Consider the following 57,671-nt stretch of genomic DNA (forward strand, 5'->3'; position numbering starts at 1 on the left):
AGCTCCTCGAAGGAGGCGCAGAGGGCGAGGTCGGGGTAGGCCTCCCTGGTGGAGACCAGGACCTCGGGGTCGGGGTCGCAGGCGGCCTTGAGCACGCCCATCTCGCACAGGTTGCGCAGGATGTTCTTGCCCCAGTAGCCGAGGCCGGCGAGGCCTAAGCGTTTCGGCTCGGTTGACACTGCCCTCTGTTCGCTCGACATCGCCTGGTTATCCTCCTGGATTATCTTGGCTACCCATCTGCTCATTTATTGTCAATTATCGTTATTTATCGTCAAGGTGGTCACGCGTAACATTATCGCTGTGTCCATATTGAGGTGTAAATAGAAGAAGGCGCAACGATGGGGTCACTTCTTCGATCTTCTACGCGGGCGCAACTATGGGGTCAGATCTTCGATCTTCGATGCGGGTTTGCTTGCGGGGGTCCAGAGGCGACGGTGGGAACGAAAGGGGGCTTCCCTGCCCGCTCGCACAGGCATAAGTTACCGGGATCGAAGATCGAAGCTACGACCCCGGGGTGCTTCGCGGAGCGAGAAGATGTCGCGCAACTCGCGGTCGGAGAGCTCGGTGATCCAGCGCTCGCCGGCCGACACGGTGAGCTCTGCCAGCTCGCGCTTGTTGCGCATCATCTCGTCGATCCTCTCCTCGAAGGTGTTCAGGGTGAGGAGGCGGTGCACGTAGACGTTGCGCTCCTGACCGATGCGGTAGGTGCGGTCGGTGGCCTGCTCCTCCACCGCGGGGTTCCACCACAGGTCGTAGTGCACGACGTTGCTGGCGGCGGTGAGGTTGAGGCCGGTTCCCCCGGCCCGCAGGGAGACCACCATGAGGGAGTGTCCGTCCCCCTCCTGGAACTCCCGCACCATCTCGTCCCTCTTCTTGCGGGGGATTCCGCCGTGGAAGAAGAGCGGCCGCTCGCCCAACTCCCCCTCGATCATCTGAAGCAGCAGCTCCCCCATCTCCACGTACTGGGTGAAGACCAGGGCCCGCTCACCCGCCGCGAGGACGTTCTCCAGCAGGGAGAGGCAGCGCGCCGCCTTGCCCGAGAGGCGGGCCTCCACCTTGCCCCGCTTGGCGAAGAGGGCGGGGTGGTCGCAGATCTGCTTGAGGGAGGTTATGAGCTTGAGGATGTTCCCCCGGCGCCGCATACCCTCGCTGGACTCTATCAGCTCCATGACCTCGTCCACCACCCTCTGGTATAGGGCGGCCTGCTCGGGGGTGAGGTAGCAGTATTCCTCGGCGACCATCTTTTCCGGGAGGTCGGGGATGATGCTCTTGTCCGACTTCAGGCGGCGCATGACGAAGGGGGAGGTGACGCGACGCAGCCGCTCGATGCGCTCGCCGTCGCGGTACTTCTCGATGGGGACAGCGTAGGTCTTGCGAAAGGAATCCAGCGACCCCAGGTATCCGGGGTTGAGGAAATCGAAGATGCTCCACAGCTCGCCCAGGTGGTTCTCCACCGGGGTGCCGCTCAAGGCCACGCGGCATGCGGCCTTGAGCGCCTTCACCGCCCGCGCCTGCCCGGTGGAGGGGTTCTTGATGTTCTGGGCCTCGTCTATGATCAGCGCCCCCCAGCGCCTCGTCTTGAACTTCTCCAGGTCGCGGCGGAGGGTGCCGTAGGTGGTGATCACCAGGTCCACGCCCTTGGTGAGCAACCTGCGCTCCGACCCGTGATAGACTGAGGCGCGCAGCGAGGGGGCGAACCTCTCCACCTCCTTGTGCCAGTTTCCCACCACCGAGGTGGGGCAGACCACCAGGTGCGGCCTTCCGCCCTCGCCTCCGTTCCCCCCTCGCTCCTTCAAGGAAAGGATAAGGGCGATGGCCTGGATGGTCTTGCCAAGCCCCATATCGTCGGCCAGGCAGGAGCCGAGCCCCCTTACCGCGTTGGTGTAGAGCCAGGCGTATCCCCTCTCCTGATAGGGGCGCAGCTCGCCCGCCAGGGCGGAGGGGACCCCCACCTTCTCGGAGCGGGTCAGTCTCCTCAACCACCTCTCGAGGGCTTTGTCGGCGCGCAGCTCCACACCTTCCCTCTCCCCCGCCAGGAGCCAGTGCAGGAACTCCGCCGGCGCGGGCTGCGGGGGAGGTTTGGACATCTTTTCCAGCAGGCGCTTCGCCTCCGCGGGGTCGAGCAGCACGTATCCCTCCCGGAACCTCACCACCCCATCGGCGGAGCGCGCCAGTTCCAGGAATTCCTCGCGCGAAAGCGCGGTGTCCCCGATGCATATCTCCCAGTCGAAGTCGAGCATCTGGGCCAGGGAAAGATGTTTCACCGCCTTGCCCGACCCGGGGAAGGAGGCGCGCAGGGCGAGGCGGGGCGAGAGGAGCCTCGCCAGCTCGCGGGGGAGCACCAGCCTGATGCCCAGGACGCCCAGGACGGCGGCGTGACGGGTGAGCAGCTCGGCCATCTCCGCGGGGCCGATGAGCGCGGACATGACCCCGCGCGAGTTGAGGATGTCGGAGAGCTGCGGCAGATACTCTCCGGCCACGGCGATCTGCCGTGCCAGGTCGCGCTTGAGGGGCGCAGCGGGACGGGAGAAGACCTCGTCCTCGGCTGCGAAGACCTCCGCCAGCGAGAGCATGGGGGCCATGGGGTTCTCCCGGTCCTCCACGTCAAGGTGCAGGACGAAGAGATCCCCGGCTGCCGGCGCGGCATGCAGCGCTTCCCCGCTGGACGGCCCGGCATCGGGGACGGGTTCTCCCTCCCGCGGGGAAAGCGGCTCGGCCGCGCCGGTCGGGTGGGCCATGCCGGTTGGGCCGGTCGGGTGGGCCGCGCCGGTCGGGTGGGTTGGGCCGGTCGGGTGGGCCATGCCGGTCGGGTGGGTTGGGCCGGTCGGGTGGGTTGGGCCGGCCGCATGTGGCGGCATTCCCCCTTCCCGAAAGCCTCTAGCTTGGCCCTCTATTATCTCCACCCTGATCACCGGGGATACCGCTTTTCCCCGGATGTAAAACCTCTCCAGCCAGTTGGCGACGCTCGCCGCCGTGCGCATCTCCTCGAACTTCGCGGGGAGGTAGGTCTCGCCCAGAAAGAAGGCGCGCACCAGCTTGTCGCAGGCAAGCTCGCGCCGCGCCGTGGCTTGCCTGTCCCGCCTGGCGCGGCTGGGCGGCCTGCCGCGCGTTCGCCTGCCGCTTGCCTGGTCACCGTGGACGGGCTCGCCGTATGCCGGACCACCCGCGCCCGGTGGCCGGCCGGATTCCGGAACGTGGGCATCGGGCCTCATGAAGCCCGGGTCAGCGATCAACCCCGCGGACCTCCGCACCACGCGATCAAGGAAAATACCCACGAGGTAGCGGGAGAACCCCGCCGCGGGCACCGCTTGCCCCTTCCTGCTGTATCCCATCTCCGTTGGGAGCAACGCCTCCAGGGAATCCAGCGCCTGTTTCACCGCCTCCCCCATCACCAGGAGTTCATAACGGACGCGGAAGGCCCCGCTCCCCATCTCCCTCGCCTGCGCCCTCCCCGCGCCCTCCGGCCCCCTTCCAGAGCGGCCGGAAGCGGGCGAGGCGGTCAGGCCATGAGCGCCCGGTCCGCCTCCGCCGGTCCTTCCGGTCCGCGTCCCCGCCGCCCCGGCGGAACCCGTCCTTCTGCTCACGCCTCCGGCCCCTGTTTCCGGCCCCGTTCCCGGCCCGGGGCTCCGGATCACCCGCGGGACGAAAGAGCAGGCGCGCGCCAGGGCCAGGGCGATCGCCCCCGCCAGGCACAAGGCACGGGAGGAAGGGGAATAATGGGAAAGGTCCGTCTCCAGGGGGAGGGCGAGGAAGAAATCGAGCACCGGCCCGGCGTCCACCTTGATCCCGACGCGGGAGGCGAGGCTCAGCCCCGCTTCCCCGTAAACGGGCAACCTCCTACGTGCCGCACGGTATTCCACCTCCTCCCGGGCGGCGGTGGAAAGCATGCGCGCCATCTCCGCAGGAGTGGGGGCGCCCTCGCGGTCCAGGGCGAGGAAGAACGAGGGGTCCGCCTCCTCGAGGAGGAGGTATAGATCGATCCCGCGCAGGGAGGGGAACTCCTCCGTCAACCAAGGGTCCTCGGCCGCCGCGGCCACGGTGCGGTATGCCTCGCGCAGGACCTGCTTGAAGTCGCCCTCCACCCAGAAGAACGGGGCGTCCTGCAGGAGGGAGAAGACGCCGTCGAGGTCCAGGCGGGGGAAGGAGAGGTCGAGGTCCACCCATTCCTGCGGAGCTGGGGCCGCCTCGGCCTCGCGGTAGTGGATGAAGGACAGGGCTTCCTCCAGCTCCTCCTCCCCTTCGTTCGGGGTCAACCCCGCCGCCTCGCGCAGGGCCGCGGCGGAGACGCCCCTCAGCTCAAAGACCAGGAAGGGGTCCTTGTCGATCTCGTTGGCCACCAGGTAATAGACCGCCGCGAGGTGCTTGCAGGGGTTGGCCCAGTCGGGGCACGAGCATTTCGCTTCCATCTCCTTCCAGGAGCGCGGGAAGATGTGCACTCCAGCCTCCGCGAGCATGTCCAGCATGCGCTCGGGGAGCCTGCCCAAGCCGAGTTCGGAGGCAAGGGCGGGATTGGACTCAAGCAGCAGTTTCACCTTAGAGGCCGCGGCGTCGCTGAAGGGCTTGAGGCGCAGGGTCACACGGTAGGGGCTCGCCCTGGTACCTTGGACCAACGCGTGCACGGCGCCGCCGGCCACCCCGATCTCGCGCACGTTGCCAGCCGTCGCGTAGCGCCTGCCGCGGGGGAGGCGGTTGGTGTCGCGGTCGATCCTCTCCATCGCCTCCACCCAGGCGTTGCCCCACCAGGTGCGCCCGAAGCCTTTTCGCGCAGCCGTCGGCGTCCTCCTTGCCTCGCGCCGGAATCCTAGCACCATTCTACAGCGGATGGGGTCGCCGACGGGGTCGTATCTTCGATCTTCGATGCTTCGACTGCTAGCTAATGCGGAAGGGGTCACATCTTCGATCTTCGATGCATTGTCTGCCAATCGAGTTATCTCCGAACATCGACACGGCTCGCGCCAACGCCAAGTGGGGTCTAGCATCACCGACGGGGTCGTATCTTCGATCTTCGATGCATTGTCTGCCAATCGAGTTATCTCCGAACATCGACACGGCTCGCGCCAACGCCAAGTGGGGTCTAGCATCAATGCGGTTTTACAGACGTGCTTCGTGCGCGAAGCTCGAGTCCAGGGGATAAGATAGGGCACCCCAGCTCGGTTGCGGTTCATAAGTTGCCGGGGCCGAAGAAGTGACCCCGTTTAGACCCCGTTTATGGTGGATCGAAGATCGAAGATCTGACCCCAGAGGAGAGTGTGATAGAATTATGAAAATTGCGTCACTGGGACCAGCGATGAGGGGAGGCAGGCATGCTCTCGAACGGAAGGAAACGATTCGCCAGGATGGCAGCGGTATTATTGCTCATCGCAGCGCTGGCCACAGCCTCTCTCTCCTGCGGTGACAAGCAGGCCGCCGAGCCCTCCTTCGATGAGGCGACGCAGCAGCAGATAGAAAAGATCATCACCGACGCAATGGCTGCCGAGAACATCCCCGGGGTCATCGCGGGGGTCTGGGTGGACGGCCGGGGCACCTGGACGGGCGCGCTCGGTACAGCCGACACCGCTACCGGGGAAGCCATGCAGGTGGATAAGACCGTCCGCATCGCCTCCAACACCAAGACCTATACCGCCACGCTCATCCTGCAGCTTGCCGGGGAGGGGAAGCTTTCCCTCGACGACCCCCTGAGCAAGTACGTCACCGGCATCCCCAACGGCGACCGTATCACCGTCCGCCAGCTACTCGACATGACCTCGGGCATCTACAGCTACTCGGAGGACGAGGAGTTCGGCCGGGTCTTCGATAGCGAGCCCCTGAAGGTCTGGACCGCGCAGGAGATCATGGACATCGTCCTGCGCCACGAGCCCGACTTCGAGCCCGGCGCCGGCTGGCACTACTCCGACACCAACTACTACCTGCTGGGGATGATCGCCGAGCAGATCACCGGCACCCCGGTGGAGGAGGAGATAAAGCGCGGGATCCTGGACCGCCTGGGCTTGAAGCAGACCTGGTTCCCCACAGGCCCCGACATGCCCGGCGACTACGCACACGGCTACATGCCCGCCGCCGACTACGAGACCAGCAAGGCCCTGGTGGAAATGACCCGCATCGACCCCTCCGCCCCCTGGACCGGCGGGGCCATGATCTCCAGCCTGGAGGACCTCAAGACCTACGTGCGGGCCCTGGCGGACGGCTCCCTGCTCACCCCGGAGATGCAGGAGGAACGGCTGCGGATGGTCCAGGTGCCCGACAACGTCCTCCAGTACGGGCTGGGCATCGCCTCGGTCTTCGGCTTTCTGGGACACACCGGAGCCATCAACGGCTTCAACTCGGTCATCTTCCACAATCCGGACCTCAAGGCCACCATCGTGGTCATCACCAACAAGTCCACCAACGCATCGGGGGAGGCGGTGGGCATCTTCGACGCCCTTTGCCGGCTGCTCTTCCCGGATCTCTTCACGCCGGCGCCCAAGGAGCAGTAGGCCCACTCTTGGGGTCAGATCTTCGATCTTCGATGCGGGTAACATAGGGAATCCTTGTCCGGCTGTCGGCATAGAGCGCAGCAATAAAGGTGGGGGTGGGGATATCCACCGGCCCACGTTCCACCTTGAGGCCTTTGTGCCTGGCGGGACCCTTCCGCGTCCTATCCGGCTTGCGGGGGTTGGATTGGGTGTCCCCGGCGGGATTCGAACCCGCGACCTCCCCTTCGCCAAGGGGTTGCTCTGATCACTGAGCTATGGGGGCTATCACCAACGGGGTCGTATCTTCGATCTTCAATGCGGGTTTGCTTGCGGGTTCTTCAGATGCGAGGGCGATAGAGAGCCAGTGCTCTCCCTCTCGCTTGCACATATATAAGTTACCGGGGCCGGAGATCTAAGATCAGACCAGAGGCCCCCACAAATAATACCGAAGACCTGACCCTATGTTTGCACGTTTACGAAGATGTCCCATGTCCGGGGCTGACCCCACCTCTGATCGAAGATTGAAGATCTGACCCCACGAATGTTATAATCTGGGTGATTTTCGGGCCTAATTCAACTCCCACTTACCAGCGTTAGGTATTTATATAACTAATCTAACTCTACTATGTTGACATAATCGGATTTATTAAGTAACATGATTTCGCTTGCACTTTTTGAGGGAAAGTCCCGGGGTCCCCTATCGGTGTACCCAGAAGGACAACTCGGGCATTATATCCTGCGGGAACATCCCGAGGGCGAGGTATCGGGAGGCGGGTGGAAGTATGGTTCCGTCTTCCTGCTTGAGGTGATAAGGAACATCTCAAGGGCGAGGTATCGGGAGGCGGATAGCCCATCGGGATATTCAAGCACAGGTTACGGGTCTGCTGGAGATACAAAGATGGTGTTCGGGCATACGACTCGGATGGACGGTGGAGGCAAGGTAAAGGAGTGAAGATACGAGGGTCTCTGCCTCTGCGAGGAGGGTACCTCGTAGATCCAACGGGACGCAAGGAGAACGGAGAGGAGATGCGGGTGGTTTTCCTCCCGAGCGACTTGAGAAGGATACTCCAGAGGGATTTTCCGGCATGTATACCAGATTGATGGTGGAGACAAGGGGAAAGGGGTGGAGATGCGGGTGGTTTTCCTCTCGAGCGCCTTGAGAAGGATACTCCAGAGGGATTTTCCGGCATGTATACCAGATTGATGGTGGAGATAAGGGGAAAGGGGTGGAGATGAGGGTGGTTTTCCTCCCGAGCGACTTGAGAAGGATACTCCAGAGGGATTTTCCGGCATGTACACAGGATGGACGGTGGATGCAAGGAGAAAGGAGAAGAGCGGAGATGAAGGTGGTCATACTTAGCCCCGGGAAGGTGCTTGCGGCGGGACTGCTCTCCGTCCTGCTCATGGTGGCAGGTGTGCTGGGGACGCTGGCCCTGGCGGGGGTTTTCCGTCCCCAGAGGGCGGAGGCCTACGGCGAGGAGGGAGTGGGCGCCAAGCGCTGGTTCTTCGCCGAGGGATACACGGGCCCGGGCTTCGAGGAATGGATATTGATATATAATCCCGAAGAAAGTCAAGGTGGAAGCGGTGGTTCTGTTAGGGCTTCTGTCCACATGTTTGGCAATGCAGGCTATATAGGCGTTTACGATGCACCCACCCTCCAGCCCGGCCAGCGCGCCTCCATCAACATCAACGAGGTGGCCAAGGGGCTCTACGGCTACGAGGGGGATATATCAATTGTGGTGGAAGAGATCCAACCCTTCATCTGCGAGCGCGCCCTCTACTTCAACTACAAGGGACAGATAACGGGCGGCTCCCATTCCCTGGGCTATCAGGAAGCCGCTATCAGATGAGGAGGGCGCCGTGGCAGAGAAAAAAGGCGCCCTCCCGGCTTGCGTAACACTTGTGGGTGGCAGGTTCCGGGGATCCCGACCGGGACAGGGCGGAAAATCACCCCTTGCGGCGGCCCGCGGGGCGGCAGGGACGGCGGCGCGCGGGATTGGCCGCGCCCTCGCAGCAGGGGCGGTCGTGGCCATTCTGCTCGTGCTCGCTTTAAGCACGCCAGCCATGACTCCCGACAGGGCCGCCTCCTTCCCGGGGCCGGATTCAGGCCACGGCACCTGGACGGGCGAGGTGGCGGTGGGGCTCGCGGGGGCCAGCCAGGCCCAGGCGGTGCACTCCAACGGGTACCTGGTGATGGCGGCGGACAACGGCCAGGACGTCTATCTCTACCGCGCCTCCGACGAGCTCACCCTGAACTGGGGCAGCGGCACTTGCATGGACGTGGACAAATCGCGCCAGGCCTGCGACCCCTACCTCGCGGCCTCGGGCAAGTACGTGGCGCTGTCCTTCAAAGAGAAGATAAACGGGCGCTGGGCCCTGGTCATCCGCTGCTCCTGGGATGGCGGGGCCACCTGGCCCAAGACCTACATCGACGCGGGGAGCAGCTGGAACAACTACGAGGCCCACCTGGCCATGGCAGGGAACATGGTGCACGCCGCCTATGTCTCCGACTACCCGGGGCGCAACGAGGTCTATTACCTGCGGCTGGACCTCTCCCTCAACCGCCAGGCACAGAGCTGCGCCAGCGACGCGGGAGACGGCAGGACGGCCACCACCCCCTGCATCGAGGCCTCGGGGGAGAAGAGCGCCGCCGTGTATTACTCCGACGGCAGCGGCGACCTGCGCTCCATCTCCCAGGCCTGGACCTCCGACGGGAGCTCCTGGGGGCGCAACCTGGACCTCATACCCACCGGCGGGGGCACGGACATGACCTGGCCGGAGTGCTGCGCCTTCACCGTCAACGGAGAGCGTCGGGTGGCCCTGGTGTGCGACGGCAAAGATGGGGCGGGAGCACATCATGTCTATTACAAGAGGTACAGGCCTTCTGCGGGGTGGGAAGCACGAGCTGTCCTTCACAACAACAACACCGACTGGTGCTACCCCCAGATCGCGGCCCAGGGCTCGGACCTCATGCTCACCTTGAGGGGAAGCGCCGCCTCCGACCCCGCGGGGGGACTGGGCTACTACAACGCCTCCTGCGGGGAGAACGACGGCTGGAACAAGATCAGTGGGCTCTTCTACAAGATGATGCCCTGCGACCACCCCGCCTCCACCGACTGCCTCTCCGACGGCACGCGCTTCTTCGCCCTGGCGGTGGGCACGGGAACCCACGCGGGCCGCGTGCTCACCAAGCGCGAGGACACCAAAGACCCCACGGTATCCATCAACGACCCCGGCAAGTACCAGCGGGGCAGCTTCCACGTGTCCGCCACCGCCGCCGACGACTTCAAGGTGTCTGGCGACTGGCTCCTCTCCCCAACTTCCGAAAAATACCAGGACGGCATCGTGTGGGCGGACTTCTCCTACCGTACTACGAACGGGAGCTGGAAAACCCTCTACCATGACCCCGACGCGCCATGGGATGCCTACTTCAACGTCTCCTCCCTCTCCGACGGCACCTACGACTTCCGGGTGCAGGTCCAGGACACCGCGGGCAGGGGCGCCGAAAACATTCTCGAGGGCATCGTCCTCGACCGCAAGCCCCCATCCGTGGAGCTCCAGGTCTCAGCCCCCGACGGGGAGAACGGATGGTACGTGACCCAGCCCTCCTTCGGCCCCGCCATCTCGGCAACGGACTCGGGTTCCGGGGTCAAGGCCTCCTACTACCGCATGGACGGCGCCTCCTCGTGGACCGTCTATTCAAAGCCCTTCGCCCTGGAGGAGGGGGAACACACCGTCTCCTACTACGCCGAGGACAAGGCGGGCAACGTCTCGGCCACCAGGACCTTCTCCTACCGGGCGGACTTCACCGACCCCGAGGGCGAGATCGCCTTGCCCTCATCTGGCAATTACTTCCAGAAGGCACTCGCCGCCAAGGTGGCCTGCTCCGACGCGGTCTCGGGAGTGGCCGCGGTGACCTGGCTGGTGGACGGCGCTCCCCTGTGCTCGGGGCCCGAACTCGAGGCGACCCTGGACCTCTCGCGCCTTGCCGACGGGGAGCATACCCTCATCGCGGAGATAAAGGACAGGGCAGGGAGGAAGCGCCTCACCACCCCTGTGCACTTCTACAAAGACACCACCCCTCCCACAGTGGACATCGTGGAGCCCACGGGAAAGGAATGGCTGAGGGGCATGGTGGCGGTGAAGGCAGACGTGCGGGACAACCTAAAGGTGGCGGGCGTCGCCTTCTTCGTGGACGGCAAGCAGATAGACGAGCGCACCTCGCCCCCCTGGACGGCGGCCTGGGACACCTCCACGGTGGTGAACGGGTACCATGCCGTCTCAGTGCAGGCATGGGACGCCGCCGGCAACCGGGCGGAGGTACAGGCCTCGGGTGAGGTCACGGTGTACGTGGGCAACAACATCTCCGAGACCAACCACTTCGCGGAGGGCTGCACGCGGGAGGGCTTCGACACCTGGCTGTGCCTGCAGAACCCCGGGGATTCCTCGGCCGAGGTCACGGTGAACTACTACCTGGGTGAAGGACAGGGACAGGCCTCCATGCGCACCTACTCCCTCCCCGCTCACTCCCGCAGCACCGTTTACGTCAACGGGGATGTGGGGTCGGGCAAGGACGTCTCCATCCAGGTGACCTCGAACCGGCCCATCGTCTCCGAGCGCCCAATGTACTTCTCTTACGCGGGCGAGGGAGGCCAGGCCATCCTAGGAGGCCACACCGCCCAGGGGGCGCAGTTCCCCAGGCGGGAGTGGTACTTCGCCGAGGGCTGCACGCGGGAGGGCTTCGACACCTGGCTGTGCCTGCAGAATCCCCAGGGCCGAGAGGCACAGGTGCGTGTGGAATACCTCATGGAGGGAGGCGCCTCGCTCGTGCGCACCTACCGCCTCGCCCCCTGGAGTCGGGGCACCATCCCCGTGGACGCGGAGGCGGGAGCGGGGCACGACGTGTCCATGCGCGTGACCTCGGACCTCCCCATCGTGGCGGAGCGCCCGGTGTATTTCCTCTACCAGGGGATGTGGGACGGGGGCCACAACGTCATGGGAGCCGCACGGCCGGAACAGGAGTGGTACTTCGCCGAGGGCTGTACGCGCACCGGGTTCAACCAGTGGATCTGCCTCATGAACCCCTCCGAGAAGGAGGCGCGGGCGAGGATCACCTACGTCATGGAGGACGGGGGACGCATCGAGCGTGAATACTCCCTGGCGCCCCGCTCCCGCTTCACGGTGAACGTGAACAACGACGTGGCGCGCCAGCACGACGTCTCCGCCACCGTCACCTCCGAGGTGCCCATCGTGGTCGAGCGCCCCATGTACTTCCTCTACAACTCGGTGATCAGCGAAGGGTCCAACGCCATGGGGGTGGCCAAGCCCGGCTCATCCTGGTACCTGGCGGAGGGTTGCACCCGGGCCGGCTTCGAGGAGTGGATATGCCTGCTCAACCCCGGGGACGAGGAGGCGCGGGTGGCCTTGCGCTTCATGCTCGAGGACACCTCCCAGCGCGAGCACGCGGTCTCGGTGCCGCCCCGCACCCGGGTGACGGTGAAGGTGAACGACGTGGTGGGGCCGGAGCACGACGTGGCCTGCGAGGTGATGAGCGACCGCCCGGTGGTTGTGGAGCGTCCCATGTACTCCATGTACCGCGGCAGCTGCCCCGCCGCCGACACCCTATCAGGGTACACCTTCAACCCGTAGGGGGAAAACATGGGCGTTCAAGGGCCCGGTCATATTGTTCTATTGTTCAAATCCAGCGATCGGGTAGCTAATATCTGGTAGTTAAACTTCCGGACAGGCGATCAGCTAGACAGCTAGACAGGTGGAATCCAGAGGCGAGGCCTCTGGATTCCTTATGGGGTCACATCTTCGATCTTCGATGGGCCGCACGGATGGGGCTGGTGAAGCTGCCGGAAAACGAGGGGCGGACTCACCCTCGCCGCACGGATAAGGACAGTATCGGACCGTGCAGTGCCTGACTATCATCACGGCTCCGTGCTGCAACCCCTCAGGCGTACAGTATGGGGTCACATCTTCGATCTTCGATGGGCCGCACGGATGGGGCTGGTAAAGCTGCAGGAAAACGAGGGGCGGACTCACCCTCGCCGCACGGATAAGGACAGTATCGGGCCGTGCAGTGCCTGACTATCATCACGGCTCCGTGCCGCAACCCCTTCAACCGGAGGAAACCTTTGGCAGAAGAGCGACTGTGCCTGACTATCATCACGGCTCCGTGCCGCAACCCCTCAGGCGTAGGCGGAGAAACCCTTCCCCAGCAGCTCTCGTCCCACTACCAGTTTCTGAATCTCCGTGGTCCCGTCGGGGATGGTGAGCATGCGCGCGTCCCTGAAATACCTCTCCAGCGGGTATTCGTCGGAGAGCCCGATCCCCCCGTGCACCTGGATGGCCTCCGAGGCCACCTGCACCGCCGCCTCGCAGGCGAATCCCTTGGCCAGCGAGGAAGCCATGCGCGCCTGCGGGTCGGCGTTCACGGCGAGCTGGAATGCCCAGTAACCCATGAGGCGCGAGGCCACGGTCAAGGCCTGCATGTTGTACAGCTTCTCCTGGATGAGCTGCATCCTGCCGATGGGCTTGCCGAACTGCTTTCTCTCCCGGGCGTAGGAGATGGCCGCGTCCAGGGCCGCCTGAGCGATGCCCGCGGCCGCGAGGGCCATGCCGCTGCGCAGGAAGGCGAAGATGACGTTCTCCGGCGCCAGGCTGCCCATCATCTTCGCGAACCTCGAGTTAGCCAGGCGGGAGGGGTCGAAGTCGTCGCCCAGGAGCTCCTTTAGCCGCGGGCCGGTAATGGCCGCTGCCACCATGGCCATGACGTTGTTCTCCCGGGGCACCATGCAGTCCTGGAAGAATATCTCTCCCGTGGGAGCGGCCTTCCATCCCAGCTTGTGCAGGGAGCTCACCTCGTAGGGCGACTTCTCTCTTTCCACGAGGAGAAAGATGCGCTCTCCCTTTTCGTCGTTGGCGACCAGCATGCACAGGTCGGCTACGGGCGCGTTGGTGATCCAGGTCTTGGTGCCGTTCACCCGGTAGTAGTCGCCGTCCAGCACCGCGGTGGTGCGCATGGCGCGGTTGTCGGATCCCGCCTCGGGCTCGGTGATGGCGTAGCAGCCGATGACCTCGTTTCTCATCAGTCGGGGGAGCAGCCTCTCGCGCATGTCGTCGGAAGCCACGTTGATGAGGGCGGCGGGAAAACTGAGGCCCACCAGGCCCGCCGCGGCCGGCCACACGCGGAACATCTCCTCGGCCAGGATGGCTATGCAGATGGGGTCGCTGCCCATGTCAGACATGCTCTCCACTTCGAACCCCACCCCGATCTTGCGGAAGCGGCGCATGACCTCCAGCGCCTGCTCCCTGCCCATGGGGCCTTTTTTCTCCTGCTCATCCACCAGGGGCGCGATCTCTTTTTCCAGGAATTCCTTCAGGCTCTCGCGAAACATCCTCTGGCTCTCGGTGAAGGTGAAATCCATCGCCGCCTCCTTTCCTCGCTTATCTCCGCACCGTTTCCCCTCCGTTACGCCTCCTCTCCTGCCGCAAGGAGGCGTGTGGGGTCGTAGCTTCGATCTTCGATCACGATGGTTCAAGACGAATCACCTCTACGCGTCGAAAACGACGCCGGTCGAAGATTGAAGATGTGACCCCATCGGATATCTTTTATCCGTCAGGGCCAGGGCTGTCTCTGCCGTTCCCGTATCCCCCTTATTCTAACCAAATGGCGTGTGGGGTCGTTGCTTCGATCTTCGATCACGATGGTTCAAGACGATTCACCTCTACGCGTCGAAAACGACGCCGGTCGAAGATTGAAGATGTGACCCCACTTCACCGTTCCCGATCCCCGGCGAGGGTAGGAGGCGTTCTCCGCCGTAATGATGATGTATTCCCCGCCGGGATGCCAGAATGGCTGTCCTTTCCAGCGTGTGCCCTCCAGTCCTGGCCGGTCGCGGGTGAAGCACCGGAGATCGCTGTCGTCGGGCTTTATGGTGTATATCTCATAGGATACGCCGTTGGGGTCTTTCGGGTCGTCCTCGCAAAGAGTGAACGCGATGAGGCTCCCTTCCGGCGAGTGCTTGGGGAAGGCTCCCTCGCATATGCGCACCGGGGCCGCATGCTCCTCAGGAAGCGTTTCCTCTCCCGAAGACCTCCCTCCGCCGCCGCATCCGCAGACGAGCGTCGCCGCCAGGAGAACAAGGTTGAGGGCAAGGAGGGCGTGGACCAGCCGGGATGGGGAGAGGGAAGCAGGCGATCCCGATGCCCCATGCCCACGCACGGTTTTCAGCATCTCCCCTTTCGTCTCTCTCGCCATCATCCCTCCCTTGATCCTCTCAACGCGCTCCTCTATTCTCCCATAGATCGGGCTGTGGGGTCAGATCTTCGATCTTCGACGGGTGGCGATGGATGGGTGGGATGGGTGGGGTCACATCTTCGATCTTCGATGTCGGGAAGATGGGTGGGGAACAGTGGGGTCTACCATTGGATTTTCTGTCACCGTGGGCTGATAGCATGATTATGAGCGCATGATTATGAGCGAACGGTGGAGAGTGAGGCGGGGTGAGCGCGGTGCAGAGGACGGGTACGGCCACCCTTCCCCTCCATGGGGGTAGGGCGCCGAGGTGGCTTTTCGAGAGGATGACGCGCCTCGCCGGAGCCGTCATGGCCTACATGGCGGATGAGCTGGGTCAGTCCGAGACCATCTATCGCTTCGCTGACCCTTACTGGTTCCAATCGTTTGGCTGCGTTCTCGGCTTCGACTGGCACAGCTCGGGGGTGACCACCACCACCTGCGGGGCGGTCAAGGAAGCGCTCAAGGTACTCCCGGGACTAGGCATCTTCGCCGCCGGCGGCAAGGGAGCGGTTTCCAGGCGCACCCCGCAGGAGATCGAGGAACAGGCCCACCGGATCGGGCTGGGCGGAGCGGAGGAGCTGGTGCGCGCAAGCCGCATGTCCGCCAAAGTGGACAACAACGCCCTCCAGGACGGCTACCAGATCTACCACCACTTCTTCCTCTTCACGGACAAGGGAGAGTGGGTGGTGCAGCAGGGGATGAACGAGGGCGAGGGTTACGCGCGCCGCTATCACTGGGCCTCGCGCGGACTGCGAGATTTCGTGGAGGAGCCCCACACCGCCATCTGCGCTCAAAGCCGCGGCCCGACCATGGACCTGACCTCCTCCGTCTCGCGGGAGACCAGGGAGGCCATGGCAGGCCTTTCCAGGGACCGCCCAGAGAAGACTGCCGCGCAATTGGACCGGCTCAGGGACCTGAGGCTGCCCAGGCGCCACCAGCTCTTCCTCGAACACTTACACACCTCCTCCGTGGGCAAGGTGCTCCTCAAGACCTACGAGAGGCAGCCCGAGGACTTCGCAACGCTACTGGGGATGCAGGGGGTAGGAGCAAAGACCCTGCGAGCCCTGGCTCTGATCTCCGAACTGGTGCACGGAACCGCTCTTAGCTGGGAGGATCCGGCACGCTACAGCTTCGCCCACGGCGGCAAGGACGGATACCCCTATCCCGTGGACAGGGAGACCTACGACCGCTCCATCGAGATCATGGAGAAGGCTATAAGGCGCTCGCGGTGCGGGATTGGGGAACGAGAGGAAGCCTTGAGGAGGCTGTCCCGCCTATTATCCACGCCGTGATCCCGAGCCAGTTGCCGCGGGGACTGTATTCCGAAACAGAGCGGGAGCAGGTCCGCGCCCTATACGTCGGCGACCGCCGAGGTGGTCGCCCAAGCTGCGTTCCGGCACATGGCGGAAGCCGAGTAGCGCCCGCGGTGGAAGATGGTCTCCGGACCTACATACGGGAAGAGCAATGCGGTAGAGTTCGGCAAATAGCTTCTTTGTACTCCACATTACGCGCACAAGAGCCCGGCGTAAGAAGATCGATGCCTTTACGACTTGGCTGAATATGATTCGATTTCACGCATAAAGGCCGCGCGTAAGTTGGGATGTGCAGGAAAGCGGGGTCGAAAAGTGAGGTCAGGTCCTCAATCTTCGTTTGGGATGAAACGAGTCGATTTCCCCTTGCTTAACGGAACTGACGCCGTCGTAGAGGACCAGTTGTGGACCCTGTTGTATCGCGGAGTGTGTTGATCAGCCTGTTCCGGGATCGAAGATCGAAGATGTGACCCCATTATCTGATCCGTTCCGGGATTGAAGATCGAAGATACGACCCCATGATCCCATGATTAGAGGTGGGTGGGGCCGTTGCGCCCGACGGCCAAGGCCGAAGCCCCGAGCGGTGTCAGTCCGTAGAGATCTGCGGAAGGGCTGCCGAGGCGCGTCCAGGTGCGCCCGCCGTCGGACGTCTTGAGGATCACGCCGCCCTCTCCCACCGCCCAGGCGGTCATGGCACTGACGGCACACACCGCGCGCAGGGCGGAGGAGACCATGAAGCGCCCCGGGAACGCCGTCGTCCTGAAATCCTCTTCCGGAGCACCGGCGCTTCCCGTCCCGGCCTCGGCGTCCTCGCGTCCGCCGCCCGCCGCTCCTGCGGCGTCCACTCCATCGGCCAGGGCCTGGAATACCCAGGTAATCCCGGCGTTCTCCGTCTTGAGAACCGTGCCGCCCTCGCCCACCGCCCAGGCGGTGGAGGCGTCCACGGCCCAGACCGCATACAGGCAAGCCGCCGTGCGGCTGTTCTGGAGAGTCCACGAAGCACCTCCATCAGAGGTCCTCAGAATGACACCGCCCTCGCCCACCGCCCAAGCGGTGGAGGTGTCCACGGCGGAGACCCCGTGGAGGCGGGCAGACGTTCCCGCCGCCTGCCGGGTCCAGTTCTCGCCGCCGTCGCTTGTGCGCAGAACAGTCCCCCCGTCCCCCACCGCCCAGGCGACGGAAGCGCCGGCGCACGACACCGCGCGCAGGGTGGCAGTGGCCCCCGCGGGATGTTGTTTCCATTTATTGCCACCATCCACGGTGCTCAAGACGACGCCGCCCTCGCCCACCGCCCAGGCGCGGGCCGCATCCGCGGCCGCCACCCCGTACAGCCACAGCGAGGTCCCCGAATCCTGGCGCGTCCAGCTCCTGCCGCCGTCGGAGGAACGCAGCACCGTACCCCCCTCCCCCACCGCCCAGACGGCTCCTCCCGCCGCCGCCACCGCGCTCAGGGCGTAGTCGCGCACCACGAAGGGGAGGGAGGGTGAGGTCCCCACCGGCGTATGCACGGTGAGCGGCACCGTACCCGAGAGACCGGGGGGCACCCTGACCACGATGCGCGTATTCGACCAGTAATCGTAAACGGCGGGCTTCGTCTCTCCGAAGCACACGTAGTTTTCCGGCCCCTCCCGCGCCCCGAAGCCCGAACCCGCTATCTCTATCTGGGTTCCCGGAGGTCCGTTGGGCGGGCTCACGGAACTCACCGACGGCGGGACCAGGGCGGTGAAATATACCGCGTTGGAGGCGGCCACGGGGGTGACCACCGAGACCTTCACCCTACCCGCCACTCCCCGCGGCACCCGCGCCACGATGAGCTCGTTGCTCCAGCTCACATAGTCCTGGGCCTTCACCGACCCGAAGGACACCCAAGAGGAGCCGCGCTGCGAACCAAAACCCGACCCGTGCAAGGAGACCTCCCCACCCGCCACCGCTTCTCCGGGCCTGACGAAGTCGATATGGGGCTTTACCGCCACCGGCAGGGGAGGCGGGCTCTTGCTCACGCTCACGGTGAGCGGGTTGGAGGTGCCGGAGGCGGTCACCACCTTTACCTCCGCCCTCTCCGGAGCGTTTCCCGGGACCGTCAGCAGGATGAGGTTGTTGGTCCAGTAATCGAAGGAGGTGACCTTCACCCCGCCGACCATCACGTAGGATTCGCCCCGACTGGGACCGAAGGAAGCGCCGGATATGGTGAGGGGCTTTCCCGCCCTGCAGTAGCGGGGACTGGCGCCGTCGAGCCTGGGGATGATCACCAGCTTGAGCGCCCTCGTGGTCCCGGCGGGCGTGGACACCACCACCTCCTCCAGGGGGGTGGCCTCCGAGGGGACCTCCACCTTGATGCTCCTGTCCCCCCATGAAAGATAGCGCACCGCCCTGGCCTTCCCGAAGAGGACGCCGCTGTCCGCGCCCTCCCCGAAGGCCAGCCCGCTGAGGGTGACCGTGCCCCCGGAGACCACCGTGGTGGGGCTGATGGCGTCCAGGCGCGGAAGGTCGCGGAAGTGGAGCAGGGTACCCAGGGTGCCCACCGCCCAGGCGGTCCCCGGACGCGGCGCCGCCACCGCGCGCAGGGCGTTGGCGGTGCCGGTGTGCATGGCCTTCCAGGTCCTTCCACCATCGTCGGTGCGCGCGAGGTAACCCCCTTTGCCCGAGACCCAGGCCTCATCCTCCCCCGTCGCAGCGACCCCTGTGAGGTCGGCGGCGGTGCCTGAATCCACCGCGAACCAGGTGCGACCGCCATCGGTGGTGCGCAGCACCGTCCCTTCCGCTCCCACCGCCCACGCGGTGTCCGGGCCCTCGCCGGAGACGGCGAAGAGGTCCCCGGTGGTCCCGGACTCCTGGACGCTCCATGACTCTCCCGCGTCCAGGGTCTTCACGATGACGCCTCCCCGCCCCACCGCCCAGGCGATGTCGGCGCTCGAGGCGTATACGCCGAGCAGGTCGCCGGCCTCGGCGCAGTCCCTGCGTAGCCAGACCTGCCCCCCGTCGTCGCTGCGGATGACCGTTCCTCTTCGCCCCACCGCCCATACCGCCGCGGTTCCGACGCAGGAGACGTCGTGCAGGTCGTAGGAGGCGCGCGAGGTCTGTTCCTCCCAGCTCTTGCCACCGTTCCCGGTGTGCAGCACCAGGCCGTCCTTCCCCACCACCCAGGCGTTGTCCGCATCAGCCGCCTCTATCCCGAAGAGGTCCCTGGCGGTCCCCGCGTAAACGGGATCCCAGGTATAACCGCCGTTGTCCGTGCGCAGCACCGCGCCCGCCTCACCCGCCGCCCAGGCGATGTCGGTGGAGACCGCGCACACGTCGTAGAGCCCCCGCCCGTCTCCGACGTACTGGGGAACCCAGGTAGTCCCCCCGTCGCAGGTGCGGAGCACGGCGGCACTCTCCCCCACCGCCCAGGCGTTCTCGGTATCGGCGGCATAGATGGCGAGGAGGTTGTTGCGGGTGCCCGATTCCTGCGGCGTCCAGGTCACACCGCCGTCGGCAGTGCGGCGTATGAAACCGCCGGAACCCGTGACCCACGCATTGAGCGTATCCACGGCGTAGATGCTCGCCAGCGGGGCTTTCACGCCCGCCTCCTGGGTGGTCCAGGACGCGCCCCCGTCCTGCGTCTTCACGATGACGCCGGTCTCCCCCGCCGCCCAGACGGTATCCGGGGCTGGTAGGTAGATGGCCCTCAAATGGTCCCCAGTACCGGTGGCCAGGAGACGCCAGGATGATCCTCCATCCTCGCCCACGAGCACGCTCCCGTTCTCTCCCGCCGCCCATACAGTATCCGCATCCGAGGCCACCACGGCATAGAGGGCGCTTTTCACCCCGGGATCAAACCGCTCCCACGACGACCCGCCGTCCCTGGTGCGCAGCACAGCCGGCCCCTCCGCCATCGCCCATGCGGTGTCCGCATCCAGGGCGAAGACGTCGAAGACGTCCCGGCCGGTGCCTACATCCATCTTTTCCCAGGATGCGCCGCCGTCCACGCTCCTCATCATCGTTCCCCTGCGGCCGGCCACCCAGGCCACTTCCGGGAAACCGGAGGGAGAAGATACCGCGAGCAGGTCCTCGGTGACCCCGGTGGCCAAGGGAAGCCAGGTGACGCCTCCGTCAACGGTGCGGAAGACGAAGCCGCCGTCGCAGGCGATCCAGGCATGGTCCGGGTCCGTGCCCGTGACGTCACGGCAGGTGGTGGGGGTATATTCCCGCGCCTCGCCCTGCAGTTGAGAGCGCAGCACCTGCCGGGTGTGTGCCCGGGCGAGAGCGGTGCCCGAGGGAGGAAAGACCGAAAGCGCCGCGAGGAGGCAGGCGGCCGCTAGGCAGGCAAGCACCGTGGCGCGGCGTCTTCCAGTCGCAGGCCGGGGAGCGAGGATATGCCGCACAGCGCGCCGCATCCCCTTTTCCGCTCCCATTTTCCCGCGGGCGAGCGGGGCACGCGCGGTTCGGCCTCCGCTCATCCTCGCGGTCGCCGCGGCGGCCCGCTCTCCTGACTCACCCCTATATACCTTCATCCCTGGAGGCCGTATACGCATTGCCGTCCCCTTCTCCACCGCGTCCCCGGCGGCCGATCTTTCTTTCCTCCTCCCGCTTTTCTCCTCCCGCTTTTCTCCTCCCGCAGGCTCTTGGAGCACACGCGGCACCTCTGCCTCCCGACCACGCCGGTGGCAAGCGATATTTTCTTCCGTTCTACATCTCACATCCGTATATTTTAAAACTCAATCTTTAAAACTTGACTCTGGAGGCCGCACCCTTGACCACCGGAGGCCACAAACGCATCGACTCCCCGTTGGCCGCCGCGCCCCCAGCGACCGCCCCGACTGCATCCTCAAGATCTACCTCGCCCTCGCCCGGAAACCCGCCCGTTCCCGCGACGCCATGACTCAAAGAAAGTCCTGTCCCGGCAGCCACCGAAAGGCCGGGCACCGAAGTCAATTGTACATCAGCACGACCGTATAGGGCTCGCGATGCAGGCGATGGGGGCTCAAGATAACGGATCCGAAAGCGATCGCAAGAAGAACGGTGATGGTCGGCATTCGTGATGAGGGTGGGGCGGGCGGGGGCAGGCGATGGGGGCTCAAGATAACGGATCCGAAAGCGATCGCAAGAAGAACGGTGATGGTCGGCATTCGTGATGCGGGTGGGGCGGGCGGGGGCAGGCGATGTGGGCTCAAGATAACGGATCCGAAAGCGATCGCAATAAGAACGGTGATGGTCGGCATTCGTGATGAGGGTGGGGCGGGCGGAGGCAGGCGATGGGGGCTCAAGATAACGGATCCGAAAGCGATCGCAATAAGAACGGTGATGGTCGGCATTCGTGATGAGGGTGGGGCGGGCGGAGGCAGGCGATGGGGGCTCAAGATAACGGATCCGAAAGCGATCGAAAAAGATGATCCGGTGGCCTCCCTCCCCTCCCCGGCCTTCAGGCGATCCGCGCCGGCGGTGAGGGGCGGAGAATCCTCCACTCCCGGGTGTCTCCCCAAAACCGGCACTTCACAGGAACAGCATGGCGATGACGAAATAGATGACCACGCTGAGCACGTCCTGCAGCGCGGTGGCCAGGGGCCCGCTCCCCAGAGCGGGATCCTTGCCCAGAGCCCTGAAGGTGATAGGGATGAGGGACGCCAGCACCGAGGCCAGGGCGCTGGCGATGAGCAGCGAGGAGGCCACCACCGCGGCGATGCCGAGAGAGCCGCTGATTGCCAGCGCGCCGGCGCCTCCCAGCAGGCCGAGGATCGCTCCCAGGCAAATCCCCACGATCAGCTCCCGCAGGAGGTACGGCCCCGACCTGATGTTGAAGGTCGCCAGGGCCCTGACGGTGATGGCCTCCGCCTGGGTGCCCACCGAATCGGCGATGTAGGTTATCACGGGGATGAAGTAGGCCAGGGCCACCGTCTCCCGCAGTGTATGCTCGAAGCGGCTGGCGATGAAACCGAGGGCGAGCCCCACAACCGCCCCGAAGACCAGCCACGGCGCCCGCGAGGCGATGACCTCCCGGTACCTGGACCTCGCCAGCTTGAGGATGTGCGATCCACGGCCCGTGAGCCCGGAGGCCAGCAGGGCGTCCTCCAGGTGCTCCTGGTGCATGACGTCGATGATGGTACCCGCGGTCACCGCGCCGTGGAAGACGCCTTGCCCGTCCACCACCGGCACCACGGTGACGTCGTGCTTGATGGCCAGGAGCACAACCCGTTCCTGGTCGGCGAGGGGATCAACCGTGACCCCGGGCCGGGCCATCACCTCCACGACGGGGGTCCTCAGCTCGGCCTTGGAGAACCGCGAGAGATCCACCACTCCCAGGAGCCTGCCGCCCTCGTCCAGCACGAAGGCGCACTGTATGTCATCCCAGCTCCTGGTATAGATGGCCCTGAATACGTCCCGCAGTCGGTCCTCGGGGCTCGCGGTGAGCACGTCGGTGGAAAGGATCCTCCCCACGCTCTCCTCGGGAAAGCTGTGGTATCTGCTTTCCCCGCCCGCCTCATCCGGCACAAGACCTCCTGGTCCCATGACAATCCCCTTCATCTCCACGTATCCATGCGTTCCGCCGTCTCTCCCCCGCCTCATTGCATAGCTGCATATATATCACACCACAACCGTCAGTTGACACGACTGGAAAAGATTTGCTAATGTTTTTTGGGGTTGTTGGACGAGGGCACAAATCAATCGGCGGGTGAAGTCCGCATGCGCGGGAAGATGTTGCTTTTCGTGATGCGGAGCCTGTCGTGGCGTTTCGGGAAAGCCTTAAAAGGTAAAGGACCGGTATCGCGCAAGGAGGCGAGATGGCGGCAGGGGGAGCTGGAAGGGCAAGAGGACACAGCGCCTACTACGTTCACTACACGGCCGTTTTCTTCTTGGCCCTCATACTCATTGTCTCGGCGGCGGCAGCCTCATGCAGCTCGGGCAGCGAGAAGGCAGCCGAGAAAGAGGAGCCGGTCAGCCAGGTGGAGAACGCGCAGGTCCTGGGACGCATCATGGCTCACCGCAACCAGCTGGAGGGCGAGATCGGCGAGCCGGTAGAGGCGGTGATCTCCGGAGACATAACCGCCCTGGCGGAGGCGGGCGAGGAGACCTGGGCTCTGGTCAGGGTGGCCGATTTCCGCACTACCAGCGTACCCCAGGGCACGCTGAAGGCGACGCCCGGGAGCGAGCTCTCCGTCCGCCTGAGGGTCACGGAAGGCGCGCCGCCCCTGGCCACCGGGGCCAGGGCGGAGATAAACGCCCTGGTCTCCAAGAGCAAGGAGGGGCCGGTGATCATCGGCAGGGCCTACAGGATTTTGTGATACCGCGACAGGGGCACAGGCACACGGAAGCAAGCAGGGACCGCGACTTCCCCGGCGGCACAAGGGGCACAAAGAAACGGGCTCCTTGAAAACGTGAAACACGGCAGTACAAGCATAGGGCAGTAAGGGCATAACCGGTTTCGATCCTCGCGCGCGTAACCTTGCGCGGGATCACGGGTGGAGAAGGGCAGGTGGAGAAGAGCGGAAATCACGGGGTCTGCCATGTTTCTCATCCTGCACGCGCATTTCCAGCGGGAGAAGGATATGAAGGCGTGAAGCAGAGACGGATCTCGGGGTGGCGATGGCGTTCCGCCGCACGAAGAAGGGAATTCATGGTAAATGCTCCTGTTCTCTTTTTATAAGCTTTTAAAGGAATACCCGGCCAGGGCAGTGAAGCCCGGGCCGAGAGATCATCCATCAAGAGACAGGCACGACAGGGTATAGGTACGGCAGGCGAACAATATTTTCGGGGGTGTGAAGCGATGAAGCGTGATAACAGGGCATTGGGTTGGAAGGCCAGGACGGTGGCCATCGGGGTGCTGCTGATGCTTATAAGCGGTTTCTTCCCCGCTTTCCCAACGCTCCTGAAGACGAGGCTTGCACATGCTCAGGGGGGTTCCATCTCCGGCACCGTCACCGGGGGTGGAGGCCCCCTTGAGAACGTGGAGGTCGTCGCCTATGTCTGGAGCGGCGATTGGGGCTGGTGGGACTACGCCGGGAACGCCCGCACCGGCACCGACGGCACCTACGAGATAAGCGGCCTCGAGCCCGGGTACTACATCGTGGAGTTCATGCCCCCCTCGGACAGCTACTACATAGGGCGCTTCTACGACGACCAGTTCATGGGGAATCGTGGCGAGGAGGACACCCACGACTTCTGGGTGGACGGCGAAAACCCCGCCACGGGCATAGACACCGTACTGGAGATGGGCGGAAAGATCTCCGGGCAGGTGACCTCGGCCTCGGAGCCCGACGGTGTGGATGACGTCTGGGTGGGCGTCTACGACCTGGATCAGAACTACATCACCGGCGCGAGCACGGGATGGGACAACGAGGGGCGTTACGAGACCCGGGCCCTACCTGCGGGGACCTACAAGCTGCGCATCTCTCCCTCGTGGGGAAGCGAATACCTACCCCAGTGGTACGACAGGAAGGGGGACTTCGGCTCCGCGGACGAGGTCACGGTGACCCTGGGCGAGACCGCGGAAGCAAACGTAACCCTCCAGGAGGGCGGCAGGATAAGCGGAAGGGTGACCAACGCCGCAGATGAGTTCTTAGAGAACGTGGAGGTATATGCAATCCCCTACGATTACTGGGACGATTATTCTGACTATCGCGCCTACACCCAGGCGGACGGCACCTACGAGATACGTGGGCTCCCCACCGACCAGTACCGCATCAGGTTCAATCCACCGAGCGGATGCCTCTACCTGTGGGAATACTATGAAAACACCCGAGAGAGATCCTCGGCTACGCCCGTGGATGCCGTGGTAGGCGGACTCACCGAGGACATCGACGCCGTACTGGAGATGGGCGGAAATATCTCCGGGCGGGTGACCTCGGCCTCGGAGCCCGACGGCGTGGATGGCGTCTGGGTGGACGTCTACGACCTGGGTCAGAACTACATCACCGGCGCGAGCACGGGATGGGACAACGAGGGGCGTTACGAGACCCGGGCCCTACCTGCGGGGACCTACAAGCTGCGCATCTCTCCCTCGTGGGGAAGCGAATACCTACCCCAGTGGTACGACAGGAAGGGGGACTTCGGCTCCGCGGACGAGGTCACGGTGACCCTGGGCGAGACCGCGGAAGCAAACGTAACTCTCCAGAAGGGCGGCAGGATAAGCGGGCAGGTGACCTCGGCCTCGGAGCCCGACGGCGTGGATGGCGTCTGGGTGGACGTCTACGACCTGGGTCAGAACTACATCACCGGCGCGAGCACGGGATGGGACAACGAGGGGCGTTACGAGACCCGGGCCCTACCTGCGGGGACCTACAAGCTGCGCATCTCTCCCTCGTGGGGAAGCGAATACCTACCCCAGTGGTACGACAGGAAGGGGGACTTCGGCTCCGCGGACGAGGTCACGGTGACCCTGGGCGAGACCGCGGAAGCAAACGTAACCCTCCAGAAGGGCGGCAGGATAAGCGGGCAGGTGACCTCGGCCTCGGAGCCCGACGGCGTGCCATATGTCGAGGTGCGCCTCTACTCCGCGAACGACCCCGACAACTACATCTACTCCACCTGGACGGACTGGAACAACGGCACCTACAGCCTCCAGGGCATCCTCCCGGGGGAATACAAGGTGCTCTTCGTGCCGCAATGGTGGTACCCCGACTATGCCCGGGAGTGGTACGAAGACAAGCGCTCCTTCGAAACGGCGGACGTCATCGCCGTGGGCGAGGGGGAGAACCTGACCGGCATCAGCGTGGTGCTGGAGAGGAACGGCTGCATCTCCGGAAGGGTCACCGGCGAGCTGGACCCCGACGGCCTGTACGGGGTGGAGGTCCTGGCCTACGACCTGGACGAGAACTACACGGGCAGAGGCGGTTGGACGGACTCCAGAGGCCGCTACACCATAACCGGCCTCGAGGAAGGCTCCTACAAGCTCTATTTCGTTCCCTATTACAAGCCCGCCTACGGCTCCCGATGGTACGACGACAAACCCGATTTCGAGTCCGCCGACCCCGTGGAGGTGCGCATCGAGAGCGAGACCCCAGACATCGACGCTCACCTCGTCACGGGCTCCCTCTCGGGCACCGTGACCAGTCCCGACGAGCCCGAGGGCGTCTCCAGGGTTGACGTCTTCGTCTACGACGCCAATGGCGATTACCGGGGCAGCGCCGTCACCGACGAGAGCGGGACCTACACCATCAACAACCTGCCGAGCGGCGAGTACTTCGTCTATGTCTATCCCTGGTGGCCCAACGCCAACGAGGGGCGCACCTACGCCTTCGAGTGGTTCGAGGACAAGGGGGCCATCGAGGAGGCCGACCCGGTCGAGGTCGAGGCGGGCAAGGACACCCCGCATATAGACTTCTCCCTGGAAAGCGGCTCCATCTCCGGAACGGTCACGGGACATGAACGCCTCGCCCTTGAGGGCGTGGACGTCTATGTCCACGACGGTTACTTCCACCTCGTGGGCACCGCGGCCACGGGCGCCGGCGGATCCTACACCGTCAAGGGGATCCGTCCCGGCGATTACGCCGTCTATTTCGACCCCACCTGGATAAGGGAGAGCCAGGGCAAGGACTACACGGGGGAGTATTACGACGACCGCCTGAGCTTCTATGAGGCCGACCGCGTGACCGTGGCCGGCGACGTGACCGGGATAGACGCCTCCCTGGAAGCGGGGTCGTTCATAGCCGGGACTGTGACCTCGGGCGGGCAGCCCGCCGCGGGCGTGTTCGTGCACGCCTACCGGGCAGGCGACCCCACCTACTGGGTCGCATATACCGAGACCGGTGCCGACGGCTCCTACCGCATCGGCGGACTGCCCCCGGGTGATTACCGGGTCTCATTCAACCACGCCTCGGGGCAGAACTACCTCGACGAATGGTACGACGACGCCGCGGACTTCTACGCCGCCACGCGGATCAGCTTGCCCAAGGGCGGCGGGGCGAACGGCATCGACGCCAACCTCGCCACCGGCGGATCGGTGTCCGGCAGGGTCACGGGAAGCGACGCACCCGACGGGCTCGAGGGCGTGCAGGTGCGCGTGCTGGACACCGACTACGGGTTCGTCGGCGGCACCCTCACGAAAGCGGACGGCTCCTATTCCGTGGGAGGCCTGCTCACGGGAACCTACTACGTGGAGTTCTACACAGGCGACCCCTGGTCCGACGACGCCCTCAACTACCGCGGCGAGTTCTACAACGACCGTCAGGAGTGGAAGGACGCCGATCCGGTCTCCGTGACCGCGGGCTCCGACACCCGTCTGGACGAGGCCGTGCTGCAGCGCTACGCCACCATCTCCGGGCGCGTCACCGGGACCGGCCACGCGGACGGCTTGGAAGGCGTGGAGGTGTACCTCTACAGCGAGAGCTTCTGGTACAAGAACGACTGGACGCGGACCGACGCCTCTGGCTTCTATTCCTTCGACCGCGTGGAGGGCGGCAGCTACAGCGTCTATTTCAGAGCCGACGGCTTCAACAACGAAAACGGCACCGATTATGCCTCCGAGTGGTACGACGACAGGGCCGGCCGCAAACAGGCGGATATCCTTGACGTCGCCATGGGCGAGGATCTCGCGAACGTCAACGCCGTTCTCGAGCGCGCGGGCCGCATCACGGGACGGGTAACCAGCGCCTCCAGACCCCGGGGCGTGAGCGGCCATATGGCTAAGGTCTATGACCCCGAGGGCAACTTCATCACCCAGGCAAATACCGAGAGCGACGGTTACTACGAGGCGCGCGTGAAACCTGGCACCTACAAGGTCGCTTCCCTCTCAGATTACTGCTACTACCGTTATATATGGTACGACGGCAAGTCCACCCTCGAGGAGGCCGACCCAGTTACCGTCACCGAGGGCCGGACGATGTCGGGCATCGACTTCTACCTGCCCGGAACCGGCTCCATCTCAGGCAAGGTGACCAGCAACGAGCACCCCGATGGCGTTTCCGGGCTGAATGTGTTTCTCTACTGGGCGGACAATCCCTATGACTATTTCGACACGTTTACGAACGATAATGGCGAGTATTCGTTCCAGGACGTGCCGGTGGGTGAATATAAGGTGAGGTTTATGCACTACTACCATGCCTCCCACACCTCAAAATGGTACGACGGCAAGGGCGATTTTGATTCCGCCACCACCATAACCGTCACGGAGGGCGCCGAGACGCGGGATATAGACGCCCACTTCACTGACGAGGCCTCCATCACCGGTCGCGTCACCGACTCATCAATCCACCCCAGGGGGCTCCAGGACGTGAGGGTCGAGTTGTATGACACCAGTCATATCTTAATGGCGAGCACACTGACGAATGAGGAAGGCACCTACACCCTCAGGGGCCTCGCGCCGGGCGACTACAAGGTGTTCTTTGCAACTGATTCGTATGCGAGTGAATACCTCGACGAGTGGTATAAAGACAAGCCGGGCTTCGAGGCCGCGGACCTCGTGACCGTGAGCGTGGGCACTCCAACCGAGCTCGATGACGCCGTACTCGAGCTCGGGGGCTCCATCTCCGGCCACGTCAGCGGGGACGATGCTCCGGGCGGCCTGGAGGGCGTTCTGGTCACAATATACGGAGAAGGTTATTTCTACCATGGGGATGCCACCACCGACGAGAACGGAGACTTCAGGGTGGGAGGCCTGCCTACGGGTGAATACCGCGTATGGTTCTATCATCATGGGTACATCACAGAGTTCTACGACGACCAACCCGACTTCCAGCAGGCCGACCCCGTATCCGTGACCGCAGGCGAGGACACCCCCCTAGGGGAGGTCGTCCTCCAGCGCTACGCCTCCATATCCGGGCGCGTCACCAGCGCCTCCCAGCCGGACGGCGTCGAGGGCCTGCACGTCTATCTCTACCGCGCGGATGACCCCGGCGGTTGGGTGGATTGCCGCGTCACCGACGAGCAAGGTTACTACAGCTTCGAACGGCTGTATCCCGGCGCCTACAAGGTGGCCTTCTCCCCCATCTCGGGCATGGACTACGCCGAGGAATGGTTCGACGGGCAGCCCGATTTCGAGCGCGCGGAGGTCATAGATCTGGCCTCGGGCGAGAACCGCGAGGACATCAACGCCTTCATGGACCCGGGCGGCTCCATCAGCGGGCGCGTCACCTCCGGCTCCAGGCCTGACGGCATAGAGGGGGTGGGGGTCACCGCCTACACCCCGGACGGGAGGTACGCCCGCGCCTGCCACACCGAGGCCGACGGCACCTATTACCTCGGCGGCCTCGCCACGGGAGAGTACCTGGTGAGGTTCGACCCCGGCCGCATGCCATATAAGGGCGAGTGGTACGAGGATAAGTACGAGCAACGGTTCGCGGACGCGGTGAGCGTGACCGCCGGCTCCGCGACCACGGGCATCGACGCCGTGCTCGCCGACAGCGGTTCCATCTCTGGTCGCGTCACCAGCGACGCCCAGCCCGACGGAGTCGGCGACGTCTACGTGCACGCCTACCCGGCCAGCGACGAGTGGAACTGGTCCGGTTACGCCGTTACCCGCGGCGACGGCACCTACGTCATCGAGAACCTGGTGCCGGGAGAGTACAGGGTCATCTTCAATTCCTCCTCGGGTCAGAACTACAAGTCGTTGTGGTACGACGGCGCCGACTCCTTCCTGGATGCCAGGCCGGTGATGGTCAACGAGCGCGTGAACACAGGGCACATCGACGGACACTTGAGCGAATACGCCTCCGTCTCCGGCCGGGTCACGGATGGAGAGGGCAACGGCGTGCCGGACGTACTGGTGCGCTTCTTCAAGGACGGCACGGTCGAGGTGGACAGCGTGCTCACCGACTCCGAGGGCAGGTACGAGCGCTACAACCTCGCCGAGGGCACCTACCTCGTGAAGTTCGAGCCGCCCTTCACCTCACCGTGCAAGGCGGAGTGGTTCGACGACAGGCCCGACCAGGCCTCGGCCACGCAGGTGAACCTCTCTCCGGGAGAGAAGAAGGTCGGTGTGGACGCGGTCCTGAGCGTGGAGGGGGCGCCCCGGGTACTGTGGGTCAACCCGGACACCGGCATGGACACCCAGTCCCTGGACGACGTGTTCATCTTCGGGTCGGGCTTCGCCTCGGAGGGATACACCCTCCCCCGGGTGTTGCTCATGCGCGAGGGGCAGGCGGCAAACGAGGCGCGGGACGTAAAGCTCATTGACGCCAACTGTCTCACCTGCGACCTCAACCTCATCGAGCAGGCGTCCGGGCCCTGGGACGTGGTGGTGGTCAACCCCAACGGCCAGGGAGGGCGTCTGGAGAGCGGCTTCACCGTCGTGCACAAGCCCCAGCCCCCCACCCTGCTGGGACCGGTCACCGCCCTGGTGGGCCAGGTGGGCTTGCACGGCACCGCGGAGGCCGGCTCCACGGTGAGGATATACCGCCGCCCGCAGGGTGAGGCGGAATGGAATCAGGTAGAACAAACGGAGGTGAACCAGCACGGCAACTGGAACGCCGCCGGTGACTGCCCCTCCGAGGGCACCTACGAGTTCATGGCCAAGGCCACCAATGGCGGGGTCGTCAGCGACCCCTCGGAGATCCTTACGGTGGTGGTAGGCGGCGCCGACCTCGCGGTGCTCACCGACTACTTCGCGAACCTGCACGGCGCGCGGTACGACCCGGACCCCGAAACCGGCGTCATCTATCTCTCCACCTTCTCGGGGGCGGAGTTCCAGGTAAGGATGAGGTTCTCCTCCGCGCCGGATACCGTCTCCTTCCAGTTCAAGGGGACCTCCTACCCGGTCACGGGTCCGGACGCCTCCGGCTGGTACACCGCCACCGTCTCCGGCTGGACCTGGTCTCCAGGCGTACAGCAGGGCAAGATCCTCTACAACGATAACGGCATGGACTTCCAGCAGGCGGTGCTCGAGGTGGTGCTCATCGATCCCTCCGGCTACGTATACGACCTGGGCACCGGCCAGAAGGTGCAGGGGGCCAGAGCCACCCTGCAGTACTGGTTCGGCGGCACCTGGCGGGACTGGCCGGCCGACGAGTACGGACAGGCCAACCCCCAGTACACCGACGACGAGGGCAGGTACGGCTGGGATGTGCATCCGGGCAAGTACCGGGTGCTGGTGGCTAAAGACACCTACCAGGGAGCCACCAGCGAAGAGGTGACGGTGCCTCCGGAGGTGACGGACCTCAACATCGGGCTGCGCAGGAACGCTCCGTCCATCACCTCCATCACCCCTACAACCGGCAAGGCGGGCGAGCGGGTGACGATCAGGGGCACGTGCTTCGGCGCCGTGCAGGCGGGGAGCAAGGTCACCTTCGCGGGAGACAAGAACGCCACCGTGGTCTCCTGGAACGACACCGATATCGTTTGCACCGTGCCCGTGGGAGCGGTGAGCGGCGACGTGGTGGTGGTGACCGCGGGAGGGACCAGCAACGGCGTCAGCTTCACCGTCCAGACACCACCGCCGTCCATCCCCAGGCCGACCATCACCTCCATCAACCCGGCGAAGGGCAAGGTTGGCGACACGGTGATCATCGGCGGAGAGCATTTCGGCGCCTCCCGGAGCGCAAGCTCGGTCATCTTCGCCGGGAACAAGACCGCGGCCGTGGTCTCCTGGAGCGACACCGTTATCGTTTGCACCGTGCCCGTGGGAGCGGTGAGCGGCGACGTGGTGGTGGTGACCGCGGGAGGGACCAGCAACGGCGTGTGGTTCGAGGTCGAGGGAGAGTACAAGCCTGCCCAGGGGACTACCTGGTACCTGGCCGAGGGCTACACCGGGGGCGATTTCGACACCTGGGTGCTGGTGCAGAACCCGGGCCCGGAGAAGGCCACCGTCACCCTCTCCTTCCAGCTGGTGGAGGGCATGGCTTCCGATTACACCTTCGAGCTGCCCGCGGGCATGCGCAAGTCGGTGCACCTGGACGAGCTCCCCGACCTGGCGGACGCCCAGGTGTCCACCAAGGTGAGCTCGAACGTGCCGGTGGTGGCGGAGCGCGCCGTCTACTTCAGGTATGACGGCAAGGAAGGAGGGCACTGCTCCATAGGGGTCACCGAGCCCGCCAGCGCCTGGTACCTGGCCGAGGGCTACACCGGGGGCGATTTCGACACCTGGGTGCTGGTGCAGAACCCGGGCCCGGAGAAGGCCACCGTCACCCTCTCCTTCCAGCTGGTGGAGGGCATGGCTTCCGATTACACCTTCGAGCTGCCCGCGGGCATGCGCAAGTCGGTGCACCTGGACGAGCTCCCCGACCTGGCGGACGCCCAGGTGTCCACCAAGGTGAGCTCGAACGTGCCGGTGGTGGCGGAGCGCGCCGTCTACTTCAGGTATGACGGCAAGGAAGGAGGGCACTGCTCCGTCGGCTATACGGAACGGTAGAAGGCAGAACGCCCCGGGCGGATATGCTTTTCCGCCCGGGGCGGCACCCCTCGATAAACGATGAGGCTGGGTGATCAGATCGTTATGGCAGGTGTTGGCAACGGAAGGCGGCGGAGAAACACGGGCGGCCGATTCGAGGAGCTATTTCAACCGGTATTTCTCCTGTCATGGTTTGCATTTCCGGGATCTGGGTATATAATGATGAGCGTTAGTGCATGCGGGAGAAGACAAGCGACAAGTCTATACTCTGCATGCACGTGTAGTTGGTAGGGCTTGATGTTTTCCGAGAAACCCGGAAATAAGATCAGTGTCGGTCTCCGGGTAGAGAGACAAGAGGGAGAGGTGAGGAATGTGCGAAGAGTCCTTGTCATCGCGCTGATCGCGGTATTCGCCTCCACCGCCCTCGCCCTTGCCGCGTGGAAGGTCGCGGACATGGTGCGTGGCGAGGAACGGGGGTCGCCCCCGGGGGGCGAGTCCTCTGCGGTGGGAGCGGAAGCCCCAGAAAGCGGCCCCCAGGATGGTGCTGCCGTATCGGTGGAGGGCTCCAAAGAGGCCGGCGCAGAAGCGGCTGGGCTTCCGGGGGGAGAGGATTCATCCTACGATGATCCCGACCAGCGCTACGTCACCGAGACCCAGCGCCACCAGAACTTCTTCATCGCCCTGGCCGAGGGGCGTATAAAGCGCCTGGACGCGGTGGCCACCGACGTGGCTCCCGGCGGGGACGCCAACACGTCCTACCTCTATTTCACCGTCACCACCACCGACGGCTCCAAGCACGACGGCACCATGGTGCTCAAGAAGTCAGGCGGGATATGGCGGATCGCCGCTATCCGCCAGCTCGGAGGCAGCCTTGGCGGGGGAACCAATTACGTGGTGCCCGCGGCGTTCGAGGACGACCTGGCCCGGGAGATCAACGAGCTCCAGGAGTTCCTCTCCAAGGTGGCCGAGGGGCGCCTCGACTACATGATCGTGGACACCGTGGACAGGGTGTCCGACACCGAGACGGTGCTCAACGGCAAGGTGGTGGGCGTGGGCGGACGCATCGAGAGCACGCGCATGACCCTGCACAAGGACTTTGAGCTCTGGCACCTGACGAGCATCGTCAGCCTGGGACGCCTGCAGTAGCGGAGGAGGTGAGCGAAATGACAAACCTGAGAAGAAGCTTCGGGATTCACGTCCTCTGCGCCGTGCTGGTGATCGCCTTCCTGGTGGCCGTGCCCATCATCACCTCGGCCTTCGGCAGCGACATCGGGTCCGCGAAGGCAACCCCAGCGGGAGCCGTAAGCGATCCCCTGGACCGGCTCCCCTCCTCCCCGGCGGAGGCCCACGAAAGGCTGGCCGAGCGAGATATCGCCTGGCCCGAGGTGGGCGACGACTTCGACGCCGCGGCGGTCATCGAGGGCGTGCAGTCGGGGGTGCGGGTGGCCATCCCCTTCGATACCGTGAGCGGCTTCGTGACCAATGGCCCCGAGGTCAAGGTGGAGCTGTGGCGGGGAGCAGAAATGAAGGGCGAGAAGGTCGTGGCCACGGAGGCCGACAAGTGGTTCAAGGCGGACCTGTCAGGCATCGGTGAAGGCATAAAATCCGGCGACGAGGTGAAGGTGACGGACCTAGGCGGTGGCAGCACGGTCACCATCAACTGCACCCTCACCGCGAACATCGATTTCGCCAACAACCGCGTGACGGGGACCACAACTGCGAACAGCGCCGTGGACGCCTACATCGTCGCGCCATCCACTTATTACAACGACGTGCCCCCCGGCGCGCTGCATGTACGCACCACCTCCGCGGCTGGCGGCGGCTACACGGCGAACTTCGCGGGTCTCCTCGATCTGCGGAGGGGAGACGCCGCCTACGTCTTCTCCGTCAACCCCAACGGCCACGTGGTGATGAACGCGGCCGCCGGCTCGGGAGCAGGCCTGGTGGTCTATCCCCAGTACGACGATGTCATGGGGTATTACATCCCCGGCTCCGCCCTCGCGGTGAAGGCGGGGTCGGCGACCCAGAACACCACCGCCGGAGGTGACGGCTTCTTCGAGGCCTGGTTCCAGAACTCCGATATCAAGGACGGCACCAAGGTGACCTGCAACATGGGCGGGGCGCGCGAGGTCATCGTGCGCGACGTCACCGCCACCTGCGACCCCGGAACCAACCGGGTGGAGGGCACTTGCCCCCCCAATGCGGCGGTGCGCGTGACCATGGACATCCACGGCACCCCGGTGGTCTACGAGACCACCAGCAACTCCTCGGGGGTCTTCTCCGTGGACCTGGGAGACGACTATACGGCCACCGGCACGGACGTCTACAACGTCACCTGGTACGACGCCGACGGTGACGCCGTGGTCTACGAATTCCAGACCTTCTCCTGGTACCTGGCCGAGGGCTACACCGGCGGCGACTTCGACACCTGGGTGCTGGTGCAGAACCCGGGCCCGGCGGACGCCAAGATAACCATGACCTTCCAGCTGGTCGCCGGCACCGCTCCCCCCTATTCCTTCGGCCTGCCGGCAGGCACCCGCAAGTCGGTGCACCTGGACGAGCTGCCCGGCCTGGCGGACGCCGAGGTGAGCACCAAGGTGACCTCCACCGCCGGCAACTGGGTGGTGGCGGAGCGTGCCGTCTATTTCACCTATGATGGCAAACAAGGCGGGCACGACTCCATCGGCGCCCTCACCCCCTCAAGAGACTGGTTCCTCGCCGAGGGCTACACCGGGGGCGAGTTCGACACTTGGGTGCTGGTGCAGAACCCGGGCACGGAGAAGGCCACCGTCACCCTCTCCTTCCAGCTGGTCAAGGGAACGGCGCCCGATCACACCTTCGAGCTGCCCGCGGGCATGCGCAAGTCGGTGCACCTGGACGAGCTCCCCGGCCTGGCGGACGCCGAGGTGAGCACCAAGGTGAGCTCGAACGTGCCGGTGGTGGCGGAGCGCGCCGTCTACTTCGACTATAACGGCAAGAAGGGCGGGCACGATTCCATCGGCGTCAGCGCCACCTCCGACACCTGGTACCTGGCGGAGGGCTACACCGGCGGCGACTTCGACACCTGGGTGCTGGTGCAGAACCCGGGCCCGGAGAAGGCCAGGGTGACCATGGAGTTCCAGCTCGTGGAGGGCTCCGCGCCCGCCTACTCCTTCGACCTCGAGGGCGGGATGCGCAAGTCGGTGCACCTTGACGAGCTCCCCGGCCTGGCGGACGCCCAGGTGTCCACCAAGGTGAGCTCCACCGTCCCCGTGGTGGCGGAGCGCGCCGTCTACTTCACCTACGAGGGCAAGCAGGGCGGGCATGACTCCATCGGCACCAATAAGCCCGGCCCCGTCTGGTACCTCGCGGAGGGCTACACCGGCGGCGACTTCGACACCTGGGTGCTGGTACAGAACCCCGGGCTGGTGACGGCCAGGGTCACCCTCTCCTTCCAGCTGGTGGAGGGCACGGCTCCCGATTACACCTTCGACCTGCCGGGAGGCAAGAGGATGTCTGTGCACCTGGACGAGCTCCCCGGCCTGCAAGATGCCCAGGTATCAACCCTGGTCAAGGCCACCGACCAGTACGGCAACGACCTCAATGTGGTGGCGGAGCGCGCCGTATACTTCACCTACGAGGGCAAGCAGGGCGGGCATGACTCCATCGGCGTGCCCAAGGTGCTGTGAGCTGCTCGCTCAAGGATAAAGGAAAGGGACGCGCGAACGAGAAGACAGAAAAGAGGTGCCCCGCTTTCGGGGCACCTCTTTTGCTATAATGGCCAGGGGTGACAGCAGAGCATGGAACTGAAGGACTATATAAACGTCATCATCGCGCGCAAGTGGGTGATCGTAGGGGTCACCGCGCTGGTGGTGTTCGCGGCCCTCCTCTTCTCCCTCCTGCAGAAACCCGTGTACGAGTCACGGGTGATGATCCTCGCGGACATCAACCGCGCCGGGGAATCGGCCTCCGACAGCCTCATCTCCTTCGCCTTCAACGACCCCAACCTCTTCATCCAGACCCAGGCGGAGATCATCGGCACCATGACCATGGCCAGGTCGGTGCGCGACCGCCTGGAATACGACTACGAGGAGGCGGCTTACGACCGCGAGGAGGGTAAGGAGGTCTATATCCCCGAAAGGATACCCACCGCGGAGGAGCTCAGGGACAGCGTCAAGGTGGAGCGCGCCCAGAACACCAACGTCTTCGAGATCGCGGTGAGCAACCGCGACCCCCTTCTGGCGCGGGACGCCGCCCAAGCCTACGCGGAGGAATACATCCTCAACCGCCAGCTCTCCGCCATCAAGCAGATCAGCGACGCGCGCAAGGAGGTCTGGAACCGCATCACCGAGCTGGAGACTCAGATCGCGGACATCGCCCAGGAGGCCAAGCAATACACGCGGGAGAACATCCCCCCCGAGCTGGAAGCGGAGGCGAGCCAGGCGGTGAGCCTGTGGGCCACCCTGTACGAGAAATACATGAGCCTACGTATAGCAGAGGCCCTGCAGCAGCGCGGCTTGGAGATCATCGAGCCGGCGGAGGCGGGCAGGAAGGTTAGCCCCCGCACCACGCGCAACGGCATCCTCGCCCTCTTCCTGGGACTCATCCTGGGGGTGGGGCTGGCTTTCCTGGTGGACTACCTCGACGACACCCTTAAGACGCGCGAGGATTTCGAGCGCGGCTACGGGGCTTCCATCATCGGGGAGATCGCCAGTGCCACCTTCGTGGGCGAGGAGGAGCGGGAAGTAGTCTATTTCACCCAGCCCGAGAGCACGGCGGCGGAGGGCTACCGCAACCTGCGCACCAACCTGCAGTTCCTCAACCTGGACGGGAGCACCCGCCTCATCATGGTCACCTCCGCCAGTCCCGAGGAGGGCAAGACCTCGGTATCCGCGAACCTGGGCGCGGCGCTCTCGGAGATGGGGCGCAGGGTGCTGGTGGTGGAGGCCGACCTGCGCCGCCCGGTGCTGGACAGGTTCCTGGTGGAGAAGGAAGATAAGGGGCTCACCAGCGTGATCATGGGGGCCGCAAGCCTTGACGAGACCGTGGTGACCACCGGCAACGAGAACTTCCACGTGCTCATGTCCGGACCCAAACCCCCCAACCCGGCGGAGCTGGTCTCCTCCCAGGCCATGCAGGAGCTGCTGCTCCGCTTGCGTGAGGAGTACGACTACGTCATCGTGGACGCACCCCCCGTGCTGGCGGTCAGCGACGCCATCGCCATGGCCCCCATGATGGACGGCGTGCTGGTGGTGGCCAGCCACGGCATCGCCAACCGCGACGGCGCCCGCCACACCATGGAGCTGCTGTCAAAGGTGGAGACCCGCGTGCTGGGGGTGGTGATCAACAACGTGGAGATGACCGGCCGCTACGGCTACGGGTACTACGCGCCCTATTACTACTACTCCTACGGCGGCGAGGGCGGGGAGAGAGCCAGGCGCTCGGCCTTCCGACGAAAGGCCTCCCGGCGCTGAGGTCCGCCGCTCGCTCCCGTCAACCTGCCCGTTCTCGACAATCGGCGAACAGGCCTCGCGGATAGGTTGGCAGGCCTCGCGGAGCGGTTGAGGTGGATGTCGTCTTTCAACGGTGTTAAGATGTTCCTGCAGACAAGAAGGCCGGTACAGGTGGTGGGCAAGGACCGCCTCTCGCCCACGACAGCGCGTGAGGAAACGGACGCAAAGGAGAGGGGGATGGCGAAGAGGCTCCGGCGAGTTTTTGCAATCCTCTTGCTGACCATATCGATACTGCTGTTTCCCGCTGCGACCGGCGTCCTGGGAGCCTCTGCCTACAAGGCGCCCACCGCCAACCCCACCTTCTCCTGGGGTGCCATAGTCTCGGGCAACTACACGAACGTCCAGACCTCGAACAACTCCTACATGCGGGTGCGGGAGGGGGCTTTCTTTTTCTTCTTCTGGAGCCTGGACTCGACCTGGGGAGGGTGGCAGGCCTTCAGCGAGGCGCCGCGCGAGCGGCTGCTGGACATCCGGGTGGAGCTGGAGGGCTACCAGTCCGAATCCTCCGACACCTGGGCGGTGCAGTTCTACGACTATGAGGCCTCGTCATGGGACTCCACATCCTATTCCCTGGAAAGCTTTCCCACCACGCCCAAGGCCACCCGGCAGATCGCAGTGGGCGATGCCGCGCGGGCGCGCCGGTTCGTGAGTACCGCAGGCGCCTTCCAACTAAGGCTCACCAGCGGCTGGGACTTCTCCAGGACCGACCTCTATATCGACCTCTTTAGGGTGAGGTTCGTCTACGACGACGTGCCGCCGGTCTCCGCCGTCGTAAGCCCCACGTCCGGAGAGCTGACGTGTGAGAGTGCGTACCGTGTATCCGGCACGGCGTACGATCCCGCGCCCGACGCCAGCGGGGTAGCCGGGGTGGAGGTATCCGTGAACGGAGGGGCCTGGAGCCCCGCCGCGCCCGTCTCCCCCGGCGACTACTCAGGCTGGTATTACGACTGGAGCGTCCCCTCCGAGGGGACCTACGTCATCCGCAGCCGTGCCCGCGACGGGGCGGGCAACGTGGAGGCCCCAGGGCCGGAGGTCACCCTCACCGCCGACTGGACGCCTCCCGCGGTGAGCGGCACATCTCCCGCGGACGGAGCCTCGCCCGTGGCCGTCACCACGGCGGTGAAAGCTGAGCTCTACGACGCCAACGGCATCGACGCGTCCACCGTCAACGGGGACACCTTCCTCCTCTTCGGCGAAGGCGGGGGTGCGGTGGAGGGGAACGTGTCCTATGACCCTGAAAACATGACCGCGACCTTCACGCCGCAGGAAGAACTTTTCTACGGCGTCACCTACACCGCCGTGCTCACCACCGGCATCACCGACCGGGCGGGCAATCCCATGGCCTCCGAGCACACCTGGGATTTCACCACCGCGCCGCAGCCGCCGGAGTATGTCTATGCGGACGACTCCGGGTGGGAAGCGGAGCCGGCTGTAGCGTGGCATCTCGAGCCCTACAGCCAGCTCGATCCCCCCCTCACGGGCCAGGATCTCCTGGTCGCCAACGACGCGGGAGCCACCGCCTCCTACGCCATCCCCGCCGGCTACACCAGGGTGACGCTGGCCTCCGCCAAGCACTGGCAGTGCGGGATGGCCGAGGTCCTGCTGGACGGCGTGAAGGTGGCGGAGGTGGACCTCTTTTATGACAGCGACGACATCGATTGGGGCGTGGTGATCTACGAGAACCACGCCCTGGACCCCTCCACCCCGCATACCGTCACCCTGCGGGCGAAAGGAGAGGGAGGCCCGGGCGTGGTCTGGTTCGGCGGTGTGCAATACGATCTCTCCTGGATGCACTTCGTGAACGTGCAGTGGCTCAAGTTCTGGTAGCGCCGTCAGCCCCGCGCCCGGAGGCGCGCGGCGGGAACGGGGACACATCCCCGGCCGGCGGCACGCGAAACGCGACCCTCCTTCCGGGGACGACCGTCCTTCCGGGGCATCCTTCCGGTATAAACATTGTCCCTTTTCCGCTCGCCGAGTACCTTCCGGGGACGACCGTCCTTCCAGGGCATCCTTCGGATGACGGGAACACCGTGAAGGTCGGGTTGTGGGTGTTTCCTCGAGCGGGAAGGGGCGGAAGGCGGTCCGGCGGCCGCGGATCTTCCGCGCCGCGGCGAACGGCAGCTCTGGCCACGCTGGCTGCTTTACTGGCTTTCCTCCTCATCCCGCCTGAGGCCTCCTCGGCGCCCGCCGCGGGGGTGTCTGGTCGCCCGCCCTCCCGTGCCCCCCACGCGGCGTCCCCATCGATGCCTGCGCCAGCTTCTTCCCCCACCTTTGAGAAGGATACGGACGCGGGGGACGCGGACTCCTACCTCTATGGAGGCAACTCCGAGGAGATCCTGGTCTTCGCGGACACCGCCACCGGGGACGTCAACGGCGACGGCATCGACGACCTGGTAATGGGCCATGACCAGGGGGGCACCTCTCCGCCCTACTTCTATACCGGCAAGGTCTACGTCTACTACGGGCGCCGCGCACCCGCATCGTATGTCGACCTCGGGGCGGCGGCGGACGTCACCATCAGCGGCTACACTTTTTCCTTCAGCACTGGATGCAGCGTAGCTTGCGGCGACATCAACGGCGACGGCATCGACGACATCGTCATCGGGGCGTACCTGGATACCCCGGGGGGCCTGGGAACGGGGCCCTCCTACGCGGGCTCGGTCTCGGTGGTCTTCGGTAGCAGGTCGCTGCCGGCGAGCTGGGACTTCGATTCCAGGCCCCCCGACCTCTACATCTCCGGTGCCAAAGGAGGCGAGATGTGCGGCATGTCCGTGGCTGCCGGGGACATCGACGGCGACGGTTACGACGACATCCTCTTCGGCGCTCACCTGGGAAACGGTGGGGTGCATGCCCGGAAAGACTCCGACTGGGAAGCACAGGCAAACGCCAATGCGGACACCCTCTACGACGTCTCCATGATCGACGGGGAGCGCGGATGGGCGGTGGGTCGTTACATCAGCGCCTATGACACCATCTACCGCTACGGCGGCGGAACATGGAGCGCGGATACCACCCTTCACCGCTTCAGGAGCAGTTTCTACGGCGTGGCGGCCCTGGACTCCGCCCACACCTGGGCGGTGGGCGCGGGAGGGCTCATCATCTTCAACGGCGATTACAACGATCCCGGGTCGTGGGATGTGCAGGGTAGCGGCGTGACCTCATCAACCCTGCGTGACGTGGCGGCGGCAGACGCCTCCAGCGTGTGGGCGGTGGGAGACGGCGGGACCATCCTGCACTATGACGGCTCGGTTTGGTCGGCCCAGGAGAGCGGCACCACCGTGACGCTGCGGGGGGTGGCGGCGGCAGACGCCTCCAGCGTGTGGGCGGTGGGAGACGGCGGGACCATCCTGCACTATGACGGCTCGGTTTGGTCGGCCCAGGAGAGCGGCACCACCGTGACGCTGCGGGGGGTGGCGGCGGCAGACGCCTCCAGCGTGTGGGCGGTGGGAGACGGCGGGACCATCCTGGAGACCGGCGACGGCGGGGCTGGGGGCTGGATCCGGCAGGCGGTGCTCTTCAGCCAGCGCAAGAACGCCGTGGACGCCGCGGGTCCCACCCGTGCCTGGGCGGTGGGGGATGCCGGCACCGGGCGCGCCTATATCGTCTGGGGACGTTCCGGCGGGTGGCCGGCCTGGAGCCACGCGAACCCTATCCTCCCCAACAAGGTGATCAACGGCGTGGACAGCCTGGACGCATGCGGGTTCCCGGTCAGCCTGGGGGATCTCAACGGCGACCCCAGGGCGGACATGCTCATCGGGGCCGCCGAGGCCAACGGCCCGGGAAACGCTCGCAGCGGCGCCGGCGAGGCCTACGTGGTTTACGGGAGGAACAAGGGGTCCTTCCCCTATTTCATCGACCTGGCCGCCCAGGCCGACTGCACCATCTACGGCGCCTCGGTCATGGACCGTATGCCCACGTCCATGGGCAAGCCCCTGGCGCGGGTCAACGCGGATCGCTTTGACGACATCGTCCTCTCCTCCATCTGGGCCGACGGCCCCGGGGACGCGCGCCCGGGATGCGGCGAGGTGACGGTCATCTACGGGGGCGCTCTGCCCGGGATCATCGACCTCGCGTCCCGTCCCCCCGATGTGTTGCTCTACGGTCCTTACGCGGGGGCATCAGCGGGGCTGTCCATGGCGGTGCTGGACTTCGACGCCGATGGCCGCCCCGATATTGCAACGGGGAGCACCGGCGCGGGAAAGGGCACGGAGAGGCCCAACTGCGGCGCGGTGTGGCTGGCGCGCGGGCCCTCCCCTTCCTGGCCGACCGTGGTGGACCTCGCCTCGCAGGCCGCCGTGACCTTTTATGGGGCCGGGAGCGGCGACGCCTTCGGATTCTGCCTCTCCGCGGCCGACCTCGACGGGGACCCGAACGGTTTCGACGACCTGGTGATAAGCGCCGTCAACGGCGACGGCCCGGGGGATGCGCGCACCGACTGCGGCGAACACTACCTGTTCCGGGGTCACGACCTCTCCCCGCCCACCTGCTCCATCGCCAACGTGGCGGAAGGGTCCGTGGTTGCGGGCACGGTGGGCGTGGAGGTGGCGGCGGCGGACGAGCACGGCATCGACCGCGTGGAGTTCAGGGTGGACGGGACGCTGAAACACACCGACCGCTCCGCCCCCTACCGCTGGGATTGGGACACACGTCCTTACGCAGACGGCGCTCGCTTCACCCTGGAGGCGCGCGCGTACGACTCCCACGGGCTGAGCGCCTCCGACTCGCGCGCGGTGAGCACCAACAACACCGTCCCGTCTCTTTCCAGGGAATGGTACCTGGCGGAGGGCACCACCGCCTGGGGCTTCGAGACCTACGTGCTGGTGCAGAACCCCAACCCCGAGGCGGCGGCGGTCTCCTTCACCTTCATGAGGCCGGACGCCACCACGGAATTCATCTCCTTTCCCGTGCCCGCGTACGCGCGTTTCTCCCTGCGCGTAAACGACATGGTCCCGGAGAGCGACGTCTCGGTCTCCCTGCTCGCGGACCGGCCGGTGATCTGCGAGCGCGCCATGTACTGGGGGGAGCGCAACGGCGGTTACGCCACCATCGGCGTGCGCGGCCGGTGAGGCTCTTCTCCATCCGGAAGGCACCCTTGCCCCCGGGCGAGGGCCCGGCTCCAGGTTCGCTCGGGCTACCGCCCACAGCACCGCTCCCAGGGGTTTGTGTAAAAACCCCGCGGCGATTACCATTAAACAGGAAGAGGCGCAGGCCGACGACCTTCGCCGCGCCCCCGCGCCAGAGTGGAGGATGTGAGATTGTCGTTAAATGTGCATGTTGTACACCATCCGGCCCGTAGCTTCTCGGCTCAATGAAGAGATGATCGCGCGAGATTGTCATTAAAATGAAGGAAGCGAAGACCGATAACCTGAAAGTGGTAGAGGGAAAGGCGGCGGCTTGGAGCTGAGGGACTACCTGAACGTTCTTCTCCACCGCAGGTGGATAATAGCCGGCACGGTGGCGGCGATCATCGCCCTCGCCCTTATCTTCACCTTCATCCAGCCCCCGGTGTACCAGTCAAAGGTGGAGATCCTGAGCGAGGTGAGTTCGGCCAGCGAGTCGGTGCTGGGCAGCTTCTTCACCTCGGCGCTGTTCGACCCCGACCGCTACATCCAGACCCAGACGGAGATAATCAAGACCGACAACATGGCCCAGGCGGTGGAATCCGCCCTGAAGGTAAAGTACGAGGAGAACCTCAAGCTGCGCGAGGCCGGGGAGGACGTGTACATTCCCGAGAACATCCCCACCGCCCGGGAGCTGGCGGCCATGGTGGGGGTGGAACAGGTGCAGCGCACCAATATCTTCGACATCGTGATCACCTGCGGCGACCCCCTGCTCTCGCGCGACGTAGCCCAGGCCTATGCTGAGGAATATATCGCCAGCCGCCAACTGGCCGCCATCCGCCAGATCAGCGAGGCCAGGCGCGAGGTCTGGAACCGCATCCAGGAGGTGGAGGAGGAGATCCGCCAGGCCGCCGAGGAGGCCAAAAAGTACTCGGGCAACGTGCCGGCCGAGCTGCAGAACGAGGCGGCACGGGCGGTCAACCTCTGGGTGTCCCTGTACGAGAAATACATCACCCTGCGCATTGCGGAGTCCCTTGAGCAGCGGGGTCTGGAGATAGTGCAGCGAGCCAAGCCCGGCGTGAAGACCGGCCCCCGCCCCACACGCAACGGCATCCTGGCTCTCTTCCTAGGGCTCATCCTGGGCGTGGGCCTGGCCTTCCTGGTCGATTACCTGGACGACACCCTGCGCACCCGCGAGGACTTCGAGAGGTACTACGACACCTCCATCATCGGCGAGATCCCGCATCTTCCCCTGGAGGAGCTGCCGCGCAACGCCATCCCCTATTTCGAGAGCCCTCAGCACCCCGCCATGGAGGGCTACCGCACCCTGCGCACCAACCTGCAGTTCCTGGATCTGGAGGGGGATAGGAAGACCCTGCTCTTCACCTCCTCGGGGCCGGAGGAGGGCAAGTCAACGGTGTTGATCAACCTGGGGGCCGCCATCTCGGAGATGGGGAAAAGGGTGCTGCTGGTGGAGGCCGACCTGCGCAAGCCGGTGCTCGACAGGTATTTCAAGGTCCCGCCGGGCAGGGGCATCAGCGGCGTGCTCGCCGGCATGGCGACCCTGGAGGAAGCGGTGCAGCCCTCGGGTTACCCCAACCTCTACGTCCTCCTGGCGGGCGTTAAACCTCCCAACCCCGCCGAGCTGGTGGCCTCGGAGGCCATGCGGGAGATAATCGAACGGGTCAGCGGCTTCGCCGATTTCGTCCTCTTGGACGCCCCCCCGGTGCTGGCCGCCTCCGACGCCATGGCCCTGGCCACCAGGGTAGGCGGGGTGGTGGTGGTGGCCGGGTACGGCAGGGCGGACCGCCAAGGAGCAAAGCGCGCCGTGGAGCTGCTGCGCAAGGTCAACGCGCGGGTGGTCGGGCTGGTTATCAACGACATCGCCCCCTCCACCCGCTACGGCTATTACCACTACTATTACTACACCCCGCCGCCGGAGGAAGAGCCGCGGCGGAGGTCCTTCCTCCCCTGGAAGCGCTGACGGTCTTTCCCGTCCGGTAGCATACTCAATGCGATCGTGGGGATGCCGTAGCCCGTGCGACCGGCAAAGGCGTCGAGGTCCACGCGGGGGCCGGAGGATGTTGCCCGAAAGGAGCGCTTTCCGCTCCTTGGTGGCGCCGGGAAAACATGGGGGCTTTCGCGCTGGATGACCATGCCCGATGCATGCGGGGCTATTGCCCTAAGGGCGGAGCTGCCGCTTTAATTGCGGGAACCTCCGCAGACGGCTTTTCTCCGCGGGATGGGATGGTCAACGGACCTGGAGCGCCTCCAGATTGATGAAGGTGAAGTTGGCGTCGGCGTTCTTGCGTCCGGAGCAGACCAACTTTATGGTGTGGGCTCCCGGTCCCAGATTGGAGGCGGAGAAGACGGTGTCGCTGACCTTCACCTGGGGAGAATAGAGGTCCACCTCCGCCCTCAATTCGCCGTCGATATATACCTGCATGATGCCGTAGTTCCAGTGGCGGGTGCTGATCACCGCCACCTGCTCTCCCGTGAAGGTGTAGGTGCAGGAATCACCGCCGTAGGGGGTGGTCATGATCACGCTGCCGGTGACCTCCGCGTAGTGCTCCCGGTACCAGACCCCCTGATAGGTCATCCCCTCGGCCACGCAGCTCACCAGGGTGGGGGGAAGGCTCTTCTCGGGGGGCGTCTTGATGGTGGTGTCCTCCACCACCTCCGGCTCCCGGGTGGGAGTAAGCCCGGTCAGGGATACCGGCTCCACCTCTCCCGTCACGGGGACGCTGATCTTCCCCTCCCGGCCGCTGGTGTCCACCGCTGCCACGGCGTAGGTGTTGAACATGGTCCCCTCATCGTCGTAATAGACGTTGTCGGAGATGATGGCGGGGTTGACCCTGTCGCCCCGGTCGTCGCCCGCCTTGTAGCGATAGACGTTGTACCCCAGAATGCGGATGTCGTCCTTGGCGTCCCAGCTGATGGTCGCGCCCTTCTTGATGGTCACCCTGACGTTCTCGGGAGCGGCCAGCACCTCCTTCTCGCGTGAGAAGGCGTCCTCGCGCGACGTTCCGCCCTGGTCCGCGCCGGGCACGCCGGAAAGGCGCGAGATGTAGAGGATGAAGCTGGCCGCCACCAGCAGGCTGAGCAGGGCATAGACGAGAAAGACCGCGGTGCGGAAACCGGGACGGCCCGTGCCTTCGCGCTCCCTTTTCGGATATTTTCCGAGAACCTTCACGACGCTGGCTCCCCTGTCTTGTCTCACGCTTTTTCCTTCCGTACGTATTATAGACGTTGCCCTCTGTCGGAACACATGTTCCATTTCACGCTTGAGCGCGCCTCTCAGGCCGACTCGCATCCCATCGGCGGCATCCGCGCATCGTCGCGGGGCTCACTTCTCTCGCATGTCCGCACCTGTTATCTCCCAGCTCGAAAAAACCGCGTCCTCGCGGTGACCCTTCACGCGAGAGCGTACTTCCTGGCATTACAAATATTCTTATCGGCGGTATCTGGTTTTACCGCATATTCGTTTGATATCTGTTTGATGCTTGACCGCAAAGGCCAGGTACGAGGCGAGGCCGCCCTCGCGGGCGGCCTCTCTTTCGTCGGCCACGCTTTTGCAGGCTCTTCGTAGGCTACGTTTTTGCCGGCCTTTTCTCGCCTCCTACGTTATCGCGAGAAACCTTATCCGCTCTTGCCTCCACCATTTGCATCCATCCCTTACACTCGTTATAACGGCATCCCGCGACTCCCTTTCCACATTCCTCCGGAATTCGGGACATATGGGGCCTCTGCGGTACCATTTCGGGGATGAACGGTCCAATGGGGTCAGCCCCGGACATGGGACAAAACCTGCCCGGAGCGATCGCCTGGCCCCGACTTGCGACCTCCATCCGCGTCGTAGGGAAACCCCGAAAGCGGCTACACACCGTCAGCCGCGCTTCGTCTTCGTCCACCCGCAGTGGGTTTCGCTGTGTTTCGCGGATATCACCACACCGGGTTATTGCGACTCTCTGACAGGGACGGCCCTGTCGCCACCTTCCCATTTCGTCTTTCGGGATCTTTCCCGCGCACGGTGGTTGCGCGGGCGCTAGCTATCCGGTCATCGGATCAGGGAGCGGTGGACGGCGGTGAGGCGGGGCGGGGTTCGCCTTTTGTCCCATGTCCGGGGCTGGAATGATAAAGAACGGACGCCCCCGAACAATTGGGTAACAGGCCGATGTGCCGGCAAGGAAGCCGGCCCAACTGAAAGGAGGCGTCCCATGAGTAAAGTGTACATCGGGATCGACCTGGCGGCCAGGTGCTGCTGGGGGGTTACGCTGGACCAAGGGGGCCAGCTGATCAGCATGGAGAGGTTTTTAACCAGCGGAGAGAACCTTGTCGCCTACGTGAAGGGCCAGCCGGGCGAGGCCACAGTGCTTATGGAGGAGTGCGATCTGGCGGGCTGGGCGTTGCGGGTGCTCCTCCCCCATGCGGAGAAGGTGGCGGTGTGCGAGCCCCGAACCAACCTCTGGATCCACCGCGACGCCGTGAAGACCGACAAGATCGACGCCAGGAAACTGGCCCAGATCGCCATGAGCGGCAACTACAAGGAGGTGTGGCACACCCGGGACCAGGAGATCTACAAACTGCAGATGGCGGTGAGGGCCTACGAGAGGCTCTCCCGCAGGACCACGGCCCTCAAGAACCAGATCAAGTCCGAGCTCAGAGGGGTGGGCTTGATCACCGAGGGAGCCTGGGTCTTCGGGAAGCGGGGACGGCGGGATATCCTGGCCCTGGTGGTAGACCCGGTCGTGCGGGCGATAATCGCATCCGACTACGAGCTGCTGGACTTTACGCTCAAGAGACAGGCCGAGGCCAAGGGGCGCTTCGTGCGTCTGGGCAGGCAGATCGGCATCTGCCGGGCTTTCGAGGAGATCCCCGGGGTGGGTCCGGTGGTGGCGGCCAAGTTCTGCGCCTACGTGAAATGCCCGCAGCGTTTCGCGAAAAAGGGGGAGCTCTTCCGTTACTCCCGCCTGGGGGTGAGCAGGCGCGAGACGGGGGGGAAGAGAGTGCGCGGAGAGCACCTGGACCCTTCCGGGTGCGGGGCGCTCAAGGATATCTCACACAAGGCCTTCCGGGCTGCCTTGAGGACCCGGGGGGACAACCTCATCAAGCGCTCCTATGCGCGAACGCTCGCGAGCACCGGATGCGAGGCGCACGCCCGCCTGACCACCCAGAGGAAGATACTGGCCATCATGTGGGCCATGTGGAAGCACGGGGAGCTCTATGACGACAACCGTGACCTGAAAGAGAGGGCTTGCGAGGCCCGCTTGTAGGGGAGCCGCGCATGGGCATGCCTCTTTCGCGGCGGTTCGCCTCCATACCCGCAAGCGGGCCGGGCTGCCGGGAAGTCTCGTCTGGGGTCATATCCCGGCCTTGCGCGAAAGGTCGAGGATCGAGGGGCTGGATAGACCCCGGCGCGCAAGCCCCATCATTCCATAGCACTCCCGCTATGCGGGAGATGCTCAAAAAGGTGACTGGCTGAGTCAGGCCTCTATCCGGCGAACCGGAGGTTTGGACGGGTCCGCAGGCGTACGCGAAAGAGCGAGGCGATATACGCCCTAGAGAAAGAGGCGTAGGTGCTCGTTCGGGGGCGTCCTCCCAAGCCAATAGGATTTCGCTAACCCCTTGGGAAAGGGGTCAGGGGAGATTTATCCTTGACTTGGGTCTTTAAAGGTGACCCCATTGTCAGCGGATCTCTACGTAGTCGAAGTTCACGAAGTCGAGGCCTTCTGCTCCGGGAATGCCAGTGGCCTCCACCACCAGGGTATGCGTGCCCTTGGAGAGTCCGGTCACCTGGAAAACCCCCTGCTGCCACAGGGCGGGCTTGTAGGGACTCTGCTCATCGGGTAGATAGCCGCCGTCGTAATAGAGATCGAAACTCCCGGCCAATCTGCCGTCAATGTAGAAGTTCACGGTGCCGCAGCTCCAGTAACGGGCGGAGTACACGCGCACCCTGCGCCCGGTGAAGGTGAGGCTGGCGCGCGAGCCCCTTCCGCTGCTCACCCGCAGCACCCTGCCTCCCGGCTCGAGCCTGGAATAATCCTCCCTGGCCCAGGTCCCAGCGGGGTATCTCCAGGCCGGGCTGTCGGCGTCGTATATCACGGCGGGGGCCAGTACCGCGCTGGCGGAGGCGGGGCTGCTTCGCTGCCCGGTGATGTTCACCGCCACCACCTGATAACTCTCACCCTCCACGCCGTCCAGGTAGAAGAACTCCGTGCCCCTGGTGATGAGCTCCGCGTTCAGCCTCACCGGCGTGGAGCCGTTGAGGAGGTAGACGTCATAGCCGGCCAGGTCGCTCTCGGTGTTGCGTCCCCACTCCAGAGCCACGCCGGGGTCGTAGGCGGTGGCAATGAATCCCGTGGGGACGGCCGGGGGCTGGTAAGAATACACGTAGGTAAACATGGCCACGCTGTTGGAGGGAGGGCTGGTCTCTCCGGCGTTGTATAACGCCACCACCACGTAGAGATAATATGCGTCGGTACCCAGTTTTCTGTCGGTGTAGCTGGTCCTGCGCGTCTGGAATCCATCTGCCAGCGAAAGCAGTTTCTCCCAGAGGTCGGTGGCCTCGCGGTTCAGGGCGATGATGCCGTTGAGGACATCCACGTCCTTGCGCATGGCGGCCAGGGCGTCCTCCCTCTCCGTCTGCGTAAGTCCCTGCAAGCTCAGCAGATCGACTTGGGAGGAGAAATCCTTCGCGTAGGGCGCTGCTTCCGGGTCCATCTCGGAGAGATGGGCATATATCTCCGCCATGGCGGAGAAATCGCCTCCATTCCACCTCTCGACCTCGTAAGTCGAAAAGCCCGGAGCGCTGGCGCCGGTCCAGGAGAGCAGTATCCGGGGGTTGCCGGGACTGGCGATATATGTTCCCTCCAGCCCTGAGGGACCGGGGAGGTCGGGGTTGATGGCGCTCACCACCGGCACATCGGGAAGGACGTCGGGTAGTGACGGTTCAGCGGGTGCCGCCGGCGCCGGCTCCACCGGCAGCGCGGTCGGCGTGGCCGCGTCCCGACCTCCCCCCGGCGCGGCCTTTGCGGGGTCAGGCCGCGCCGCCGCCGCGGCACGAGGTGCGGTAGCGCCTTCTTCCTGGACCGGCTGCGGCTGCGCGTTGCCCACGGCCCGCGCCATGGCGGCGAAGGAACGCGCGAAGGACGCCGCCCCCGGCTCTTTCGCCGCCACCACCGCAGGCGTGGCGGCGGGCATGAGGGACACGGCGAGCGCGCAGGCGAGAAAGACGGCGGTGATGGAGGCGCTGGCCGCCAGGTGCTTCCAGAATCCTCTCATCGCTTTTTCCGCTCCCTTCGCACCGCCCCCGTCACGAGGACATCACACGCTCCGGTAATCCTCTATATATAACGGCGAAAAAGAGGCGGGCGAAATGCATGAGTCGGCATACGGCGTATTATTAAGGGGGAACGGCACGGATGCGGAGTTGAACGGCTAGCGCTGCTCGTGGAGCAACGGTCTACCCTTCGGCCGCTTATCATACGTCAACACCTATGGATGTTCGCTCATTCCGAGGGGCCGGAGACCGGTCTCACGCAGTAAAACCTCGGGGCTTCCCTTCAAAAGCAACCGGGAAGCGGGTCACTTCCAGGTTTCAGCGGCAGCGCGCCGCGCCGGGGGTGAAGAGGTACATGGAATAGCAGTTGGGCCAGACGACCTGGCACCCGCCGAAGAAAAAGCGGTTGATGCGCATGACCTTCATGCGAGGCTTTTCGTAGGTCCTTTTGTCTTCTTCTTGCCTCTTCATGCTCTAAAACCTTTACCAGGGCGCGCGTCTGCCTGCATCTCTCGCGGCTCAGACCCGAGGTGTCACCCTCCTCCAGGAAGGAGAGCGCCCGGCAGATGGCGCACTTTTCCAGCAGATCACACTTTTCGCATTCCGCCGCCAATTCTTCCTCTCTCTCCCTTAACCTTAATATCGGCGGCGAATCTTTCCATATCCGGGCGAAATTATCCTTCTTCAAGCTTCCTAACACAAGGGGCAGGGCCACGCAAGGATATACGTCACCGTAGGGGTTGACGGCGAAGACGGTGCGCCCCGCCCCGCAGTAGCGGCGGTTCTCGCTCTCCAGGCGCACGGGATCGACGGCACATTTGCGCAGGTAACGCGAGAGGTCCTCGTAGGTGAGGGACTCCCCTTCCGCCCCCAGGATCTCGGCGAGGTTCCCCAGCATGTACTCCGTCTCGAAGCGGATGAAGCGCTCCAAACCCGCATCGTCGAGCCGCAGCGAGGTGGGGGCGGGGTCGAGGTCGTTGCGCGGGAAGATGAGGGAGGAGAAGATGGCCTTGACCCCCAGATCGTCCGCGAGGGAGGCTATATCCTCCACCTCGACGAGATTGAAGGCTCCCACCGTGACCTTGAGCAGCAGGGGCACCTCCCGCTCCAGCAGCAGCTCCATGCCGCGCCTTACGGCCGCGAAGGAGCCCTCCACCCCCGTCAGGGCATCGTGGGTGGCCGCCCCGGCGCCGTACAGGCTGACGTCCACCCGCAGGGTGGGAAAAGCTCCCAGCATGCGCGCCGTCTGTGCATCGATAAGGGTGCCGTTGGTCTGAAGGGTTATGACGTAGTCCATGCCCGCCGCCGCCTCCAGCAGCCGCTGCAGGTCCGGGCGAAGGAGCGGCTCGCCGCCGGTGAAAGATATAAACAGACACCCCAGGGATGCCAGCTCCTCGAGCAGGGATATCCACCTCTCCGTTCCCATCTCCCCTTCCCGCGCCCTGAACTGGTAGCAATGGCGGCAGGAGAGGTTGCAGCGGTGGGTGAGTTCAAGGCTGCCGGAATAGGGGACGTTGCCCCCGAATATCCTGTCGACGAACTCGCGCTCCATGGAGACCGACGCTCCCACCTTCCTATACCTCTCCGAACTCCGACAACGCCCGCTCGAAAAAGGGCACGGCGTCATCGCCGAGCTCCAGGCTAAACTCGTATATCGGTACCTTCTCCATTATGCTTGAAAATATCTCCAGGAGCTTGCTCTCCTCCGCGGGGTGGCCCAAGCGCGGCGCGTTGGCGGACAGTTCGGCCAGAGCATCCCCGGGACCGCGGCGCCGCAGGCCGCGCGGCAGCTCCGGATGCAGCAGGAAAACGGCTCGCATGGGGATGCCCCCGTAGGCGACTGCACCCCCCTCCTTTCCCGGCCAGGGCGTGCCGTAGAGGAGGAAGCCGCCGCCATCATCCCGCACCGCCACCAGGTCATCGCCCAGCACACAGTCCCGGGGAAACTGCCTGCTCAGGGTGGTCTTTCCGGTTCGCGTGTGCCCGGTGAGCAGGAATCCAGCGTCCTCGAAGGAGATGCCCGCGCCATGTACCATGGTACCGCCGGACGCGAGCAGCTTCACCTGCAGGCAGGCCTTGACGAAACCCTGCAGCGCTTCGCGCACCGCCTCCTCCTCCTCGGGGATTCTCCAGGCGCGGTCCAGAGGCGGGAGCCCCATCCTCCCGGAGCCCCCCTCCCCTATCTCCCCCAGGGGCTTCAGGCCTTCCCGCCCCGGCGGAGCTCCCCCGCCACCTTCTCCACTCCCTACGCCCGCGACGGCACAGAACGCGAAGGCCGTCCCGCTCCTGGCCAGGACAAAGCGCGGAGGGAAAAAGCGGCGCAGAGGGTCGGCGTGGGCCTCCTCGTCCTCATACAGGAGCACCGTTAGGTCCGGGGAAGCGCCGCGGGAGGACAGCAGGACCGGCCCGAGTGGCCCGGCGGCCGCATCTTCTTGCTCGTACTCTTCCTCCCTCGCTTTACGTAAATCCTCGACGCCCCGGGAACATGGGGAGCGCACAAAGTCCCTGAAGGTTCGGGGAAGGTGAGGAGTGGGATCGCCCACGTCCGACTCTATGCTCAGGGAGAGGCCTGCGACGGTAAAATCCTTTCGCCAAGAAGACAAACTCGACCTCTCCTCCTAAACGCGTCCTGGAACACACTTCCAGTCAACGGGCCTCATTCCGGGATCACCACCTCGACCGCTCCCCGTTCCAGGAGCTCGCCGGCGAAGGAAACCGCGTCGGCCTCCGCGGTCTCCGCGTCCACCTCGAACTCCTCGGCGATCGCCCGGGCCACCTCGCGGAGCGACCTCTTCCCATCCAGTCGGGACCAGAGAAAAGCGGCCACGGGGTTCAGATGCATGACCTCATCGCGCCGCACGTTCACCAGCACCGCTTCCCCGTCTATCTCCCGCCAGGCGATGCCTTCCAGGCGCCTGAGCCTGGTAGCGGGACCCAGCGGGGGGTTCTTCCGGCCTTCAAGACTCATCCTTCAGCTCCCGGTAGCTTGTGGGCACCTCCATCACCGGCCTGCCGTCCACCGCCACCCAGCAGTGCCCCTCCATCCTGCCGTCGTCGGAGCGCACCCCGAACACCAGGCACGCGTCATATCCCTCCTCGCGCAGCACGCGTGCGAGGGCGAGGGAACGCACCAGACAGCCGGGGCGCAGGCCGATCCTGTCCAGGAGGGCGAACCATCGTCCCACCAGGCGTACCACCGCCATCTCGTCAGCCCCTCGCGCCAGCGCGAGCCGCCGCTGCAGGGCGCGCATCTCCACGGCGGGAAAAACGCCGGCGCGCAGCAGGGCTTTAGCCGTGCGGGCGTGGATGCGCATCGCGTCGCGGAGGCTCCTCGCTTTGAGCTTCCACATCTCCAGCAACCAGGACTGCCGCTTTCCATTCATGCCAACAGTATAAGACATCGCCAGCGGAGCCGGGGCGATGTCACGGGAAGCGACGGCGGAAACAGAGGCGTGTATGGAAAAAGGAAGAATCGCGGGCAAGGGAGGGGGAGAGTTGGTCGCGGGAGGGGGAGCTGTGGTCTCGGGAGGGGGAATGTCCCATGTCCGGGGCTGGTCGCGGGAGGGGGAGACTTGGATGCGGGAGGGGGAATGTCCCATGTCCGGGGCTGACCCCATTGATTAGAAGCGGTGGCGGCCCCTGGCGAGGTGCCCGGGGATATGCGCGGCGCCGCAGCACCGCTCGGGCCATTCGTCGGCGAGGAGAAAGAAGAGGAGGTTGGCGGGCGAGAAGGAGCGCGAGCGGTGGGCGGGGATGGCCTCCGGAGGGAGGGCGCGGAGGAAGCAGCGCATACTTGCATAATCCGGCAGGAGGGAATCGATAAGGCCGTCCGGGATGCCGCAGGCGAGATCGATGCTTCGCAGGTAGAGAAGCCCGGGAGCCACGAAGCTCCTCACCCGCCAGCTCCGCGCTTGATCTGCCAGCATATCCCAGTCCAGTTCCCGCGAGCGCAGGATCTCCAGGAGGTCGCGGAACTTCACCAGACGCGCGTAACGGTGGTTCACGGCCAGGTCCAGCAAGGTGGTGATCGCGAGGTGCTCCGGGCACATGGCGGAAAAAGAAAGGGCCCCCGACTCCTCCTCCAGGGCTCGATCCCAGATATCGGAAACCCGCAGTGAGGTGCGGCGCTCGTACTCCGCCGGCCAGTGCATCCCGATGTGCACGTCTATCTCCATGGCCATCCCGCTCTCCGCCAGGGGGAGGGCATACACGGTATAGGCGGGAGCGGGCACGAAAGAGGGGCGCTCGGGAGCGGGCACGAAGCCGGCGTCCAGCAGGGAGCGGTGCAGCCCCGGCAGGTCCCCCTCCCTCACCAGAAGGTCCAGGTCCCTGAAGCCGCGCGCGCCCTTCCTCTCGTAGCACCGCGCCGCGAGATAGAAGCCCTTGAGGGCAATGACCTCTATCCCCCCGCGCGCGAGGGCCGAGAGCGCTCTCTCCGCGCCCAGTTGGATCAGGGCAGCACGTGCGCCCTCGCGCGTAAAGGCCGCGGCCCACTCCTCCCGCACCTCCCCCGGCAGGACCAGGGGATGGCGCAGACGCGCGCAGTCCTCTTCCACCGCGTGCAGCAGCGGCTCCAGCTCATGGTAGGAGGCGTGGCGCAAAAGGGCGCGCCGCTGCTCCGGTTCCTCCAGGCATACGGAGGACCTCGCCAACTCAGCGGCGGCCTTCTCGTCCCCGAACCGATATCCCGTCGCCCGCAGCAAGAACGCGGCCGCGGAACCGCATCTCGCGCCCATCTACCCTCTCCTCCCCCCTTCCCGGCGGCAGTTAAATTGTAGCGCAGTCCCCCGCCGCCCCGTACATGCCGCTGGAGCCAAAGGGACGGGAAAAACCGTGTGGGGCGGACGACGGGCCCTTGAGAACTGTTGGCGACAGCTCCTACCCAAGAACGCGGTCGTTATTGCCGGAGGTTCTCTTTCTACCTCCTTCCCTCCCTATCCGTTGGTCGTTCTCGTCAGGCCCATCGCAACCGCCCCTGTGCCCGAAGGAGCCCGGACGCCGGAGGCCAACTCGCTCCCGGAATCCCCTTGTCCTGAAGACCGTGCTCGGCAACCAAGATCCGGGTTCCCCGCGATGGCGTTCGACACACGAAATCCCCCGCTCACGGGAATCCCGCGCCCGGCCCCTAGCCCCTAGAAAGTGGGGATGCCGATGGAGCAGTGGGCGCCCTGTTTGTAGTCCGCCGTCCACATGTACATGGCGCGCTCGGCGAGGACGCCCACGGGGTTGACGCCGACGGACTCCACCACCGTGGAGACGTCGAGGTCGTGCACGAACTCGTTGACGTGCACCGAGAATCGGCTGTTGGGCTGCATGGTGAAGATGATGCGGTTGGCCTCCCCCTGGGGGCCGAGGAAGACCACCCTGACCTCGGCCGCTTCGTCATTGGGGTTCTGCACCAGCACCCACTCGTCGAACCCCGGCCGCGTCGTCCCCTCGGGGAGGTACCAGGAGATGTCCGTCCTTGATGACCCTATGGAGTCGTGGGCGCCGCGCTTGCCATCGGGGGTGTTCATGTACATGGCGCGCTCGGCGAGGATCTCCGTGCCGTCCAGCGAGGCCACCACCGTGGACACGTCCCTGTCGGGGACGAAGTCGTTGACGTGGATGGAGAAACGGGAGTTCGCCTCCATGCGGAAGTCGTAGGTCCCTCCCACCCCCTCCGGGGTGAGGAAGGTGGCGCGCACGTCGGTACCGGCATCGTTGGGGTTCATCACCAGCACCCACTCGTCGAACCCCGGCCGCGTCGTCCCCTCGGGGAGGTACCACTCCGGCGCCGGCGTGGAGAGCCCGATGGAGTCGTGGGCGCCGCGCTTGCCGTCCAGGGTGGCCATATACATGGCGCGCTCGGCGAAGACCGGCAAGGCCTCGCCTCCCACCACGGTGAGCGATTCCACCCGCGTGGCGATCTCGGTGTCCGGAACGTGCTCGTTCACGTGCACGGTATAACGCCTTCCGGCTCCGATCTCGGTGACGAACTCCCTCACCACCCCGCCGCGGCCCAGGAACTGCACCCGGGTCTTCACGGGCGTGTTGTTGGGGTTCTGGATGAGCACCCACTCGTCGAATCCGTAGTAGGTGGCCCCTTCCGGCAGGTACCACACCGGGTTGGGGACCATGATCCCGATGGAGTCGTGCGCTCCCCACTTGCCGTCGACGGTGCCGAACATGTACATGGCGCGCTCGGACATGATCCTGCCCCCGTCGATGGCGGTGACCATGGTGGAGACGTGCCGTTCGGGGACCCACTCGTTGACGTGCACGGTGACCCGCGAGCCCGGCATCGCCTCCAGCAGGGGCCCTTCCACCTCCTCTTCCAGTGTCTGGAAGATCATGCGCACCCGCACCATCTTGGCGCTGGGATTCATTACCAGAACCCATTCGTCGAACCCGGTGCCCGTGTAACCCTCGGGCAGGAACCAGCTGTAGGTGAAGAACTCGTAGACCACGCAGTCTCCCGCATCACCGTACCAGGCCACGTTATAGACCTCCATGCCCGTGATGTCGTAAAGACCGCTCAAGTCCACGCTGAAGGCGCCCGCGGCGTCGCTGTATGTCTCCACCACCACGGGGTCTCGGTAGACGTTCATGGTCACGCGCACCGGCCGTCCGGGCGCCGTGTACCCGCTCACTATGTCGGTCACGGGGTCGGCGCTGGAGGCGACGTCGGCCACGATGATGGAATGGTCGGAGCCCAGGTTGCAGAGCACTTTTTCCCCGGGCGCGATGTCGTGGTGGGAGAACCAGGCATCGAAGAAGCCGTCCACTCCCGTTCCCACGCTCTTGGTGGCGGTGCCCGCCTTGACGGTCAGGTTGACTCCAGGATTGTAGAACCCCATGACCTCGTCGTACTGGGGATAGACGGCCATGGCCGCTCCCGTCCTGGCGATGTTCATGACCACGTGGCCCGCGGCGTTGGTGGAGAATATATATGCCACGTCGCCGTTGCGGATGTTGAACCCGGCGAAGGATGCGTTGTAACTGCCGCCGGAGGCGGTGGTCTTGCGACGGACCGCACCCGGGGGGATGTCCCCGTAATACGTGGAGGGGATCTTGAGGTATACGTCTATGATGTTCCCCGAAGGCGCGCTGCCGGAGACCTTCTCGCTGGAGACGTTCACCGCCCCGGTCAGGGTGCAGTCCACGGACACCGGGGTGCCGCCCGCGAGGTCGGTCACCCTGACGATGTCGCCGGAGAGGATGTCCTTGCCTCTATCGTCGAAATCCACGAAGAACCAGGCGGCGCCGTTGGTGGTGGCGTCGATGGTGGAGACCGCCGCTCCTCCCCGCCGCAGCTCTACCCTTACGCCCGCATTGGCATGCGTGGTGTATCCCTCCACGGTGTTGAAGGGGATGGATATGCTGACGCCCGCTTTAACCGCGGCGCTTTCTACGCTTTCGGCGCTTTCTCCCCCCATGCTCCCCTGCCCGGAGGAAGGCCATCTCACCTCGCTGCGCTCCAGCCTCTCATGGGCCTCTCCGGGGGTGGACGGCAGGCGCCCCAGGGGGTCGGCGTAAATATGGCCATCCGCACCATCC

28 protein-coding genes (1 of these 28 running past the window's edge) are annotated in these 57,671 nt (G+C 65.0%); 14 read left to right on the forward strand and 14 right to left on the reverse strand.

All coding sequences use genetic code 11. The annotated features are described in order from the left end of the window. Nucleotides 1–245, reverse strand: a 245-nt coding sequence (locus H5T74_04295) for a hypothetical protein (protein ID MBC7229598.1), incomplete at its 3' end; no start/stop codon positions are given. A 234-nt stretch (nucleotides 246–479) separates the two neighbouring features. Beyond that, a complete protein-coding gene (locus H5T74_04300) occupies nucleotides 480–4,715 on the reverse strand; it encodes a DEAD/DEAH box helicase family protein (protein ID MBC7229599.1) in 4,236 nt (1,411 codons plus the stop codon). Between the two features lie 588 nt (nucleotides 4,716–5,303). Between H5T74_04300 and H5T74_04305 the strand changes: the two genes are divergently transcribed. The 3 genes from H5T74_04305 (at nucleotide 5,304) to H5T74_04315 (ending at nucleotide 12,101) form a co-directional block, all read left to right on the forward strand. After that, nucleotides 5,304–6,473, forward strand: a complete 1,170-nt coding sequence (locus H5T74_04305; protein MBC7229600.1) for a beta-lactamase family protein — start codon at nucleotides 5,304–5,306, stop codon at nucleotides 6,471–6,473. Between the two features lie 1,319 nt (nucleotides 6,474–7,792). Further along, nucleotides 7,793–8,302, forward strand: coding sequence for a hypothetical protein (locus tag H5T74_04310; GenBank protein ID MBC7229601.1), 510 nt, complete (start codon nucleotides 7,793–7,795; stop codon nucleotides 8,300–8,302). A 175-nt stretch (nucleotides 8,303–8,477) separates the two neighbouring features. Then, nucleotides 8,478–12,101: a hypothetical protein gene (locus tag H5T74_04315; protein MBC7229602.1), complete on the forward strand. Its 3,624-nt coding sequence runs from the start codon at nucleotides 8,478–8,480 to the stop codon at nucleotides 12,099–12,101. Nucleotides 12,102–12,646: 545 nt separating this feature from the next. Here the strand turns inward: H5T74_04315 and H5T74_04320 are convergent. Together H5T74_04320 and H5T74_04325 are read right to left on the reverse strand one after the other, a co-directional pair. Then, nucleotides 12,647–13,885, reverse strand: coding sequence for an acyl-CoA/acyl-ACP dehydrogenase (locus tag H5T74_04320; GenBank protein ID MBC7229603.1), 1,239 nt, complete (start codon nucleotides 13,883–13,885; stop codon nucleotides 12,647–12,649). A 284-nt stretch (nucleotides 13,886–14,169) separates the two neighbouring features. Beyond that, nucleotides 14,170–14,721: a hypothetical protein gene (locus H5T74_04325; protein ID MBC7229604.1), complete on the reverse strand. Its 552-nt coding sequence runs from the start codon at nucleotides 14,719–14,721 to the stop codon at nucleotides 14,170–14,172. A 251-nt stretch (nucleotides 14,722–14,972) separates the two neighbouring features. Between H5T74_04325 and H5T74_04330 the strand changes: the two genes are divergently transcribed. Continuing rightward, entirely contained in the window at nucleotides 14,973–16,049 is a 1,077-nt protein-coding gene (locus H5T74_04330) for a DUF763 domain-containing protein (GenBank protein ID MBC7229605.1), read from the forward strand. A 548-nt stretch (nucleotides 16,050–16,597) separates the two neighbouring features. Here the strand turns inward: H5T74_04330 and H5T74_04335 are convergent. Both H5T74_04335 and H5T74_04340 read right to left on the reverse strand, forming a co-directional pair. Next, nucleotides 16,598–20,443, reverse strand: a complete 3,846-nt coding sequence (locus H5T74_04335) for an IPT/TIG domain-containing protein (protein MBC7229606.1) — start codon at nucleotides 20,441–20,443, stop codon at nucleotides 16,598–16,600. A gap of 1,096 nt (nucleotides 20,444–21,539) precedes the next feature. Further along, complete coding sequence (locus H5T74_04340) at nucleotides 21,540–22,535, reverse strand: magnesium transporter (GenBank protein MBC7229607.1); 996 nt, start codon at nucleotides 22,533–22,535, stop codon at nucleotides 21,540–21,542. A gap of 290 nt (nucleotides 22,536–22,825) precedes the next feature. Here H5T74_04340 and H5T74_04345 point away from each other — a divergent pair, with 290 nt between their 5' ends. The 8 genes from H5T74_04345 (at nucleotide 22,826) to H5T74_04380 (ending at nucleotide 44,837) form a co-directional block, all read left to right on the forward strand. Continuing rightward, nucleotides 22,826–23,326, forward strand: coding sequence for a hypothetical protein (locus H5T74_04345; GenBank protein ID MBC7229608.1), 501 nt, complete (start codon nucleotides 22,826–22,828; stop codon nucleotides 23,324–23,326). Between the two features lie 482 nt (nucleotides 23,327–23,808). Next, nucleotides 23,809–32,322 carry a carboxypeptidase regulatory-like domain-containing protein gene (locus tag H5T74_04350; protein ID MBC7229609.1) on the forward strand — a complete coding sequence of 2,838 codons (8,514 nt, stop codon included), beginning with the start codon at nucleotides 23,809–23,811 and terminating at the stop codon, nucleotides 32,320–32,322. A 351-nt stretch (nucleotides 32,323–32,673) separates the two neighbouring features. Next, nucleotides 32,674–33,447 (forward strand): hypothetical protein, encoded by a 774-nt coding sequence (locus tag H5T74_04355; GenBank protein MBC7229610.1) that lies wholly within the window; start codon nucleotides 32,674–32,676, stop codon nucleotides 33,445–33,447. An 8-nt stretch (nucleotides 33,448–33,455) separates the two neighbouring features. Then, the gene (locus H5T74_04360) at nucleotides 33,456–35,969 is read left to right on the forward strand and encodes a hypothetical protein (protein MBC7229611.1); all 2,514 of its coding nucleotides are present in this window, start codon (nucleotides 33,456–33,458) and stop codon (nucleotides 35,967–35,969) included. A gap of 111 nt (nucleotides 35,970–36,080) precedes the next feature. After that, the gene (locus H5T74_04365) at nucleotides 36,081–37,754 is read left to right on the forward strand and encodes a polysaccharide biosynthesis tyrosine autokinase (GenBank protein ID MBC7229612.1); all 1,674 of its coding nucleotides are present in this window, start codon (nucleotides 36,081–36,083) and stop codon (nucleotides 37,752–37,754) included. Between the two features lie 216 nt (nucleotides 37,755–37,970). Next, the gene (locus tag H5T74_04370) at nucleotides 37,971–39,620 is read left to right on the forward strand and encodes an Ig-like domain-containing protein (protein ID MBC7229613.1); all 1,650 of its coding nucleotides are present in this window, start codon (nucleotides 37,971–37,973) and stop codon (nucleotides 39,618–39,620) included. Nucleotides 39,621–40,036: 416 nt separating this feature from the next. Beyond that, on the forward strand, nucleotides 40,037–42,859 hold the full coding sequence (locus H5T74_04375) for an FG-GAP repeat protein (protein ID MBC7229614.1): 2,823 nt from the start codon (nucleotides 40,037–40,039) through the stop codon (nucleotides 42,857–42,859). 328 nt (nucleotides 42,860–43,187) lie between these two features. Next, complete coding sequence (locus tag H5T74_04380) at nucleotides 43,188–44,837, forward strand: polysaccharide biosynthesis tyrosine autokinase (GenBank protein MBC7229615.1); 1,650 nt, start codon at nucleotides 43,188–43,190, stop codon at nucleotides 44,835–44,837. A gap of 267 nt (nucleotides 44,838–45,104) precedes the next feature. Here H5T74_04380 and H5T74_04385 read toward each other — a convergent pair whose 3' ends face one another. Next, nucleotides 45,105–46,073, reverse strand: a complete 969-nt coding sequence (locus H5T74_04385; GenBank protein MBC7229616.1) for a hypothetical protein — start codon at nucleotides 46,071–46,073, stop codon at nucleotides 45,105–45,107. Nucleotides 46,074–47,070: 997 nt separating this feature from the next. Here H5T74_04385 and H5T74_04390 point away from each other — a divergent pair. After that, nucleotides 47,071–48,126: a transposase gene (locus H5T74_04390; GenBank protein ID MBC7229617.1), complete on the forward strand. Its 1,056-nt coding sequence runs from the start codon at nucleotides 47,071–47,073 to the stop codon at nucleotides 48,124–48,126. A gap of 412 nt (nucleotides 48,127–48,538) precedes the next feature. Here H5T74_04390 and H5T74_04395 read toward each other — a convergent pair whose 3' ends face one another. The 5 genes from H5T74_04395 to H5T74_04415 all read right to left on the reverse strand — a co-directional run bounded on the left by H5T74_04395 (nucleotide 48,539) and on the right by H5T74_04415 (nucleotide 53,515). Further along, complete coding sequence (locus tag H5T74_04395) at nucleotides 48,539–50,134, reverse strand: hypothetical protein (protein ID MBC7229618.1); 1,596 nt, start codon at nucleotides 50,132–50,134, stop codon at nucleotides 48,539–48,541. 281 nt (nucleotides 50,135–50,415) lie between these two features. Further along, nucleotides 50,416–51,702: a radical SAM protein gene (locus H5T74_04400; protein MBC7229619.1), complete on the reverse strand. Its 1,287-nt coding sequence runs from the start codon at nucleotides 51,700–51,702 to the stop codon at nucleotides 50,416–50,418. Nucleotides 51,703–51,706: 4 nt separating this feature from the next. Next, a complete protein-coding gene (locus H5T74_04405; GenBank protein ID MBC7229620.1) occupies nucleotides 51,707–52,495 on the reverse strand; it encodes a hypothetical protein in 789 nt (262 codons plus the stop codon). A 293-nt stretch (nucleotides 52,496–52,788) separates the two neighbouring features. Then, nucleotides 52,789–53,100 carry a PqqD family protein gene (locus tag H5T74_04410; protein MBC7229621.1) on the reverse strand — a complete coding sequence of 104 codons (312 nt, stop codon included), beginning with the start codon at nucleotides 53,098–53,100 and terminating at the stop codon, nucleotides 52,789–52,791. Then, entirely contained in the window at nucleotides 53,090–53,515 is a 426-nt protein-coding gene (locus tag H5T74_04415) for a lasso peptide biosynthesis B2 protein (GenBank protein MBC7229622.1), read from the reverse strand. The genes H5T74_04410 and H5T74_04415 overlap by 11 nt, the downstream gene beginning before the upstream one ends. Nucleotides 53,516–53,588: 73 nt before the next feature. Between H5T74_04415 and H5T74_04420 the strand changes: the two genes are divergently transcribed. Continuing rightward, entirely contained in the window at nucleotides 53,589–53,756 is a 168-nt protein-coding gene (locus H5T74_04420; GenBank protein ID MBC7229623.1) for a hypothetical protein, read from the forward strand. Here the strand turns inward: H5T74_04420 and H5T74_04425 are convergent. Together H5T74_04425 and H5T74_04430 are read right to left on the reverse strand one after the other, a co-directional pair. Continuing rightward, nucleotides 53,753–54,868 (reverse strand): nucleotidyltransferase family protein, encoded by a 1,116-nt coding sequence (locus H5T74_04425; protein ID MBC7229624.1) that lies wholly within the window; start codon nucleotides 54,866–54,868, stop codon nucleotides 53,753–53,755. The genes H5T74_04420 and H5T74_04425 overlap by 4 nt on opposite strands. 396 nt (nucleotides 54,869–55,264) lie before the next feature. Continuing rightward, nucleotides 55,265–57,671 carry the 3' portion of a hypothetical protein gene (locus tag H5T74_04430; GenBank protein MBC7229625.1) on the reverse strand. The gene runs 161 nt beyond the window's last position, so only the last 2,407 of its 2,568 coding nucleotides appear in the window; its start codon lies beyond the right edge, outside the window; the stop codon is at nucleotides 55,265–55,267.

Source organism: Actinomycetota bacterium (assembly GCA_014360645.1).
Taxonomy (GTDB): Bacteria; Actinomycetota; Geothermincolia; order Geothermincolales; family RBG-13-55-18; genus Solincola_B.

Coding starts and splice junctions, on each gene's coding strand:
- H5T74_04375 (MBC7229614.1), top strand. CDS start 40,037: ATGCCTGCGCCAGCTTCTTCCCCCACCTTTGAGAAGGATACGGACGCG.
- H5T74_04345 (MBC7229608.1), top strand. CDS start 22,826: ATGGCGGCAGGGGGAGCTGGAAGGGCAAGAGGACACAGCGCCTACTAC.
- H5T74_04425 (MBC7229624.1), bottom strand. CDS start 54,868: ATGGGCGCGAGATGCGGTTCCGCGGCCGCGTTCTTGCTGCGGGCGACG.
- H5T74_04395 (MBC7229618.1), bottom strand. CDS start 50,134: ATGAGAGGATTCTGGAAGCACCTGGCGGCCAGCGCCTCCATCACCGCC.
- H5T74_04390 (MBC7229617.1), top strand. CDS start 47,071: ATGAGTAAAGTGTACATCGGGATCGACCTGGCGGCCAGGTGCTGCTGG.
- H5T74_04370 (MBC7229613.1), top strand. CDS start 37,971: ATGGCGAAGAGGCTCCGGCGAGTTTTTGCAATCCTCTTGCTGACCATA.
- H5T74_04305 (MBC7229600.1), top strand. CDS start 5,304: ATGCTCTCGAACGGAAGGAAACGATTCGCCAGGATGGCAGCGGTATTA.
- H5T74_04300 (MBC7229599.1), bottom strand. CDS start 4,715: ATGGAGAGGATCGACCGCGACACCAACCGCCTCCCCCGCGGCAGGCGC.
- H5T74_04365 (MBC7229612.1), top strand. CDS start 36,081: ATGGAACTGAAGGACTATATAAACGTCATCATCGCGCGCAAGTGGGTG.
- H5T74_04320 (MBC7229603.1), bottom strand. CDS start 13,885: ATGGATTTCACCTTCACCGAGAGCCAGAGGATGTTTCGCGAGAGCCTG.
- H5T74_04325 (MBC7229604.1), bottom strand. CDS start 14,721: ATGATGGCGAGAGAGACGAAAGGGGAGATGCTGAAAACCGTGCGTGGG.
- H5T74_04410 (MBC7229621.1), bottom strand. CDS start 53,100: ATGAGTCTTGAAGGCCGGAAGAACCCCCCGCTGGGTCCCGCTACCAGG.
- H5T74_04350 (MBC7229609.1), top strand. CDS start 23,809: ATGAAGCGTGATAACAGGGCATTGGGTTGGAAGGCCAGGACGGTGGCC.
- H5T74_04335 (MBC7229606.1), bottom strand. CDS start 20,443: ATGCGGCGCGCTGTGCGGCATATCCTCGCTCCCCGGCCTGCGACTGGA.
- H5T74_04310 (MBC7229601.1), top strand. CDS start 7,793: ATGAAGGTGGTCATACTTAGCCCCGGGAAGGTGCTTGCGGCGGGACTG.
- H5T74_04420 (MBC7229623.1), top strand. CDS start 53,589: ATGGAAAAAGGAAGAATCGCGGGCAAGGGAGGGGGAGAGTTGGTCGCG.
- H5T74_04415 (MBC7229622.1), bottom strand. CDS start 53,515: ATGAATGGAAAGCGGCAGTCCTGGTTGCTGGAGATGTGGAAGCTCAAA.